Here is a 54,465-nt window from a genome sequence, read left to right as displayed (position 1 = left end):
CGCCTGGGCCCGCGACAACGCCGCCGAGCTGCGGGTCCTCGCCGCCCAGATCACCACGGCCGCACTCGCCCCCGACGCCCGCCCCGCCCAGGCCGCCCTGACCGCAGCCCTCGGCGCCACCGACCCCGCCGACCTCATAGAGCACCTCGCCGCCATCCGCCCCCATCTCGGCACCGGCCAGAGCGACCTCGCCACCCGCCTCGACGCCCTCACCCACCGCACCACCCAGCTCCGCGATGACAGCGACCGACGCCGCGCCTGACCCTGTCGCCGTCGCCGAAAGGCGTAGGCAGGACCTCCTGGACGGGATCGACGACCTCGAAGCACGAGTAGCCGCCACCACGAGCACCGTCAACGCCGCCCGCGACCACCACCTCGCCCGGCTCGACGCCCTGCGCCACCATCGCGGACAGCCCCTGCTGGCCGCAGTGCGCATCGCTCGCCCCTCCCCAGGCCGCTGCACGTGCCGGGACAACCGTACGCGCCCGCTCCGGCACCGGCCCATGGTGATTCGGTGGAAGTCGCAGACGGGCGGTGTGGGCCCCGAAGGCCCGGAAGGCGAGCGAAGGGTGCTGGTCGGAGCGGAAGCGAGCTTCAACGCGGGTCGGCGCGAGGGCAGTTGGTGGTGCGTGGAGTCTGCCTTCGGGGCCCGCCCGGTGGGGCGGGATTCCCGTGTTCAGGGCCGCAGTTGGACGGCCGTCACCATCACATAGCCGACCAGCAGGCCGAACAGGCAGACCGCCGTCACGTACCGGGGCGTGAACGGCAGGCCCGCCAGCGACGGGTACAGCAGCACCGCGCCGCCCGCCGCCAGGTCCGCCAGGTACAGGCCGTCCGGCGGGACGATGCCGGTGCTGTGCGCGGCCCAGCCGGTGGCGATCAGGAACCCCGTCAGCAGGGTGAACCCGGACAGCAGTCCGGAGCCGATCGCGCCCAGCGCGGGGTGCGGGTCCGGTGGTGGCTCGCCCTCCGGCGTCCTCGGGCGGAGCCGGTGGGCCATCGCGAGCGCGCCGACGGCGAGCGTCATCGCGGCCAGCGCACCGAGCAGCGGAGAGGGATTCATCGGTTCCTCCTGGAGAACGCGAGAGCCTGCCCGGCCAGCGCGGCGAGCGCCGCCGGCAGCAGGACGGTGAGCATCAGCACGGTCGCCCACACCGACGGCTCGATCGCCGCCGGGGCGGCCGGCGCGGCCACCGGCGGTGGCGCGGCGACCGTCGTCGAGGGGGTGAGGGTGGGACGCGCCTGGACGGCCGACGGGGACGGCGCGACGGCGACCGGGGCCGGTGCGTGGTGTGCGGGCACCTTCGGCTTGGCAGGCGGGGACTGACGGGGCGTCGGCGTGTGCGGCGCCGGGGCGGCCGCTGTCGGAGTCGGGGCGGGTGTCGGGGTCGGCGTCGGGCTCGGCGTCGGGGCGGGGTGCGACGGGGGAGCGGGGGTCGGAGTGGGCGTGGGAGGGGGCGTGGGGCTGGGGGACGGGCAGTGCCAGGGTGGCGGGTGCGGATGTGGGTGCGGTGATGGCCACGGCAGATGCGGGAAAGGGGGGACGGGCGGTGGGAACGCGCCCGGGGCGGGGTCCATGGCAAGATCCTCCGGCCGCCGCCACCCTGTCCGACACCCGTCACCGCCCAAACCCCACGGGGCGGTGAAACACCCACCGCCCCGGGCGGAATGTCCGAGCGATGACGGACCGTCAGTTCGACGCGAAGTTCACCGAGTTGAGTTGTGAGAGTTCGTCGGACGAGAGCCGCAGCGCGCCGGAGGCCATGTTCTCGGTGAGGTGATCCGGATCGCCCGTGCCCGGGATGGCCAGCACGTGCGGCCCCTGCTGCAAGGTCCAGGCCAGCCGTACCTGGGCGACGGACGCACCGCGCGCACGGGCGACCTCGCGCACGGCCCCGTGCTCCTCGGCATCCGGACCCGACTCGCGCCTGGCGCCGGCGATCGTGAAGAACGGCACGAAGGCGATGCCGAGTTGACCGCAGAGCCGCACCATCGTCCGGTCCTCGTCGGACGCGCCGATCCCGAAGGGGTTCTGCACGCAGACGACCGGCGCGATGGCGCGGGCCTCGGCGAGCTGCTCGGCGGTGACGTGGGAGACGCCGAGGTGCCGGACGAGGCCGGCCTCGTGCAGCTCGGCCAGGGCGCCGAAGTGCTCGCCGATCGAGCCGGTGCGACGGCTCGGCGGCACCCGCAGGTTCACCACATCCAGGTGCTCGCGCCCGAGTTGACGCAGGTTCTCCTCGACCTGACCGCGCAGCTGCGCCGGGTCGGCCCACCACCAGGCGCCCGAGGGGTCGCGGCCCGGCCAGACCTTGGTGCTGATGACCAGCTCCTCCGGGTAGGGCGCCAGCGCCCGGTTGATCAACTCGTTGGCGGAGCGCGTCGCCGAGAAGTAGAACGCGGCGGTGTCGATGTGGTTCACGCCGAGCTCGACCGCCCGCCGGAGCACGCCGATCGACCGTTCCCGATCGCGCGGCACACCGCCGTGGAACGGCGCGGTGCCGGTCAGCCGCATCGTGCCGAAGCCGAGGCGGTTGACGGTCCGGTCGCCGAGCCGCCAGGTACCGGCGGGTGCGGGTGCGGGTGCGGGTGCGGGTGCGGGTGCGGGTGCGGTGGTGTGTGGGCTCATGGCAGGGGTCTCCCTGGGCAGTGGGGAAGCGGTGGTCGGGCGCGCGGGCCCGGATCCGGGCATGAAAAAAGCCTCCCCGGCGGATCGGAATCCGCGCCGAGAAGGCTCAGTTGACGGTCGGGATTCTAGCAGCCGGCCGGCCCAGCCGTCAGCTCAACGACCCTCGTGGGAAGCCAAAGTCACTGTTCCTTCCGCGAGTTCGGGGCGGTCCGGGGCCGGGGCAGCCGTTGCCGGGCGCCGCCCGGGGAGGAACGCCGCCGCCAGGGCGACCGCGACGACCGCGAGGACGGGCCAACCGGTGCCCAGGACCAGGGCGAGGACGGCCGGGCAGCACACCATCGCCGCCAGCCGGGGCAGTCCGTCCAGAACCCGGATCGCGGCGGCCGTGCAGGCCAGGTAGACGGAGAGGAAGAGCGCCGTCGGCACGGCCACCAACTGGTCCGTCGTCAGGACGCCCGAGCCGACCAGGGCGATCAGCGGGCCGCCGGTCAGTGCGGTGACCGCCAGTACCGCGTACGAGCCGCGCCGGCCGGGGCTGGGGGTGGGCGGCAGCAGGGCCTCGGTGAGTTCGGCGGCGCCCGTCAGGTAGGTGTTGGTGGCGGCGAGGGTGAGGACGAGAGCCGCTCCGACGGCGAGGATCCGGCCGCCGTCGCCGATCGCGGCACGCATCAGGTCCGCCAGCGGGACGGCGCCGCCCGCGCCGGGGCCGAGCACCGCAACGGTGGCCGCGCCCAGGCCGAGGCAGAGCAGCGACGTCACCACGAAGGCGATCAGCACCACCAGGCGCAGCTGCCGGCGCGGGTCGCGCAGCCGGGTGGTCAGCGAGGCCGCGGCCTCCCAGCCGACGAAGGCGAACATCAGCGGCGGTGCGGCGCGCGCCACGCCCGCCCAACCGTACGGCAGGAACGGCGTCCAGTTGGCGGCCCTGGCGGACGGCGCGGAGCCGAGCATCGCGAACAGCACCAGGGCCACCAGCACGGACACCAGCACCAGTTGGAGCTTCGCGCCGGTGCGCACCCCCACCAGCCGGACCGTCAGCACCAGGCCGAGCAGCACCAGCCCGGCCGGTACCGCCGCCGACTCGCCCGCGCCGATCGCCGCCGCCGCGTAACTGCCGCCGATCAGGCAGACCACCGGCGCGCCCGCCACCACGCCCGCCAGGAAGCACCAGGCGGCCGCCCGCCCCGCGCGCTCGCCGAGGCCCGCGGCGGTGTACCCGGCGACACCGCCGGTCGAGCCGATGCGGGTGCCCAGCGCGCAGAACACCACGGCTATCAGCCCCGACAGCACCAGCAGGGCCAGCCACACCAGCAGCGAGGCGGGACCGGCCGCGCGGGCGGCCAGCGCGGGGAGCAGCAACAGGCTCGGGCCCAGCAGGGCCCCGATGTACAGCGCGGACGCGCCGGCCGTGGACAGGTAGGAGCGGGCTTCGGTGCTCTTCTCGGACATGCGGCGATTGTGGCCCCGATCGCGCGGCACGCGCTGGCGAATTTCGCCGTGCGGGATGCCCGGAACGGCAGAATCCACCGCGAGGCGGCCACTAGGGTGCACATCATGCCGAGCCAGCAGTACGACCGCATCGACCGTGCCATCCTGGAGCACCTCCAGCGCCACGGCCGCACCGCCAACGTCGATCTCGCCGAGGCCGTCCGGCTCTCCCCGTCCTCCGCGCTGCGCCGCACCAAGGCGCTGGAGGCGGACGGGGTGATCGCCGGGTACCGGGCCGAACTCGACCGGGAGCGCGTCGGGTTGGGCCTGACGGTGTTCGTCTCACTGCGGGTGGAGCAGCACTCGCGGGAGACCTCGCGGCAGATCGAGCAGCGGCTGACCGAGATCCCCTCCGTGGTCGCCTGCCACGTGGTCTCCGGCGAGGCCGACTTCCTGGTCGAGATCGCCGTGCCGGACCTGGCCACCTACGAACTGGTGCTGCTGGACGAGATCCTGGCGATCGGACCGGTCCGCGACGCCCGCTCCACCTTCGCGATCCGCACCATCCGCTCCCGGGGCCCGCTCCCGCTCGACCGCTGGCCGGCCACCCGAGGGCGGTGAACGGCGGCCCGAGGGCGGTGAACGGCGGCCCGAGGGCGGTGAACGGCGGCCCGAGGGCGGTGAACGGCGGCCCGGTCGCCAGGGGCCGCCCGCACGGCCGTTGATGATGAACCTTCACATTGGCGGCCGGTATGGCCATCAGACGGTAATGCAATCTTCACGACGGAGGATCTACCCGCATAGACCGCGGGCTGGCACGCTGGCTCGGCACTGCACCCCTGCCCCGCCGCCGAGTTCAGGAGTTCTCCGCCGTGACGAATCGTTTCCTCAGCCGCTTCGCCACCCTCGCCGCCACCGCGGCCCTCGCCGCCGGTGTTCTCACGGTCAACGCCGGCACCGCCGAAGCCGCGCTGCCCACCCCGGTCTCCGCCGCCACCGCACGCGGCTACCTGGCCCAACTCACCGTCCAGGCAGAGGACCGCACCGGGTACAGCCGCGACCTCTTCCCCACCTGGATCACCATCTCCGGCACCTGCAACACCCGCGAGACCGTCCTCAAGCGCGACGGCTCCAACGTGGTCACCGACGCCAGCTGCGCCGCCACCTCCGGCACCTGGGTGTCTCCCTATGACGGCGTCACCATAACCTCGGCCTCCGGCCTGGACATCGACCACATCGTCCCGCTCGCCGAGGCCTGGGACTCCGGGGCCTCCGCCTGGACCACCGCCCAGCGCCAGGCCTTCGCCAACGACGTCACCCGCCCCCAGCTGCTCGCCGTCAGCGCCAGCACCAACCGCTCCAAGGGCGACAAGGACCCGGCCGAGTGGCTGCCGCCCGTCACCGGCTACCGCTGCACCTACGTCCGCGCCTGGGTGCAGGTGAAGTACTCCTACAACCTGTCTGTCGATGCCGCCGAGAAGACGGCCCTGACCAACGTCCTGGCCGGCTGCTGACCGTCCGACGGCTGTTGCTCGTAGGGTTCTCGCTGTGACAGCCCACCGCATGCCCGCTGCCGAGGTCTCCGTCTCCGTCGAGCTGGTGCGCCGTCTGCTCGACGGGCAGCACCCCGACCTGGCGGGCCTGCCCATCGAGGTGCTGGCCAACGGCTGGGACAATCTGGTGTGCCGGCTCGGCGAGGAGTTCCTGGTCCGGCTGCCGCGGCGCGCCGCCGCAGCCGGGCTGGTGGCCCACGAGCAGCGCTGGCTACCGGAGTTGGCCGGACGGCTGCCGCTGCCCGTGCCGGCGCCGGTGCGGGTCGGGCGGCCGACGGAGGAGTACCCGTGGGCGTGGAGCGTGGTGCCGTACTTCCCCGGCCGGATCGCGGCGCAGGCGGAGCCCGACGACCCCTGGTCGGCCGCGACGGCGCTCGGCGGCTTTCTCGCCGCGCTGCACACCCCGGCCCCGACGGAAGCACCCGTCAACGCGTTTCGCGGGATCGCACTGGCCGCGCGCGCCGAGGGCGTCCAGGCCGGGCTCGCACACCTCGGCCCGGCCGACCGCACCACCGCACGGCGGATCTGGGAAGCCGCCGCCGCCACGCCCGGGTGGGACGGGCCGCCGCTGTGGCTGCACGGGGACCTGCACCCGGCCAACATCCTGGTCCACCGCGGCCGGATCAGCGCCGTGATCGACTTCGGCGACCTCACCGGCGGCGACCCCGCGACCGACCTGTCCGTGGCCTGGATGCTGTTCACCCCGCAGCAGCGCGCCGCCCTCCGACAGGCCTACGGCCGGGCGGACGACGCGGCGTGGGAGCGGGCCCGCGGGTGGGCGCTCGCGCTGGCCCTGGTGTTCCTCTCCCACTCGGCGGACAACCCGCTGATGCGCGGCGTCGGCGCACGCACCCTCCGAGCGGTGCTGAAGTAGCGGACGGCGCCGGAGAGTTCAGCGTCCCCGCTGTCAGGAGGTGGCAACACCCCCGAGTCGGCGCCCGCTCCCCACCCGAGTTGACTCGCGCGGCTGGTCAGGGAGTTGGGCCGGTCTTCGGTCCCCGCAGTACCTGGAGGCCGCCCAGCTCGTGGACCTGCGGCGGAGGTGGCGGCGGCGGACGCAAGGGCAGTTCGAACAGGCTCCCGCTGCGGCTGCCGGCGACGGTGCGCACCGAGTGCCAGCCGTGGGCGCGGTAGTAGGCGTGCAGGGACGTGTTGTCGCTCCACACGTTCGCCCGCAGCACCAGGGCGCCCGCGCGGGCGGCCCGCCACCGCGCCCAGTCGAGCAGCCGCGTGCCGACGCTGCGCCCGGCGTACCGGCGGTCCACCACGAAGCCGCTCAAGTAGCCTGCCGGGCAGGACCGTTCCTCCGCGGTCCACAGCCCGGAGCCGGCCGCCGGCCGGAGGGTGAGCGTGGCGATCGCCTCGCCGTCGGGTTCCGGTATCGCCACCACCGTGGCGCCCCGGCCGATCCGGGCCAGACCGCGCCGGGCGTTGTACGGGTCCGACCACTGCGGCGAGCCGTGCACACGGGCGATCCAGTCGGCGGCGGCGCCACGCAGGTCGGCCAGTCGCTCCAGGTCGGCCGCGACCGCCGCGCGGAGGTACAGCGGGAAGGGCGCCGTCAGCACGGCGCACCGACCTGGGCCGGCTCCAGGACGAAGCCCGTGTACAGGGCCTCGACCAGTTGCCGCCCCTGCGGGGTGAGCCCGGACCCGTCCGGGCCGGTCAGCGAGTAGCGGGTGACGAGCCTGGCGATCGGTACGTCGGGCTGCAACACTGTACCGGTGGCCGGGAGTTGGAGCAGCACGCAGTCGTCGGGCCCGCACTCCAGCAGGCCGAATCCGTCGCCGCAGCGCTGGAGCCGCCCGTCCTTGAGCCGGTGCAGTCCGCCGGTCGGCGCGGCGGCCACCCGTACCGGGCCGCCGGTGTGCCGGACCACCAGCTGACAGCCGTCGGCGGCGTCCAGGACGGGCTCGCCGCCGGTGGGGTGGCCGTGGCGCTCCAGCGCGTGGCGCAGCGCGGCGGGCAGCGCGTGCTGGGCGAGTTCGATCTCACCCAGCAGCCAAGTGGAGCCCTGCATACGGGAGTTGACTTCGAGCAGCAGCGCATCGTCCGGCCCGTCGAGGACGAGATCGGCGCCGAACAGCCCCCGGTAGCCGAGACCCGCGAGCGCCGTGCCGACCCGCCGGGTCTGCTCGACGGCCCGGGCGAGGGCGCGTGGCGGGAGCAGGGCGGGTGCCGCGAAGTCGCAGCCGGAGTAGGCGCCGAAGGCCGCGCCGACGCCCTCGACCCGGGTCAGCTGGACGGACGGGCGCAGGATTCGCACCGTGCCGTCCACCGAGACCAGGCCGTGGACGTTGACCGGAGGGCCCTCGACGTACCCGCTCACCAGCCACGGCCCGGGCCCCGCGTGCAGGGGCAGCAGGTCCGCCTCGTCGGTGACCAGGTGTGTTCCCTTCCCGCCGGAGCCCCGGGGCGCCTGCACGACGTAGGTACGGCCGAAGCGGCGCCGCAGCTGCTGGTGGTCGAGGGTGCCGACCACCGCGTCGGGCGGCGTGTTCGCCCCCACCGACCGCAGCCATGTCCGCTGCGCGGTCTTGTCCTGCAGGCCCGCCAGCGAGACCGACTGCGTGGGCTCCACCAGCCGGGTGCCGAGCTCCGCAAGCGCGGTGCGCCAGTGCGGCTGGAACGCCTGATACGGCAGCAGCGCCAACTCCCGGCCCAGCCTCGGCCGTTCACCGCTTCGCGCGAGCGCACGGAGTAAGTCGTGGATCCCGGTGCCCATCGCGGTGTGGTCGCGCTGCCCGGTGGTCGCCTCCAGCGCGTGGAACTCGGCGCCGAACTCGCCCTCCCAGCCCGCATCCGGGGCCTCGACACTGAGCACGGCGGACAGGCACCCGGTGCGCAGCAGGGGCAGCGCGAGCAGGGGGCGGGGGCAGACCGAGAGCCCGGGGACTGCCCGCAGCCGGTCGATCGCTTCGTCACAGGATGTGATCACCAGGTGATTATGGGAGTCCCCGCGAGGCCCCGGCGCCGCCCCGTCACGAACCCACTGGTGCGGGGCGCGCGCCGCCCGCGACCTCACCCGTACGAGGGGGCGCGCTGCGTTGACGGGCCGTCGGCCGGTGGTCGTGGTGCCGGTGACGGGTGGGTCCGCAGGCCCGGGCCGGGCCTGCAGCCAGCGGGCGAACCAGGCGCGGATGCGGCGCAGGGCGTCGAGTTGGTGGGCGCGCTCGTCGAGGCCGTGGCCCTCGCGGGGGTAGACGACGAACTCGTGCTCCACTCCGGCGTGGCGCAGGGCGCGGTGGAAGTGGATCGCCTGGCTCAGCGGGACGTTGGTGTCCTCCTCGCCGTGCAGGATCAGGATCGGGGTGCGGATCCGGGAGGCGTAGGAGATGGGGCTGTTGCGGTCGTGGACGTGCGGTCCCGGGCCCTCCCAGCCGGTGCTGCCGCCGAGTGCCGCGTCGAGGATTCCCCAGTCGCCCGTCCCGGCCTGCATGCCCCAGTCGCTGATGCCCGCACCCATGACGGCGGCCTTGAACCGGTCCGAACGGCCTGCCGCCCAGGCCGCGAGGAAGCCCCCCGTGGCTCCAGCCGGAGATTCCCAGACGTTCGGGGTCGGCGACGCCCCGGGCCACCACCAGTTCGGCGGTGAGCGGCTCGGTCGGTGCGGGCGGCTCGGGCGGTGCGGGGAGCGGCATGCGGACCGCCCTTCGCTCGTCAGGACGGCAGGCGGACATACTGTCGCACCAACGGGTCAGCGGCGCCCGGAACTTGGCGGATCCGCGGGCGGTGGTCGGCGCCGAGCACCGCCCGTGGGCCGCAGGGTGGTGGGCAGCGATGTTATGGCCAGTCAACGTCAGATGACATGTCACATGCTATTGAATGACGGTCAGATGACGTGGAAGCATGCGTGCGCGCGCCCGCTTTGCGGCCCCTCACCGCCTGGCCAAGGCGCGCCCCCCTGTCACCTCCCCCCACAAAGGACGACCGACTGTGCGCCTGCATACCCGCATGCCCAGGCTCCTGGCCGCGATAGCGGCCGGCACCACCCTCCTCGGGCTGGCGGCCGCCCCCGGCGCGGCCGCCGTCCCCGCCAAGCCGCCCGTCGCCCGCGCCGACCAGGACACCGTCGCCCCGGGGCAGGTGACCGGCAGCAGCATCGACCCCGGCAGCGAGAACGCCGCCCCGCAGGCCCGCCGGCTCGCCCCGACCCAGCTGCTGCCGCTGAGCCCGCCGAACCCGTCCGAGGCCACCGCCCCCGGCACGACGACCTCCGCCCCCGCCAAGGCCCCGAAGGCCCTGGCCGCGTCCGGCGGCGCGGACGCGACCGCGGCCCAGTCCTGCTCCCCGGCGGACTACAGCTCCCGCACCGGCACGGCCCTGGTGTCGTACATCAAGGCATCCACCCCGAAGTGCATCGGCAGCCTGTTCATGATGTCCGGAGCGGACGGGGCGGCGGTCTACCGTCAGAGCCAGATGGCCACCGTCGCCGACGCCTTCCAGAGCGCCTCCGCGACCTACTCGGGCGACAACTCCACCTCCCTGTGGCAGCTCGTCCTGTTCCTGCGCGCGGGCTACTACGTGCAGTCGAACTACCCGAAGAACATCCCGGCCTACGACAGTTCCCTCACCGCAGCGGTGACGCGCGGCATCGACAGCTTCGTCGCCAGTCCGCACCTGACCGACGCCGCCGAGGCCAACGGCCAGGTCGCCAACGACGTCGTCATCCTCACCGACAGCGCCGGCCTGCAGGCCCGCTACCTCAACACCTACAAGCAGATCCTCAACGGCTACAACGCCTCGTACAACAAGTCCCGGGACCTGCTGACCTTCGTCAACAGCGTCTTCACCTCACTGGACCGCGGCCACGACCACCCGGACTTCGTCGCCGCCGTCACCGCGGACCCCGGCATCATCGACACGCTCGACGCCTTCGCCCTCGCCCACCGCGACCTGCTCGGCACCGACAACGCCTTCCTCGACGCCAACGCGGGCTTCGAACTTGCCCGCTTCGTCAAGTACCCGGCCTTCCAGGCCAAGGTCCGCCCGATGGCCAAGGAACTTCTCGACGGCTCGGCGATGACCGGACCCACCGCCCCCCTCTGGGTGTCCACCGCCAACATGACCGACTTCCTCGACCACGACCAGTGCTCCTACTACGGCATCTGCGACCTGGCCAAGCGCCTCACCGCCGCCGTCCTGCCCACCACCTACAAGTGCGACGCCGCCCGCACCATCCTGGCCCAGGACCTCACCCCGGCCGAGCTCGCCGCCGTCTGCGCCGACCTGACCCGTGAGGACGCCTTCGTCCACAACCTGATCCGGGACAACGGCCCCGTCCCCGGCCAGTACGAGTCCACCGTCCAGATCGTGGTGTTCGCCAGCCAGGCCGACTACCGGACCTACGCCGGCGCGATCTACGGCGCCAACACCAACAACGGCGGCATCACCCTCACCGGCGACCCGACCGACCCGGCCAACCAGCCCGTCACGATCATGTACCGCCACCCCACCGACAACGGTTTCACCGCCCGGATCTGGAACCTCAACCACGAGTACGCGCACGTCCTGGACGCCCGCTACAACTTCAAGGGCGGCTTCAACCAGCAGACCAGCGTCCCCAACCTGTGGTGGCTCGAGGGCTTCGCCGAGTACGTCTCCTACACCTACCGCGGCCTCACCGACGCCTTCGCCGTCGGCGAGGCACCCAAGCACACCTACGCGCTGAGCACCCTGTTCCAGAGCACCTACCGCAACAGCGACACCACCCGCACCTACGCCTGGGGCTACCTGGCGACGCGCCACATGTTCGAGCGCTACCCGACCGTCATCCAGGGCATGCTCTACTACTTCCGCCTCGGCGACTACGCCCGCGGCTACGGCTACTACAACGCCCTCGGCACCTCCTACGACCCGGGCTTCGCCTCCTGGCTCGACACCTGCGCCACCGACACCTGCCTGACCGCAGGCACCCCGGTCGCCGCGTTCGACGCGACCACCACCGGCCTGACCGCGCAGCTCACCGACCGCTCCACCGTCACCGGCGGCAAGGGCACCATCAGCACCCGCTCCTGGAACTTCGGCGACGGCACCACCTCCACCAGCGCCTCCCCCTGGAAGGCCTACACCACCCCCGGCACCTACACCGTCACGCTGACCGTCACCGACAGCAACGGCAAGAGCGCCACCACCAGCAAGCCCGTCACCATCACCGCGCCCGCCGCGCCCACCGCCTGCACCGGCAGCGACACCCGCGCCCTGGACCGCAACTGCTTCCGCGCCGACCGGTCCGCCGACGCGGGCGGCCTCGACCGCATGTACATCTACATGCCGGCCGGCACCGTCACCCTCAACATCACCACCACCGGCGGCACCGGCACCGCCTACCTCTACTACAACGCCGACACCTGGGCCTCCGACACCGCCTGGACCGCCTCCTCCACGAAGACCACCGGCGGCCAGAGCATCACCGTCACCAACCCCACCGCCGGCTACCGCTACATCAGCCTCTACGGCAAGACCGCCTTCAGCGGAGTCACCGTCACCACCCAGTACTGACCCCGCCCGCACCACCACCGACACCCGACACGGCCACCGCGCCGTCCAAGGGGCGCCCCGCTCCGGCCACCCGGCCGGAGCGGGGCGCAGTGGCCGGTCGGGACGCACGGAGGCGGGGCCGGCGCCGGTCTGCCGTCGTTGCACCAGGCCACCGGCCCGGCCCCCAGGCGTACGGCCCCCGGACGAATCGCGGGCGACCCGAGCGCCTTGGCGATATCGCGGTGAAGGCTTGACGAATAGTCAACTCGGGCTCTGGACAAGCCATTACCCGTCGGTGAATCTCAGGTGGTGTGACCGAACCCACCGCCACCGCGCCCACCGCCCGCCCAGCGCGCCGCCAGGTCATCCAGGCGGCCGCCCTCACCGCCGGGGCCCTCGCCCTGCCGCTCACCGCCACCGCCGGCAGCGCAGCCGCCACCGACGGGGCCCAGTTCCTGCACGGCGTCGCCTCCGGTGACCCGCTGCCCGACGGCATCCTGCTGTGGACCCGGGTCACCCCCGCGGCCAACGCCGTGCCCGGCTCCGGACTCGGGCCCGACACCGCCGTCCAGTGGCAGCTCGCCACCGACCGCGCCTTCACCACCGTCGTCGCCCAAGGCACCGTCACCACCACCGCCGCCACCGACCACACCGTCAAGGCGGACGTCCGCGGCCTGCGCCCCGACACCGCCTACTGGTACCGCTTCCTGGCCGGCGACACCGTCTCGCCCCTCGGCCGCACCCGCACCGCCCCCGCCACCGACGCCGCCGTGGACCGGCTGCGCCTGGGCGTCGCGTCCTGCGCCAACTGGGAGGCCGGCTACTTCTCCGCCTACCGCCACCTGGCCGCCCGCGGCGACCTCGACGTCTTCCTGTTCCTCGGCGACTACATCTACGAGTACGCCTCCGGCGCCTACGGCACCCGCGGCACCGTGGTGCGCCCGCACGCCCCCGCGCACGAGATCCTCACACTCGCCGACTACCGCACCCGGCACGGCCGTTACAAGACCGACCCGGACCTCCAGGCGCTGCACGCCGCCGTCCCCACCATCGCGATCTGGGACGACCACGAGTTCGCCAACGACGCCTGGTCCGGCGGCGCCGAGAACCACACCCCCGGCGCCGAGGGCGACTGGAGCGCCCGGGTCGCCGGGGCGAAGCAGGCCTACTTCGAGTGGATGCCGGTCCGCCCGTCCATCGCCGGCACCACCTACCGGCGGCTGCGCTACGGCAAACTCGCCGACCTGCACCTGCTCGACCTGCGCTCGTTCCGCTCGCAGCAGGCCGCCATCGGCAACGGCGACATCGACTCCGCCGACCGCACCATCACCGGCCGGGCCCAACTCGACTGGCTGAAGGCCGGACTGGCCGCCTCCGACACCACGTGGCGGCTGGTCGGCAACGAGGTGATGATCTCGCCCGTCGCCTTCCTGGCGCTGCCGGACTACCTGCTGCGCCCGCTCGCCCAGCTGCTCGGCCTGCCCGGCGAGGGACTGGCCGTCAACCCCGACCAGTGGGACGGCTACACCCACGACCGGCGCGAGCTGCTCGGCCACCTGAAGGACCACCACATCACCAACACGGTGTTCCTCACCGGCGACATCCACTCCGCCTGGGCCTGCGACGTGCCCTTCGAGGCTGCCACCTACCCGGCCTCCGGCAGCGCCGCCACCGAGTTCGTGGTCACCTCGGTCACCTCCGACAACATCGACGACATTCTCAAGGTCGCCCCGCAGACCCTGTCCCTGGTGGCCTCCGCCGCGATCCAGTCGTCCAACCGGCACGTCAAGTGGACCGACCTGGACTCGCACGGCTACGGCGTCCTCGACATCACCGCCGAGCGGGCGCAGATGGACTACTACGTCCTGTCCGACCGCACCAAGCCCGACGCCACCACCAAGTGGAGCCGCTCCTACCGCACGCGCTCCGGCACCCAGCAGATCGAGCGGGTCCACGCTCCGATCAACTGACGGACACCGCAGGCGGCCTGACGGTTCGTCAGGCCGCCGCCTCAGCGGGTGGTGCTGCGGTTGAACAGCGAGCGCGACCACAGGTGGCCGACCGCGCCGATGCCCGCGCACCAGGCCAGCGCCAGCCAGCCGCTGGAGCCGATCGCCGTCCCGGACAGCAGGCCGCGCAGGGTCTCCGTCATCGGGGTGAACGGCTGGTACTCGGCGAACAGGCGCAGCCCCGGCGCCATCGAGTCGGCCGGTACGAACGCCGAGCCCAGGAACGGCAGGAACTGGATCAGCAGCGGCTTGTTGCTGGCCGACTCCACGGTCTTCGAGATCAGCCCGAGCGCCACCGACAGCCAGGTCACGGCGACCGCGATCGCGAGGATCAGCCCGAGCGCCGCCAGCCACGCCAGCACGCCCGCGTGCGACCGGTAGCCGACCGCCAGTGCCACCGCGACCACCAGCACCACACTGAGCACGGTCTGGAGCACGCTGCCGATCACATGGCCGGTCATGAACGAGGACCGGGTGATGTTCATGGTGCGGAAGCGGTTGATGATGCCGCCCGTCATGTCGGAGCAGATCGCGACCGAGGTGGTCATCGAGCCCGCCGCCACGCCCATCACCACGATGCCGGGCGTCAGGTAGGCGAGGTACGCGTCGCGCCCGCCGCCGGGGCCGGAGCCCAGCCCGGCGCCGATCGAGTCGCCGAAGGCGTAGACGAACAGCAGCAGCATCAGGATCGGCGTCATCGCCGAGCTGAACGAGAGTGCCGGGTAGCGGGCCGCGTGCTTGAGGTTGCGGCGCAGCATGGTCATCGAGTCGCGCGCGGCGAGGGCGAGGGTGCTGCTCATCGTGGGGTCTCCTCGGTGGCGAGACGGGATGTGGTGGCGGTGCCGGTCAGGGCGAGGAAGACGTCGTCCAGGTCCGGGGTGTGCACGGAGAAGTCGGCGGCGGGGACCCCGGCCGCGTCCAGCCGGTCGATCACGGCGCGCAGGGCGTCCAGCCCGGCGTCGCCGGCGATGCGCAGGGCGAGGTTCTCCTCGTCGCGGCCCGCGCGCGGGAACGCGGCGCAGGCGCGGGCGTATCCGGCCGGGTCGGCGAAGCGCAGGCGGACGTGGCTGCCGGGGATGCGGGACTTCAGTTCGTCGGGGCTGCCCTCGGCGACGATCCGGCCGCCGTCCAGGACGGCGATCCGGTCCGCCAGTTGGTCGGCCTCCTCCAGGTATTGGGTGGTCAGGAAGACGGTGGTGCCGCGGGCGACCAGGCCGCGCACGGTGTCCCACATGGTGCGGCGGCTGCGCGGGTCGAGGCCGGTGGTGGGCTCGTCCAGGAAGATCACCTGCGGGTCGCCGACCAGCGTCATGGCCAGGTCGAGCCGGCGGCGCATCCCGCCGGAGAAGGCCGCGGCGCGTTTGCCGGCCGCCTCCGCGATGTCGAAGAGCTGGAGCAACTCCCTTGCCCGGGCGCGTCCTTGAGCCCGGGGCAGGCGCAGCAGGTCGGCCATCAGGAGGAGGTTCTCCTCGGCGGTGAGCAGGTCGTCCAGGGCGGCGAACTGCCCCGTGACCCCGATCGCCGAGCGCACCCCGTCCGGGTCGGTGGCCAGGTCGTGGCCGGCGATCTGCGCCTGGCCGCCGTCGGCGCCGACCAGCGTGGAGAGGATCTCCACCGTGGTGGTCTTGCCCGCGCCGTTCGGTCCGAGCAGGGCGAACACCGTGCCGGTGGGGATGGTGAGGTCGATGCCGTCGAGGACGGTCTTCTTCCCGTACGACTTGCGCAGGCCGATCACGGTGATGGCGGGGCCGCTCGGCGCCTTCCTGGGCGCGGGCATGACAAACGTGGGCATGTGCCCTCCCGGTGGGTGAGTTGAGATTGACGGGGCGTCAGGCGCGGGCGCGACGGATGTCGATGTTGCCGTAGCGGGTGCGGGCGCGGACCTCGACGGTCTCCTCGCCGCGCTCCGGGGCGTCCGTGCCGGTGAGCGAGTTGCGGACCTGCCCGCGCTGTGCGCTGACGTCCAACCAGGCGGCCGTGCCCGCCCGGACGCCGAGCTCGATGGTGCCGAAGCCGGTCTCCAACTGCACGCTGCCGCGCGCGACTTCGCCCACCAGCAGGGTGCCCCGGGCGGTGCTGGCGCGCAGCGAGGCCTCGGCCCGCTCGACGGTGATGTCGCCGTGGGCGCCGCTCACCCGAAGGTCGGCGGCGGCGAGCGCGACCGTGGTGCTGCCGTAGGAGTTCTTCACCACCGCCGGGCCGTCCAGCAGCCCCACCCGGACGCTGCCCGAGCTGGTGCTGATCTCGGCCCGGCCCCGCACCTGCTCGACGGTCACCGACCCGTGCGCGGCCGTCAGGTGGAGCGGTCCGGTGCTGTCCAGCCGGACGTCGCCGGAGGCGGTCTTCACCCGCACTTCGCCGAGCCGGCCCTCGCCGATCACCTGCGTCCACGCGCCGCCCGCCTCCAGGTGCGAGCCGGCCGGCAGTTCGACGCACACGTCCACCGTGCCGGTCCGGCCCAGCGGGTGGCGCTGCTTGGGGGTGCGGACGGTCAGCACGCCGCCCGCGAAGTCGATCCCGGTCTGCTCGGCGGCGCGCACGTCCACCTCCCGGTCCGGGTCGCGCGGACGGGCCTCGACCACGGTGTCGGTGCGGTCGGTCGCGATGACGTGCAACGAGCCCGCCTGCACCTGGACGTTCAGCGAGATGGGCTCGGGAGTGTCGAAAGAAGGCATGGCGGTACCGTCCTCAGGGGTCGTCGGAGGCGTCGGGGCGCGGTCGTCGGGTGTCGGGGTGATGGCGCTTGCCAGGTCAGCGGACCCAGCCGGTGAAGCTCTGGCCGAACGTCTGCGAACGCTCCGCCTGCGGGCGCGGACGGGCCCCGCCCTCGACGGCGGAGGCCACCGCCCGCACCAGCCAGGCGTTGACCGACAGCCCCTCGCGGGCGGCGGCCTCCTCGGCGCGCGCCTTCAGCTGGGCGGGCAGGCGCAGGTTGATCCGGGCGGTGCCGCCGTCGTCCTCGGCGGCGGGCAGGTCGCCGATGGGTGCGGGTGCGGCGGGTGCGGGCGCGGCGGGTGCGGGTTCGGGGGGCGGGGCGGTGACCACGAAGTCCGGGTCCAGGCCGCGCAGTCGTACGTCGACCGAGCCCGGGGCGAGCTCGCGGGTGACCTCGGCCATTGCGGCGGAGAGCACGTTGAGCATGGTCAGCCGGGTCGCCGACTCCAGTGGGGCCGTCAGCCGGTCGGCCAGCTCGCGGGCCTCCGGCCCACCGGCCTCGGCGGCCACTGCCAACTCGCGCCGGAGGTTGTCGACATACGGGGTGAGGTCCATGGCTCCATGGTGGCACCATAGTGATGCCACGACAAGTCCCTTGTGGCGAGCGGCTGTTGCTCTCCGGCTTTGGATTGCGCTGACCAGCGGGGACAGCTGGTGGATCGGGGAAACCTGTGGTGGCGCCATATGGTGCCAAGTGGTGCCACTGATGGTGCGTCATGGTGGCGATCGGCCCGGCGGGTAGCATCCCCGGGAGGAACCGCCGACAGGGGAGGACCGCCACCATGACCGAGGAGCACCGCACCCGCTGGTGGCAGCGCCGAACCGCCCCCGCCGAGGCCGCAGTTGACGGCCCGGCCGCCCCGTTCGACCTGGTGCGGCGCGGCTACGACCGGCAGCAGGTGGACGCCCACCTCGCACTGCCGCCCGAACAGCGGCCGCGTCCCGCCGCGTTCGACATCGTCCGGATCGGCTACGAGCGCGGCCAGGTCGACCGGGCGCTGCGCGAGCAGGGCTGAACGATGCCGCCGCCCTGATGTGTGGTCGAAAACCCTTTGCATCCGATCCGGTTGGTGTGCGATCTTGCGCCGGTCGTCGAAGGAGGGTGCCCATTGGAGCACTTCGCGTGCGCGCACTGCGCGAGCACACTCACCCGGCCGGTCAGCAGGGTCCGGTTCCCGCCCTACGCCCATCACCCAGTGGGCAACGGCCTGCGGATGCCCGCCCTGATGGAAGCCGGGGGCTACGCCGTCGACCCGGAGCCGTCAGGCCCGCCCTGGCGGCGTTGGGAGGAGCTCGCCGACGGCGAGGCGGAGGCCCGCGGCTACTACGACCGCGTGTACAGCCTGTCGGATGGCGCTCCCGGACGGATCCTGCTGGCACCCGGCGACGACATCGGCACCACACTGATCGTCGACGGCGCCGACGGCTACTGCTGCGGCGTCACCGGCCAGTACGGCCCCAACCTGGCCTGCGCGCACTGCGAGCAGCCCGTCGGCGTGCGCGAGGACGACTGCTCGGTGTGGCAGACCGTCTGGCTGGAGCCCGACGCGGTCCGCGCGGTCCCTGCCGGCCTCGATCCACCCGTCGCCGACTGGGACGAGCTGATCCACGAGCCCTGCGCCGTCCCCCCGATCGAGCCGCGCGGCCGCTGGAGCCACCGCTGCGAGCAGGAGATGAGCGTGACCCTCGTCGACCTGGCCCTCGCCGCCGATGGCGCGCCCGTCGTGTTCGACGACGACGGGGCCGCCGCCGTCTTCGACCGTGCCATGCGCCACTTCCCGGCCGGCGCCGGCCGGCCCGCGAAACGCTGCGCCCTGCACGGCCCCGGCCGCCCCCTGGCGGACCGTCACCCCGAGCTGGCGCTCGTCCCGCGCCACCCGCAGACCGGCCGCCCCTGGCCCACCCCGCCCGGCGTCACCGGCGTCCCGCTCGACCACGAGGTCTGGCGATACCTCGCCTTCCCGCGCACGCGGTCCGCCGTCCGCGTCCACGGCCGACTGCGTGCCGAACTCGACCGCGACGACCCGCCGTTGCCGACCTGGCGCACCGGCACCTACTTCGACGACCGGCTGATCCACGACCTGCTGGCCCGCCGCCCCGCAGGCCGGCGCCCGGTCGTGCGCTCCATCCACCCGGGCTGGAAGCCGTTCGGGTGGTGCTGACGGGGCGTCGGAGCGTCACCGACCACTTGTCTCGGCCTGCGGCGGGCGGTGGCTCAGCAGGCGTGCGGCAGCCTTCGGTTGACCGAACCGGGCGGCGAGGGACGCGAGCTCGTCGATGAGATGCGCGATTGTGTCGGGCTTCATGTCGTGGACGAGTTCGTGGAGGAATTTGGCCGTTGCGACCCACGAGGTACCGGGGTCGCAGGAGACGATTCGGACGATGAGTTGGTCGATCACCTCGATGGTGTCCGCCGACAGGCCCTGCGGGTGACGAAGGGCAAGATGGGCGAGCGCCAGGCTGGGATCCACGCGAAGTGCGTTCCGGAAGGCCTCGCTGAGCTCCATCTCCCGCCTGTGCAGCTCCTCCTTCAGGTGGTGCTCGTGGATGCGCTGCATGGCTCGGTCGGCGCGGGTGACGTCCTCTGCTGTCGCCCACAGACGGACGGATGCCCAGCGGACGGAGACCGGCCTGCCAGGCACCGAAGTCGGCATGCCGAGACGGGAGTTGACGCGCTTCTCCGCCGTGAGTGCGTCCGGTGTCGAGTGAGCGCCGGCGATCTCGCGGATGACCGTGAGCACGTGGTCGGTCGCAGCAGCCTCGGGGTCGTGATGGCGATCCGGTCCTGGGGAGTCGCACCAATGGCCCGTGGTTTCGAAGTGGAACCGGTAGCACTCGACGGAGCTCGGCACGGTGCCGGCGGCCTGGAGGGGCCCGTCGCGAAGCCTACGGCTACGGCTGCGAAACACCGGAGTCCGTTCGTGAGGTGCTGGGGTCCGCGGCCCTGACCCAGTCGATCAGCGAGTCACGGAAGCGGGCACGTTCGGTCAGTGGCTTCCTCGGCTCGGACGGTTCCCAGTGGCTCGCCAGCCGGTTCAGACTCAGGAAGCGGACAGCACTGTTTGCCTCGGGCGCGTCGTGGACAGCTCGGGCGAGAATGTCGAACACGGCATCGCGGGTCTTCGGTTCAGCGGCCGAGTGGTCCATCCAGACCTTGAAGGCGTCGATCGCGTTGTCGGGAGCAGTGTCGTTCTCCAGGGCGGTGCGCCAACTTTGGACGATCCAGGGGAGATTGCCCTCGTACTCGGCACCTGCGACGAGCAGGGACGGCGTGCCGCATGCCTCCGTGCGGATGGCGAGGTACAGGAACGCCTGACTGCTGGAGCGGCGGAGCGACTCGGTGGAGCTACGGGCCCATTGACGCAGTACCTTCCGAGTCTGCTGGCGTTCGTCGGGGCGCTCCCACATGGTGTTGATCGCTTCACCCACCGCGGCGGTGACGGCGGTATTGCCACGAGCGGCCAGTTCACCCAGCCGAAGCAGTGCCTCCTTCGGATAGACCTGGCTCACCTGCTGGCACACACCGGCCAGGGTGGCCCGAAGGCTGTCCGGCTCCTTGTCGTCGCGTGTCCAGACGAGACTCTGCTCGCGCACCAGACGACCGACCCCGCTGTCCACCGCCGCGATCGACAGGAGGTCGCGGGCGTGCCCGCGGAGGAGGGGCCTGGCGGACCACACCGTGGCCACCGCCTTGAGCACTTTCACCGAACGGCTCTTCTGGGTGTGGCGGATCACCCACACCGCCACGCGATCGGCGAGTTGTGTGCCGAGACCGCCAGGCAGGCAGGCGGCCTGGTGCGCCGTCCACTCGGTGAAGCGGTCCACGAGATGGGCCCGGTCCAGCAGGAAGTACTCGACGACCGCCTCCGCGTAGTCCTTGCTGGGCAGCGTGACCGTGGCTTCGGCGGAGAGCTCCGCGCCGATCATGTGGGTGAGTTCGATGATGCCCGGCCCCTGCTGGCCCGGCCTCGGCGTGGGTTCCTCTCCGAGATCTTTGGCGAGGCTCTCCGAGGCGTGATAAATCAGCTCGACCGGACTGCCGTCCATGGCGGCTGCCGCAAGAAGGTAGTTGCGGTGATCACTGTTGGGGTGGGCCATGTGCCAGGAGAGCAACTGGTTTCGCCAGTCGGCCATGGCCTCGACGACACGTTCAACCCGAGCCCTGAACTCTTCGACGCCCTGTTCACCGCCTGCCGCGGCAACCAGCGTGGGGGCCGGCCGAGCCTCCTCGGTCACGATGGCCTCGGCCCAGCGCTTCACCTCGCCCGGAAGCTTACGGGCGATCGCATGCTCGATCCGCGAATTCCCGATCCACCGCTCGGGCTCCTGACACCCGGCCAAGGCCAGATGGGCCCGGAGGACCTCCGGAGCGTCGGCCGGCTCGATCAGCACATGGGACTTGTCGCTGCCGTCGCTGATGGTTGACCACACCTGTGGGCTGGTCAGTACGACGAGGTACGACGTCGCGGCCTTGAGTGTGCCGGTGTCCTGAAGCGAGTAGCCCAAGCCGCCCGCCACCGTGTCGCCCTCGGCCCTGAGATCAAGAATCCAGCCGATGTTCTGTTGGCCTGTCAGGTCGGCGAGCGAGAACGGGTCCCGTGGCTCTCGGTGGAAGCGCTTGAACGTGAGGTCCTTGCCGAGTTCCCGCAGGAGACAGAGGCCGGCGGCCTCGCGTCCTGCACCGTTCTCACCGATGAGTACGACGACGTGCTCGTCGCGCAGCTTGATTCTCGCCTCGTCGAGGTTCTTCGGCGGGACGTGGACCGCGAGCTGCTGGTCGACCCAGCCCGGGCGCAGCTCGACGGTGCGCATGCCATTGATGATGTTCTGGAACTGTGCGCCGATGGTGACACCGTAGTTCGTGCCGACGTTCTGTTGGACCGACGGCCCGGCGGCGGTGGGCTGTTCGGGCAGCAGGACACCCGGGTCTTCCTGGTGCGTGCCGCCGGGTGCAGCGTGCTCGGCCGGATCCGTCGCTGCGGAGGCCGAGTGCCGGTCAGGGGATCCGGTCTCCTCCGGCACCTCGTTGTCGGAATCCTGTTCCGGCGTGCCGGGTGGCACCGGCCGGTGGTGGCCGTGCTGAGCGGTAATGCGGCCCGCCGGTTCGTCTTCGGCGCCGTCGTCGAACTCCGCAACTGCTGTCGCTGGTGGCAGGTGTTGACCGGGGGCCAGGAGGTGGGCGGTCCCGAGATCGACCGCCTCCGCGGGCCCGTCCGTCGAAGCCGCATCTGCGGGAAGAGGCGCGGGCGTGGGCGGCTGATCGTCGGCGGGGCCCTGGCCACGGAATCGGAAGGGGGAGTTCATGCCGCATCTCCTGGTGCTGGACGAGTGTGGTGCCGGGGACGCTCGCGGGTGGCGGGGATCAGTTCCTCATGCCCCGCCGCCGATCACGGGGGCGGACATCCCGATCACCGTCGAGCCGCGTCCGACGGTCTTGACGTCCTGCTCGACCGCTCCGGCAACGATCGCCCGGGACGCGTGCATGCCCGTCAAGTCGCCTGCCAGGTCGTCGATTCGCTGCATGACCACGGGGGCGGAGTGCGGACGCTGCTCGCCGGTGAAGGTGAAGCGGTGCGAGTAGATCTCCTCCAGTGCCGCGCGGAGTTGACCGAGGACCTCGGTCAACACTTCGTCGTCCGGTACGACCAGGGCCGGATTCTGCTGGTAGCGGGCAAGTACCGTCCTGGCCATCCGCAGCTGCCCGGCGCGCTCATGCAGGCACTGGTCGTTGACCGTCAGCGGCAGAGCGACGGTTCCCACGAGTGTGAGCGGCAGGTCGGACGCGGTGAGTTCGACGGCGGCTCCGCGCCCCCCATGACGGTCGAGGAGTGCCTCAACGCGCCCGTAGAGGAAGGTGAAAGTCGGCTGGAGTGCCGTGGCGGCCACTGCGGCGAGGCTGAGAACGTCGGACATCGGATCCCCCGGAATTTCGACAGCTGGTCAGTGGAGAAACATTCATACAGCCGGGGCAGGTGGTGGCGTGTGGAAAATCGAGACAATGGCTGAATCCGAGCCGGCCGACATGGAGAACGTCTTTTCGATCTGTCGATCAATCGGTCAGAGTTTCGATCCGGCGGCAGCCTTCGGGTGTGCCAATTTGCGCATGCCGAACTGTCGGAAATGGTTCGTGTATTGATAGGAGGAATGGTAGCTCGTCAGAGTTGAGACACATGCGGGCCGTTCCCCACGCGGTGTCCGTGTCGAGCATGCCGGCGCTGGCGCGAACCAGTCGAAGCGCGCACCAGCTCGTCAGTGGAGCCAGGATCCATCGACGCATCGTCATTGCTGGAGTGTGGCACGGCGAAGAGGGTGGGGCGGCAGATGTGGAGAGCTGGTCGACCAGCCTCATGTTCGAATTATTGGAATCTCTCGGGCCGGAGTGTGGGAACCGGTTGAACAAGGAATTGGCTCGTGTGAGTTCAGTGGACGCCGCCGCCTGACCAAATCCGGTGCAACGGGGGTGGGGTGCGGTGTCGACCATGTGTGTGGGCAGCGGCTCCCCGCTTCCGGGGGGCTGATGCTGTGCAGGCGGACGGCGGTGACGGGTCCGCGGCGGAGACCTTGAGCGGGCGGTCGCCTGCGGGCGCAGGTGGGGAGGGGAGCGCCGGCGGTGGAGAAACCGACTCTCCGCCCGCCGGGCATCGACCGTTCGAGCGCCGACGGCGCGGGTTGGTCAGTTGCTGGTCCAGCCGGTGAGGTCGGCGGGGCCGCGGCCGAGCAGGTGGGCGGCGGCGGAGCGGTACTCGCTGCCGGGGATTCGGACCGGACGGGGGGAGCTGGCATCGAAGTCCTGCGAGATGCGCAGCTGGGCCTGCTCGCAGGAGTCGGCCGCGTGGGCCGGGGAGGCGCCGGTGAAGGTGCCGACGGCGAGGACGACCGCGGCGGCGATCGAGTGGGCCCGGCGGGCGAGGTGGTGGAACTTCATCGTGCGCATTCCCTTTCGAATGGCCGTGCGGGAGGAGTGGCACCGCGCAAGCACGCACTGCGGGCGGCTGGAAGCCGGTCGCAGTCACGGTGGTTCGGGTACCGGCACGATGATGGCGGGCGGATGGGACCGCGATCGATGCGAGAGTGGTCCCACTCGGCCGATCGGGTGGTACGTAGTACCGCGTCCCGGCGTGCGCCGGCCCGAAGTGCGCCCCATGCGCGCTGTGGGAACGTGAACTGTCTTGAGAGCAAGGGGGATGGCGAGTGAACCGATGGCCGGACGAGGTGACCAGGGTGCTGATGGCCTTCGGGTGGACACCGGGAAGGGCCGTGGAGATCGGGCAGTGGCGGGAGCTGTTCGAGCCCAGGGGTGTGGAGCTGCACGCGGCGGCGGAAGCGTTCCTGCGAGAGTTCGGCGGGCTGGCCGTCGAGATCGACGGGCCCGGAATCACCTGCGCGCACACCGTTCGAGCTGGATCCCGAGCTGGCCGTGGGGGAGGAGGACAAGTACCTGGAGCTGTGGAAGACCGTCGGGCGGTGGATCGTCCCGCTCGGCGGACGCGGACTCGACCGCGGCCGGTTCTTCCTGGGCATCGACGAGACCGGCGAGGTCTACCTGGTCGAGTGCGGGCCGGCGAGTTTCGGGCCGATGCCGCAGGCGATGGAGCACCTGATCCTCGGCGGCCCCGCCCGCTGGATCCGTGACGGACCGTCAACCAGCGCTCAGGAAACGAGCTGACCGCCGTGCCGGGTTCGGCGTAGGTTCGACCGTGGTGATCCACAACTGACGGGTGGTAGAAGGATGATCGAGTCGCATCCCTTGCTGGAGTACTTCCTGAACGCCGCCAAAGGCGTGTTCCCGCCGGCGGACGGCGAGGTGACGGTGCACGGGCCGCTGGGCGGCGGGCTGGAGTGCTCGGTCGCGTTCACCGGGCACGCGGTGGTCGCCACCGCGCGGCCCGCCGAAGAAGTACGGGCACTGGGCGCGGACGGGTTCGGCGAGTCGATGGCGCCCGACTTCCTGCGCCACCTGGCCGGCCCGGGCGGATGGATCGGCTGCCTCGACGCGACGCTGGTGGCCCCCGGCAGCGGCGGCCCCGCACAACTCGGGGCGCTGGACGGGGCGGACGAGCACCCCCGGGTACGGCACGCCCGCGAGCTGCGCAGCGGCGTCGAGGTGTACGGGGACGGGCGCGGACTGGTCACCCTCGCCCAAGGCCTGGCCGGGCGCCGGGAGTTGAGCATCGAACTGAACGATCCGGACGAGCCCGTCCCGGGCCGCGGGCGCTCGCTGATCACCGACGCGCTCACCCTCGTCCCGGAAGGCGAGCCGGTCTTCGCCGCTGTCTCGCCCGGCAACGCGCGCTCGCTGCGCGCCTTCCTCGCGTGCGGGTTCACCCCCATCGGCAGTGAGGTGCTGCTGCGCCCCCGGCGGCCCGCGCCCGTTCACCCGGCGTAGCGGCCCGCGCCCGTTCACCCGGCGTAGCGGCCCGGCCGCACCGGGGCGCGGAGATCCGGGGCGCGGGCTAGCGTGGGACCGGGCCGGTAAGCGGCGAGCGCCGCCGGCCCGATCCCGGTCGGCAAACGTGGCCGACCGGCCGTCCCCGGGAGCCGCCGTGAGCAACGAACCCCAGGGCCCGGACGAACTGGGCCCGATCGACTACCTGGTGATCTCGTTTCCGGGAAGCCGACTGACCGGTGAGGGAATGCCGCTGCTGCTCGACCTGGTCGAGCGCGGCATCATCCGGATCCTCGACCTGACGTTCCTGCGCAAGGGCGCCGACGGCACGGTCGTGGGCGTCGAAGTGGCCGACCTCGACGGGGACGGAAAGCTGGACCTCGCCGTGTTCGAGGGCGCCTCCTCCGGTCTGCTCGGCGACGCCGACCTCGCCGAGGCCGGCGCCCTGCTCGACCCCGGCGACTCCGCCGTCGTCCTGCTCTACGAGAACCGGTGGGCCGCCCCCCTGGCCGCCGCGCTGCGCCGGGCCGACGCCCGGATGCTCGCGGGCGGCCGCGTCCCGCTGCAGGACCTGGTCGACGTCCTCGACGCGATCGAGGAGACCGGGACCGGGACCGGGCGCACGGCCTGAACCGCGTCCGTGGAGAAGCTTGCGGGGAAGTCCGTGGAGAAGCCTGCGGAGAAGTCCCCGGAGAAGCCTCAAGAGAAAAGAGAACACCATGCCAGGACTGCTCCGCGGCGTCGCCCGCACGGCGGTCATCTCCGGTACCGCCACCGCCGTTTCCAACCGGGTCTCCCGTCGGCAGGCCGGTCGGTGGGCGCAGCAGGAGTCCCAGCAGGTCGGCTACGCCGAGCCCGCCGCCCCGCCCCCGCCGCCGCAGGCACAGGCGCAGGCGGGCGCCCCGAGCATGGAGCAGAAGCTCGACCAGCTCCAGCAGCTCGCCACCCTCAAGGAGCAGGGCGTGCTCACCGAGCAGGAGTTCGCCGCGCAGAAGGCGCGGATCCTCGGCGGCTGAACCGGGGACCGGCACGCCCGGCAGGCTGGGAGGCGCAGTGAACAGGTGGAAGCCGCTGATCGTCCTCGGGACGGCCCAGTTCCTGATGGTGCTGGACGCCTCGGTGATGAACGTGTCGATCAGCCAGCTGGTTGCCGACTTCCACACCGAGGTGACCACCATCCAGGCCGTCATCACCCTCTACACCCTGGTGATGGCGGCCTTCATGCTGACCGGCGGCAAGATCGGCGACATGGTCGGCCGGCGGCAGGTCTTCGTGATCGGGCTGGTCGTGTACGGCATCGGCTCCGGGCTGACCGCGCTGGCCCCGACCGTCGCGGTGCTCGCGCTCGGCTGGTCGGTGATCGAGGGTCTGGGCGCGGCGCTGGTGCTGCCCGCGCTGGCGGCCCTGGTGGCCGGGTCCTACCAGGGGCGGGAGCGGGCGATCGCGTACGGCGTGGTCGGCGGTCTGGCGGGCGCGGGCATCGCCGTCGGGCCGCTGCTCGGCGGCTGGGTCACCACCTACCTGACCTGGCGGCTGGTGTTCGCGGGCGAGGTGGTGCTGGTCGTCGCGATCCTGGCGGTGATGCGCTGGGTGCCGGCGCAGCCCCCGCCGAAGGTGCGACCCGCGCTGGACGTGCTCGGCGCCGCACTGTCCGCCGCCGGTCTCGCCCTGATGGTCCTGGCCGTCCTGCAGAGCGGCACCTGGGGCTGGGTGCAGCCCCGCAACCCGCCGTTCACCGTGCTCGGCTTCGCGCCGACGCTGTTCGCCATCGGGCTGGGCGTCGTACTGCTGTACCTCTTCTCCGTCCACGAGCGGCACCGCGAACGGCGGGGCGGGACGCCGCTGGTCTCGCTGGACCTGTTCGGCAACCAGCCGCTGCGCGCCGGGCTGGTGACGCTGTTCAACCAGAACACCGTGCTGCTGGGCCTGTTCTTCGTCATCCCGCTCTACCTCCAGGTCGTGCAGGGCCTGGACGCCTTCCAGACCGGCCTGCGGCTGCTGCCGGTGTCCGTGGCGATGCTCGCCACCTCGATGTGCGGCTCGCTGCTGCTGCGGTTCGCCTCCTCCCGGACGATCGTCCGGACCGGCCTGCTGGTGCTGCTCGCCGCCACGCTGTGGCTGATCGCGGCGATCGGGCCGCAGCTGAAGGGCGCCTCGTTCGCGGGCGCGATGGCGCTGCTCGGCGTCGGCATGGGCATGCTCGCCTCGCAGCTGGGCAACACCGTGCAGTCCAGCGTGCGGACGGAGGAACGCAGCGAGGCCGGCGGCCTGCAGTACACCGCGCAGAACCTCGGCTCCTCGCTGGGTACGGCGCTGATCGGCGCACTCCTGATCGGCGCCCTCGCCGCCTCCGTCACCACCCGGATCGAGAGCGACCCACGGGTGAGCGAGGCCGTCGCCCAGGAGACCGGGACGCACGTGGAGGCGGGGGTGTCCTTCGTTCCCGCCGACCAGGTCGCGGCCGACCTGGCCGCCCGGACCGACATCCCGCCGCAGGAGGCCGAGGCGATCGTCGGCCACTACCAGGACGCGCAGATCCAGGGCCTCAAGTCCGCCGTCCTCGCCTGCGCGATCATCACCGGCGGCGCGCTGCTGTTCACCCGCCACCTCCCCACCACCCGCCACCTCCCCACCACCCGCACGGCACCCCGGCCGTCGGGCTGACGCCGTTCGCGGCGCTCAGCGCCTTTCGCGGCGCCCAGAGCCTTCGCGGCGTTCGGTGCCGCCCGCAGCGGTCAGCGCCGTCCGCAGCGTTCAGCGCCGCCTGCGGCGGGCGAAGCGCCAGGCGCCCTGCTGGGCGAGCAGGGTGAGCACCCCGGCGAGGACGATCCCCGACAGGTTGAGGGCGAGCTGTACCGCGGAGCCCCAGCCCTGCGCGTACTCGCCGTACGCCACGGCCACCGCGGCGTTGGCCGCGGCCGGCACGGTGGTGACCGAGATCGCCACCCCGACCAGCGCGGACGCCTTGGCCGAGGTCAGCGACAGCAGGCCCGCGACACCGGCCAGGAAAGCGACCACGAAGGACATCGCGTCCGGCTGCCAGATGAACGAGGTGTTGGGGCGGGCCGCCGCGAACTTGGCGTCACTGAACAGGCCGAGCGCGTCCATCGCCAGCGCGAACCCCACCGTGAGGACCATCGCCACGGTGAACCCGACCAGCAGAGCCAGCAGCGAGCGGGCCGCCGGGCGGGCCCGGCGCTGCACCATCGCGACGCACAGCCCGGCGAGCGGGCCGAACTCCGGGCCCACGGCCATCGCGCCGACCACCAGGATCGCGCTGTCCAGGACGGCGCCGCAGGCGGCCAGCATGGTGGCGACGGTCAGCAGGGCGAGGAAGACCCAGCTGAGAGTGGACTCCTCGTGGACGATCCCGGACACCTCCTCCCACACCAGCGCGTCCACGCCCTCGCCCGGGGCCCGCTCCTCCGCCTCCTCGGCGGCCCGCGAGATGGTCAGCCCCGACTCGTCCGCGGTGATGGCCCCGTGCTCGGCCAGGCCCAACGCGCGCAGCTCGCCGAGCAGTTCGGAAGCCGCCTCGCGGGCCACGTCGCACAGCACCAGGTCGCCGGCCGGGCGGACCGCCCCGCCGGGCAGCACCGCGACATGGGCGACGCCGACGCAGGCGTCGAGCCGGTCGAGCACCTGCCCGCGCAGGTCGGTGGGAACGATGAGTCGCAGCTGAAGCAAGGAGTCCTCCGGACGGTCGCCTGTCCGCCAAACCCTAGGCCCTGCCCCCGGGCCCGCTTCACCCGGCGTAGCGGGCCGCCAGGGTGCGTGCCGTGGCGGCGAGGCGGGCGCGGAGTTCGGGCGGTTCCAGGACCTCGATCCCGGTGCCCAGACGGAGGAACTCGCCGTGTGCGTGGTCGACCGACTCGATCGGCACCCGGGCGTGCGTCCACGCGCCCTCCGGGGGCACGCCGAGGCGGCGGGCGCCCTCCGGAGTGAGGCGGACCAGGGCGTGGCCGGTGTGCAGGCGGGCGCGGAAATCGGCCAGGTGGGAGGCCCAGTACGCGGGCAGGGAGAAGTCCGGCGGGAGGGTGAACTCCTCGTCGAGGCAGGTGAGTTCGAGGATCTGGTCGACCCGGTAGGTGCGGATCCCGGACGGCCCGCCCGCCACCAGGTACCAGCGGCCGGCCTTCAGTACCAGGCCGTACGGTTCGACTCGCCGCGAGATCTCCTCGGGGGCGCGCCAGCGGCGGTAGCGCAGCAGTACCGCCTGCCGTGCCCACACCGCGCCGGCCACCGCCGCCAGGTGCGGGGTGCGGTCCGCGTCGCCGTACCAGCCGGGGGCGTCGAGCAGGAAACGCTCCTGGATCCGGTCCGCGTGCGCGCGCAGCTCCGCCGGGAGCGCGGCCCGCAGCTTCAGCCGGGCGGTGGTGAGCGCCTCGCCCAGGCCGAGTTCGGCGGCGGTGCCCGGCAGCGCGGCGAGGAACGCGGCCTGCGCCTCGTCGGCCGTCAGCCCGGTCAGCCTGGTCCGGTAGCCGTCCACCAGGCGGTAGCCGCCCGCGTGCCCGGCCTCGCCGTACAGCGGGACGCCCGCCGCGGCCAGCGCCTCGACGTCCCGGTAGACCGTCCGGACGGAGACCTCGAGTTCGTCGGCCAGCTGACGGGCCGTCAACCGACCCCGGTTCTGGAGCAGCAGCAGGAGGGTGACCAGTCGGCTCGCACGCATGATCGCCAGTGTCCCGGACTTCACTGACAGTGGATGTCAGGGGAGCGGCCGTAGCGTGCGCCGCATGAACGACTTCGACTTCCTGCACGGCACCTGGCAGGTCGCCAACCGCCGTCTCACCACCCCGCTGGCCGAGCCGCCCGGCGGCACCTGGGCGGAGTTCCCCGGCCACGCGGTGGTCCGGCCACTGTTCGGCGGCGCCGGGAACATCGACGAGATCGACTTTCCCACCCTCGGACGGCAGGGCGTGACGCTGCGCCTGTACGACCACCGGGCGCGGCAGTGGACGATCCACTGGTCCGACAGCCGCACCGGCCGGCTCGACCCGCCGGTGGTCGGCGGGTTCACCGGCGACCGCGGCGACTTCTACGGCGACGACCAGTACGAGGGCCGCCCGATCCGCGTGCACTTCACCTGGCACCGCCTCGGACCCGACACCGCCCGCTGGGAACAGGCCTTCTCCACCGACGGCGGCCGCAGCTGGGAACTCAACTGGACCATGGACCTCACCCGCACCGGGGCAGCCGCCGCATGAACATCGTCGAACTTCGCCAGTACACCCTGCACCCCGGCGCCCGGGACACCCTGATCGACCTGTTCGAGCGCGAGTTCGTCGCCGGCCAGCAGGACGCGGGCATCACGCTCGGCGGCCGCTTCCGTGACCTGGACGACCCCGACCGCTTCGTCTGGATCCGCGCCTTCCCCGACATGGCACACCGCCGGCGCGCCCTGGAGGCGTTCTACGGCGGCCAGGTGTGGCGGGCGCACCGCGAGGAGGCCAACGCCACGATGGCCGACAGCGACGACGTCCTGCTGCTGCGCGGCCCCGGCTTCCGCCCCGACCCGGGCACGAAGGAGGTGGAGGTGACGATCTGCCGGCCGCCGTCCGCCACCGCGTTCGACACGTACGCCGACCGGCACCTGCACCCGTGCCACGCCCTGCACCGCACCGAACACGCCGTCAACGACTACCCGCAACTCCCCGTCCGCACCGGCCTCGACGTCCGCGTCTGGTTCGGCCCGGCCGCCCCGCCGCCGTGGCCGCCGCTCCAGCGCCTGCGGCTGGCGCCCGTGACGGCCTGACGGTTCACCGGCGCTGCACCGTGCACCCCAGCAGCGTGGCGTTCTCGCACACCACCGCCGCCTCCCCGACCTCGACGCACGAGCCCTCGGCGTCGAGCCCGGCGCCGTACCTGCGCCCCGAACTGGCCCTGCTGTTCAAGGCGTTGTGTGACTCCGGGGCGATCCGCGTGACCCGGAGGAGCACGGGGAACCGGGGAGTCGCGGCGGCCCGGCCGGGCCCCGGGCCGTCAGCCGAGGCGGTGGAAGGTCGCCGGGACGGGCAGTGAGGCCCAGCGGGGGAGGGGCCACAGGAGGACGCGGGCGCGGCCGACGACGTGGTCGGTGGGGACGAAGCCGCCGCCGGGGTTGTGGAGCTGCTGGTAGCGGGAGTCGGCGGAGTCGTTGCGGTGGTCGCCCATCACCCACAGGTGGCCCGCCGGGACGGTGACGGTGCCCACCGGGTAGTCGTCGCAGGGCGTCGCGCCGGGGTAGAGGTACGGCTCGTCGAGCGCGGTGCCGTTCACCGTCAGGGGCCGGCCGGCGCGGCAGTCCACGGTGTCGCCGCCGACCGCGACGACCCGCTTGATCAGGTCCTTCTCGTCGGCGGAGGGCGCCAGCCCGACCCAGCTCAGCGCGGAGCGGACGCCACCGAGGACACCCCCCGTGTCGGTGGCGCCGGTGAGCCAGCCGCCCGGGTCGCGGAACACCACGACCTCCCCGCGCCGCGGGGTGTCCCCGAGCCAGGGGCTGAACTTGTCGACCGCGACCCGGTCGCCCTTCTGCAGGGTGCCCATCATCGAGCCGGACGGGATGACGAAGACCTGGAACACGAAGGTCTTCAGCACGAACGCCAGCACCAGCGCCACCGCCGCGGGCACCACCAGCCCGCGCAGCACCGAACGCCGGCCGGTGGGCCGCTTCCGCTTCGACGAGGCGATCGCCCGCAGGCGGGCGGAGGTGCTGGCGAGCAGCGCGGCACGGTACGACAACGGACGACCCTTCCCCCGGAGGCCGGACCGCCCTTGCGGCTCCGCCCGGGCGCCATCGTAGGGACACGGCCCGTCGGGGGAACGTAAAACGCCTGTCACCGCAAGCCGATACCGTGCCCCAACTCCCGTGACACGAAAGGCAGGAGAGCATCGCCCGTGACGACCGAAACGGACCTCGGCGGATGGGACGCCACGCTGGCCGAGGCCTTCGCGACACTCCTCGGCGAAGGAGCGGCGGCAGGCCCCGCCGCCCGGTACGGGGCGTACTACGCCTCGGAGACCCTCGACGAGTTCCTGTTCCCCAACTCCTGGGCCACCCCCGACGCCCTGTCGGCGGCGCGGCCGAGCCACCTGCCGGACCCGGACGGCCCGCATCCCTTCTCCCCGTGGAACTGGCAGTTCGACCTCGGCGCGTCGCTGTTCCGCTTCGACCCCGACCTGCTGGCCGCGGCGGGAGCGTGGGGCGAGGACGGACACAAGGGCCCCCGGCCGTTCGACGAGGACTTCGTCGCCGACCTGCGCGCCGTCGCCGCCGTGGACGAGACGGACGGAGCGGTGCTGCGCGGCGCCGAACTGGCACCGCTGCTGCGCCGCCACGGGATCGACCTGACCGGCGAGGCGTCCGGAAAGCTGAACCACTGGCTGACCGTCGTGCTGCGCGTCGCCACCGGCGGCACCCTGCACGAGGCGATGCGGGCCGCGACCTTCACCGAGCGCGGCCCCGCGCACCTGATGACCAGGCGCGAGGCACGCACCGACCGCCCCGCCGCCGAGCCCTGGGAAACGCGACTGGGCGCGGTCGCGCACCCCGGGCTCCGCGACCATCTGCGCCTGCTCTGCCGCTCCGAGGCCGACGCGCGCAGCGAGGGCGGCTTCTGCAGCGGCTCCGGGCACTGGCCGTGGAGCGAGGTGCTGGACGCGGCCGGCTGCTCGCTCGTCATGGGCTGGGGGTTCGGCGAGTCCCAGGCGGGAGTCGCCGTGGTCCGCCTGCCCGGCTGACGACACCCCGAAGCGCGGGTGGTGCCGAGGCCGGTCCCCCAACCGGCCGCAGTACCACCCGCGTTCCGCGCCCCCGGGCTAGACGCGCTGCCAGAGGGCCGGGACCACGTCCGGCGTCCAGGTGCTCTGCGAGGTGTGGGCCTGCAGGCAGCGGTAGCCGACGCCGTTGTAGGTGACCACATCACCCACGTTGTAGTTGACGCCCGCGGCCCAGCTGGTGCCATCGCCACCGCCGCCGTTCACCACCAGGGTGAAGGTGGTGGCGTGGGTGGCCGAGGCGCCCGAGCCGGTCACGGTGACCGTGTAGGTGCCGGCCGGCGTCGAGGCGGAGGTGGCGAGAGTCATCGTCGAGCTGCCGCCGCTGGAGACGGTGGCGGGGCTGAACGAGACGGCGGTGCCGGACGGCGCGCCGCTCGCGGTGAGCGACAGGCTCTGCGCCGAGCCGGAGGTGGTCGCGGTGGAGACCGTCGCGGTGGCCGAGCCACCCGCCTGGACGGTGCCGGTGGCCGGGTTCACCGAGACGCTGAAGTCGTTGTCCGGCGTGGTGGTGCCGCCCACCGAGGTCTTCCAGATCGCGTACGCCACACCGTCGGCGTTGCGGTTCAGCACCGTCGCGTCGATGTTCGAGGTGGTGTCGCAGGACTGGTGGTAGCAGGAGTCGTACGAACGGCCCGCCGTACCACCCCACTTGGCGGCCTGCGCCGAGGTCTTGGTGGCGTCCGCGCCCGCCGCGTAGCCCGAGGTCGGGATGCCGCCCTGCTGGAACGAGTAGTCGTCGGAACGGCCCTGGCCCTCGACGTTCTCCTCCGGCTGGAGGTTGAGGGAGTCCCAGTACGCCTTCAGCGGGGCCGCGGTGGCCGAGTTGACGTTGTTGATGAAGTAGCCCGCGTTCGGGGAGCCGACCATGTCGAAGTTGTAGTACCCCTTGATCGCCGAGCGCTGGGCCGAGGACAGCTGCCCCACGTACGACGCCGAACCCTGCATGCCCTGCTCCTCACCGGCCCACCAGGCGAACCGGACGTGCCGGCTCATGGTCGGGTTCTGCTGCGCCAGCACGAGCGCGTTCTCCAGCAGCACCGCCGAACCGGAACCGTTGTCGTTGATGCCCGGGCCGGCCGCGACCGAGTCCAGGTGCGCGCCGAACATGGTGACCTGGTCGGACGGGCCGCCCGGCCAGTCCGCGATCAGGTTGTTGGAGGGGTAGCTGCACGAGGTGCAGGTCTGCTCGGTGACGGTGTAGCCCGCCGCCTGCAGCTTGCCCTTCAGGTACGCCAGCGACTGCGTGTAACCCGCGCTGCCCGCCCGGCGGTTGCCGCCGTTCTGCTGCGCCACGGTGTACAGCTGGCTCAGGTGCGCCTGCACCTTGGCCACGTCGATGTCCGGGGCCGGGCCGCCGGGGTTGCCGCCACCGCCGGTCACGGTCAACTGGTACTGCGCGGTGTGGCTGGCCGGGCCGGAGCCGGTGACGGTCAGCGGGTAGGTGCCCGCCGGGGTGTTCGCGCCCACCGCGATGTTCAGCGTCGCCGAACCGCCGGACTGCACGCTCGACGGGGAGACCGTCGCGGTGGTGCCGGACGGCGCGCCGCTGACGGACAGCGAGACGTTCGCCGCCGGGGCGGTGACCACGGCCGTGGAGACCGTCGCGGTGGTCGAGCCGCCCTGCTGCACGGTGCCCGAGGACGGGCTCAGCGCCAGCGAGTAGTCACTGGTCGGGGTGCCCACGCAGGTCGGGTCGCCGGCCTGGGCCGGCACGCTGACGGCGTCCCAGGCGGCCTTGGTGCGGTTGAACAGGTTGCAGGAGGCGTCCAGGTTCTTGGCGGCCGTCAGGGTCGCGGTGCGGTACTTCCTGTACGTCATGCCGCTGGTCTTCAGCAGCATGCCGCCGTAGAAGACCCGGCCCGCGTCCCGGACGCCGACGCCCGTCACGGACGAGGAGTTGCAGGTCGGGCTGGACGGCTTGCCGCCGCCCGGGTTCGAGCCCTCCGCCAGCAGGTAGAACCAGTGGTTCAGCGGGCCCGCCGCCGCGTGCTCCTCGGTGTTCGGGATGGACGCCGAGTAGCAGTTCGGGTTGCCGGATATCTGCGAGGGGTTGTACATCACCCGGATCGGACCCTGCCCGACCAGGTTGATCATCTCGCCGACCGTGTAGTCCGGGGAGTCGTACGGCGCCGGCTCGTTGGCGTACGCCTCGGTCAGCGCACCCATGATGTCGCCGGTGCCCTCGCCGAGACCGGCCTCGTTGTTCGCGCCGCCCGGCGTGTACTGGTCGAGGCCGTGGCCGAACTCGTGGCCCACCACGTCGATCGCGGCGATCCACTCGTTGGCCTGGCTGTGGCCGATCGAAATGGTCGAGCCGTCCCAGTACGCGTTGACGTCGTTCAGACCGACCTTCACCGGCCAGCTGCCGCCGTTGCCGTTGTGGCCGTTGCGGCCCAGCCAGTCGCGGAGCATGTCCCACTCCTTCTGCGCCGCGAACATCGCGTCGGCGCAGCCGGTCTCCTTCGAGGCGGGATTGCCCGTGCCCCAGGAGTCGGAGGACTTGCTGAACACCGAACCGGTCGAGTAGTCCGAACACTGCAGGCCCGGACGGCTCGGGTCGCGCAGCGAGTACGAACTGCCGGAGCCGGTGGTGGAGATGGTCAGCGGCGACGGGCCGTTCCACTTGCTGCTGACGGTGCCGGCCCGCACGTCGTCGTAGCTGTCGGCGACCTCGCCGGTGACCGCGTCGACGAACACGTGCAGGTGGCTCGGCCGGTTCCCGTCCGAACCCGACAGCACCGACTCCCAGGCCAGGCGCGAGGTACCGTCCTTGACCCGGACCACCAGGCGGGGAGCCTCGGCGGAGTCGACCTTCGCCAGCTTCGCCCGCGCCGCCCGTTCTGCCGCCGCGGCGTCGATCTTCGCCTTCGTCGGCACCCCGACCGGCCCGGACGCCGCGTTCTGCACCGCCCGGACCCGGCCCTGGCCGTCGGCGAGCACCACCGCGTCGCCGCCGACCACCGGCAGACCCTGGTAGGTGCGCTCGTAGGACACCGAGTACAGGCCGCCCAGGAACGGGGTGACGGACCGCCGCTCGTACGACTCGTCAGGACCCTTGGCCAACGCGTCCAACCCGGCCGACGCGGCCAGATCCGCCGCCGAGACCGCCGCGGCCAGTGGCGTCGGCGCGAGCGGAACGGGCGCGGGGGCGGCGGACGCCTGGCCGGCGAAACCGCCCAGCATGCCGCCCAGCACGGCCAGGGTGGTGCCGGCGGTCAGCAATCTGCGTTTCATTCAGAGCTCCTATGGTGTGGGGGGTGCCACAGGTGTGGGGGCGCCACAGGTGTGGGGTGCCCGGAACCCTCACACCCTCGCCATGCCACGGTCAACGGAGCTGACAGGGCGTGCCAAAGGCTGGCAAGTTCCGTCAAATGCCCGGATCTTCAGCGGAGTTGGCAGACAACAGGTACAGACCACGCCATGTACGCGGCCGGGCCGGTTCGGTACCGTCTCGAATACCGCCCCCGCACGGGCGGGCGCAGCGGAACCCTCGGGGAGGTGGCGGCGAATGCTGGGCGCACCCGACCCGGCCGCGACGCCGGACAGCGGCAGTGGCACCGGCGGCGGCATCGGTAGTGGCGGCGGTATCGGAAGTGGCAGTGGCAGTGGCGCCGGCGGCGGAAGTGGCAGTGGGATCGGCGCCGGCGGCGGTACTGGCAGCTGGCAGGAATTCGGCGCACTCCTGCGCCACTGGCGCCGCCAGGCCGGCTGGACCCAGGCCCAACTCGGCGCCGCCGTCGGCTACGACCACACCGCCGTCAGTCGCCTCGAACACGGTGCCCGCCGCGCCACCCCCCGACTCGTCCGCCGCCTCGACGAACTCCTGTCCGCCGGCGGCGAACTGACCCGCTGCTACGGACGCGCCGAAACCGCCGAGGCCGACCGGCCCGTCCTGCCGGCCCACCTGCTGCGGCCGCCGCTGCCGCCCGGCGAGAGCCTTGCCGTGCCCCCCGCCTCTCCGGACCACGTCCCCGCCCGGCTGCCGCACCAGGACCTGCAGTGCCCGCTGCACGGCGCCGCCGGATGTCAACTCCCGTCCCACGCAGAGGTGTTGGCGCTGCACGCGGCGTTCTGCGACAACCCCGCCGCGCCCATCGACACCGACACCGTGCACGCCCTCGCCGCCGTCCTCGGCGCCCAACTCCACAGCGCCGAGCGGGCCGTGGGCGAACGCGGACCCGGCGCCGTGATCGAGACCACGCTGCGCGCCGTGGTCGCCCGGCTCGCGGACGCACCCGCCCGGCACCGCCGCGTCCTCGCCCGCCTCGCCGCCGAACACGCCCACGCCGCAGGCAGCCTGCGCCTGCACGGCGGACGCCCCGCCACCGCGATGGCCTGCTTCGACCGCGCCGTCGGCTGGGCCCAACTCGCCGGCGACCCCGCCACCCAGGTCGCCGCCCTCAGCGACATGGCCGTGCTCGGCCTGCTCGATGACGACCCGTTCTCCTCCCGCGACTACGCCCGCGAGATCCGCCGCGCAGCGCCCGGCCACCACTGGTCCGGCGCGCTCTCCCAGATCGGCGAGGCCCGCGCCACCGCCCTGGCCGGCGACGCCCCCGCCACCGTCCACCACCTCGGCCGGGCCCGCCTCCACCTCGACCAGCCCGAGGACACCTCCTTCCTGGTCCCCTGGCTCACCCCGGCCGCCCTGCGGATGCGGATCGAAGCCGGGTCCGCCGCCGCCCTGCGCGACCTCGCCGCCGCGAACGGCGACCCCCGCCTCGCCCGCCGCGCCCTCGCCGCCGCCCACACCGCACTCGACCTGCTCGGCACCGGCGAACTCCCCGCCGCCCGCGCCATGCTGACCGCCCGCCTCGCCGACTGCCACCTCTGCCAGGACGACCCCCACGCCGCCGTCGCCACCCTCACCCCCCTCCTCGACACCCCGCCCGCCGCCCTCCCCGCCCTGGTCCGCCACGAACTGCGCGGCCTGCGCACCCGCCTCACCGCCGGAGCCCCCCGCTGGGGCCGCACCGCCACCGAGACCGCGGCCCGGCTGGCCGCCGCGATCTGACAACTCGGTCCGTGCCGGCTGGTACGGCGCGGCGAGGCGGGCTCCTGCAGGGCAGTTGGGCCGGTGGGAGGCCGGTGTAGTAGCCGCGTCCGGTCGCCCGGTCGGGGTCGTCGATGATGTCGATGCCCGGTGTTCCGGCCAGCTCGGTACGTGTGCGGGCCAGGACCGGAGCGGCGGACTCGTCGAGGCAGGTGAGGCGGATCTCCGTCCGGCGCGCTCCCGCACGTGTCATCGCCCGGACGGCGAAACGCAGGTGCTCGACCAGGTGCTGCTGCTCGAAGGCCCGGCCGCCGGTGTCCCGGCCGGCGGTCACCAGGGCGAACAGCTGGAAGTGGGCGAGCATGCCGGGCGCGTCGAAGTGCTGGGCACGCACGACTCGTTGGCCGGCGGCCAGCCGGACCGGCACGGCCGAGCGGGGATCGGCGGCCAGGGCCTGGGACCTCCGCCGGGCCGCCTCCAGGGCCAGGGCATTGGTCGGGTCGGCTGCGACCTCGCTGCCTCGAACGGTGGCGACGACCTTGCGCGGGTCCACGGTCGCGACCGCCGTATGCGTTGCCAGCGGGACGAGCGGAGCCAAGGTGACCAACTGGAAGTCGTCCGGCAGCGCCGAGAGCAGGAGGTCTTCGGCCCGCCGCAGTTGCGTGAATCCGGTCGAGGCCGGGGTCACGAAACGGTCGGTGCGACAACGCCGCATCACCTCGGTCGGGGTGAGCCGCTCGGCCCGGCGCCGGAAGACTTCCAGAAGCAGCGTGGTCAGATCCGCACCGGTCAGCCCCTCGGTCAGCAGGTCCAGCAGTTCCGGTCCGCCCGCCTTGGCCAGAACTCGGCGCAACGCCGGATCGGGCGAGTCCTCATCGCTCGTCATGGCGGGCCAGTATCGTTCCACCGGTGGCGGAGAGGCCATTTTCCGCGCATCCCCGCAACGGCGCCGCCACTCGGCCGGGTGGAGATCGAGGCACATGACGCCCCCTCCGGGCGGGGATTATGATCGCCTGATCCACCGATCCCGAGGGGGCAGCCATGGGCGCAGCAGACGATCGCGAGCCGGAAATCTCGGACGCGGACCTGCTCGACGTCGCCGACAATCCGTCGCAGGCCGCGGAGTTGCACCGGGCGCTGCGGACGCTCGCCAAGACGGACGGCGTCGGGCCGGAGCTCCAGCAGATGGCCCGGGAAGTGCTGAGCGGGCGGATCGGGATGCGGGACGTGGTCGAGTCCGACCGGTACCTCTCGGCGATCGGGGCGCGGCTCGGTGAGATGCGCGCCGCGGCGGAGAACATGTCGCCCGAGGAACGCGCGGCGTCCGAGAAGCGGGCGCAGAAGCTGCGCGAGCAGTCCGAGGCCGAGTACGGGCCGGACGAGCCCGACGACGAGTGGGACCGCCCGCGCGACGAACGGCGCTGATGCCTCGTCAGCTGCCCCGCCGAGCTTCGTAGTAGGCGATCGTCCGGGCGATGCGCAGGGACTCGTCCGAGGGGGCGGTGGCCCGGGTCTTGCGGCGTGCCACGGCGGCCCCCTTCTCTGACTCGGTTGTCCCAGCGGGCGCCGACGGCGTCGCGGGCGTTGTGGCCGCGCTTCGGGCCGTCGCCCTCGCCGCGGAACTTGGCGAGGTGGCCGGCCGCGCGCTCGCCCGGTTCGTCTGGGCCTGCGCGAAGCCGGGGTGCAGGACCATCATCCCGGCGCGGTTGCCGCCGGGGATCATCTGGCCTTCGCGCTTGACCGCGGCGTCGAGCTGGGCGGCGCGGGCGAGCATGGCCGCGGCGATGTCGATCGCCACCATGTCGCCCGGTTCGAGGTCGAGTTCGGTCTCGTACAGCTCGATGAGCGCGGCGCGGACGGCTTGTGGTAGCTCCAACTCGGCCTGGAGGCCGAGTTGCGGCGCATGCGTATGGCCCTCGCCGCGCGACTCCGCACAGGGGCGGACCTCGCCGTTGTCTCGCGGACCTACGGCTGCGAGGTCAAGTGGCTGGGCGATCAGCTGGTCAAGTCGACACTGCCGCTCGACCCCGATGGTTCGCGCTCGCTCGACCCTCCTTCGTCGTGGGAAGGGATCTCGCTCCCGGCCCGCACCGCGAGGCCAGCATGAACTGGGCCAGGCAGAGCACCCCGAGCAGCAGCCGGCGGCGCGGGTGCGCGGGTGCGTGGTGGCCGGGGCGTGGGTGGACGGTGGGTGGTGCGCGGTGCCGTGTACGGAGGACCCCAGTAACTCGAACGTTGGTGTACGGGTTGATGGGTGCCGGCAAACCCCGAACTTGAACAGTGCTGTTCGAGTTCGAGGTTCGGGCGCAACAAGCGGGCGGGTCAGGCGAGTTGGGTCAGCGCCCGGGCGGCATCCGCGAAGTACTGCTCGTCAGCGGTCTCGTGAAGGCCCAGCAGTACGCCCTGGGTGAGCCCGACGAACAGCGCCCGCAGCGCGGTGACCAGGCATTGCGCCCGATCTGCCGTCACTGTGCCGCCGGCGGAGGCGCGTCCGGCGAACAGCTCCACCAGCTGCGCCTCCTGGGCCCGGACCGACTCGGCCAGCCGGGTGCGCAGGTCCGCGTCGTGCACCGCCATGTCCAGCAGCGTTATTTGGAGGGACAGCGCGGCCATCGCGTCCGGGCGGTCGCAGCTGCGGCGGTAGTGGCGGGCGAAGGCCTCGACCGCCGCCGACAGGTCGAGTTCGGGTGGCAGGGCCTGTTCGAGCTCGGCGTAGTGCGGGCCCAGATGGTCCGCGACCACGGCCACCACCAGGCCGTTCTTGCTGCCGAACAGCGAGTACACCGCCCCGGTGGTCACCCCGGCCAGCTCGGCGATCTCGTCCAGCTTCGCCCGGTAGCCGTCCCGGGAGACCAGCTGGAGGGCGGCGTCCAGCAGCGCCCGGCGGTTGCGTTCCTTGGCCTCGGCCCTCGTCATTCGCATAGGCTGATTATTGCCGTAATCCCGTTACGGGAAAACAGTCAGGGGAGGGGAACTCGCATGGCGAGGAACAGGACGGCGGGGTTCGTGGCCGACGGCGCCTTCAAGGTGCTGCTGGCGGCGGTGTTCGGACTCGGCGCGGTGCTGGTCGGCCGTCAACTCGGCGTCGCGTCATGGCTGATGATCGCCTGCGCGGTGGCCCTGCTGATCTGCGGCGAGGCCGAGATCAGGCTCGTGCGGCGGCGGCCGGCCCGCACGTACACCCGGCTGATGATCGGCTACGACGCCGGGTGGGTGCTGACCGCCGCCCTCGGGCTGCTGCTGGCGCACGGTGGCAGCAGCGCGGGCGGCGAGGTGTGGATCGGCTACCAGGCGCTCGCGCCGCTGGTGTTCGCGGCGGTGCTGAGCCGCGCCAAGGAGAGTTGAGGCATCGGCCACCGGCATGGCGCTCTCCCCGCGCCTGTCGCCCACCGCCACCCGGGGCGGCGTGCTCGCCGTTTCCTGCGCGGGCGCGCTCGCCCCGATCGGCACCGGGTTGTGACGTGACGGGCTCGTCAGCGCTGCGGCAGGTGCTCCGCCACCAGGGGCGGCGTGCTCGCCGTTTCCTGCGCGGGCGCGCTCGCCCCGATCGGCACCGGGCTGTGACGGGACGGGCTCGTCAGCCTTGTGGCAGGTGCTCCGCCACCAGGGGCGGCGTGCTCGCCGTTTCCTGCGCGGGCGTGCTCGCCCCGATCGGCACCGGTCTGTGACGTGACGGGCTCGTCAGCGCTGCGGCAGGTGCTCCGCCACCAGGACGGCGAACTCGTCGGGGGAGACGATCCGGATGCACAGCTCCTCCGCCTTCGCCCGCTTCGAGCCGGCCTTCTCGCCCGCCACCAGCAGCGTGGTGCGCTTGGAGACCGAGGAGGACGCCTTGCCGCCGGCCCGCTCGATCAGCTCGTTCATCTCGTTGCGCGACAGCTCCGCCAGCGGGCCCGTCATACTGCCGGTGACCACCACCGCCTGGCCCGCCAGCACCCCTGCCCCGGTGGGCTCGTCGGCGGCCGCCGGGGCCTGCGGCTCGGTGACGGCGGTGCCCACGCCCTCGGCGGCCAGCCGGTCCAACAGGCCGGACAGCTCGGCGAGTTCGGTCACCAGCAGGCGGGCCTTCTCCGGGCCGATGCCGTCCACCGCCGCCAGGGTGTCCGCGTCCGCCGCGCGGATCGCCGCCATCGAACCGAAATGCGCGGCGATCCGGCGCGACATGCTCCGGCCGGTGCCGCGGATGCCGAGCGCGCAGAACACCCGGTGCAGCGGCTGGCTGCGGGCCGTCCCGATCGCCGCCAGCAGATTGTCCGTGGACGTCTCGCCCATCCGCTCCAGCGCCAGCAACTGCTCCCGCGTCAGCGTGAACACGTCCGCCAGATCCGCCACCAGACCTGCCTCCACCAGCTGCACCGCGCGGGTCGAACCGAGACCCTCGATGTCCAATTGGTCCCGGCCCGCCGCATAGATGATCGACGCCACCGCCTGGCAGTTGCGGCCCCGGCTGCACCGCCAGCGCTGCTCACTCGCATCGATCGCCTCCCCGCAGCGCGGGCACGCCTCTGGAAAGACGATCGGCCGCTCCGCGCCGGTGCGCTGCTCCACCAGCGGCGCCTCCACCCGCGGAATGACATCCCCCGCGCGGTGCACGAACACCCGGTCGCCCAGCATCAGGCCGCGCCGCTCGATGTCGGCCGGGTTGTGCAGCGTCGCGTACGTCACCGTGACGCCGTCGATCACCACCGGCTCCAGCACGGCCCGCGGCGCGATGATGCCGGTACGGCCCACGTTCCACTCCACGCCCAGCAGCGTGGTCACCTTGTGCTCGGCGGCCAGTTTGCGGGCCACCGCCCAGCGCGGCGCACGCGAACCGTTGCCCGCCTCACGCTGGTCCGCCGCCTCGTCCGCCTTGATCACCACGCCGTCGATGCCGAACGGCAGCGCCGCCCGCAGCTCCGCGATCCGCGCCACCCGCTCCTGCACCTGATCGACCGTCACGCAGCGCACCGGCGCCGCGTCCGTGCTCGCCGCCGTGTTCGCCCCCAGCTCGGCCAGGCGGGTCAGCAGCGCGCTGTGCGCCCACTGCTCCTCGCCGAAACCGACGGCGCCGTACGCGAAGAACGTCAACTCCACCCGGTACGGGCGGTCCTTGGCACGCAGGGTGCCCGCCGCGCCGTTGCGCGGATTGGCGAACGGGGGCGCGCCGTGCGCGGTGCGGACTTCGTTGGCCCGGTCGAACTGCTCGCGGGTGAACAGCACTTCGCCGCGCAGCTCGACGTCCACCGGCTCGTTCAGCACGGCCGGCAGGCCCAACACATCGCCCGCCGCGTGGCTGATCTCCTCGCCCGCCAGACCGTCCCCGCGGGTGATCAGCCGGTGCAGCCGGCCCGCCCGGTAGCGGGCCGCGACGGCCAGCCCGTCCAGCTTCGGCTCCACGCACCAGGCTGCCACCGGCCGGCCCAGCCGGCGCTCCAAGGAGGCCGTCCAGTCGGCGAGTTCCTCCGCCGAGAAGACGTTGTCCAAGGACAGCATCGGCACGCTGTGCTGCACATCGCCCTGCACCGCGCCACCGGCCACCTTGCCGGTCGGCGACTGCGGCAGCACCTCCTCCGGGTGTGCCTGCTCGTACTCGGCGATCGCGCGCAGCAGGGCGTCGTACTCGTCGTCGCCCAGGGAAGTGGACCCGTCGCCGTAGTAGGCGGCCGCGGCCTCGACGGCGGTGGCGACGGCATCGGCGTATGCGCCGGCGGAGAGCGGAGCGGTGTCGTTCATGTGGCGATCCTCCCGGGTCGCACTGACATTCGGGCCGGGTGCGGTGCCCGGCCGACACGGCACCGGACTTCCGGAGATCACCCGGCATTCCCCTAAGGTGACGGCCATGACGAACACGGGGAACGACACCACCGACGTCCACATCAGCCTGATCGGCGGCACCCGCCTCGGAGGCGCCGAGATCCACACCCGCACCCTGACCGCCTCCCTGGTCGGCGGTGCCGACATCGACCTCACCGACGTCGACATCCCCGACGGTGCCGAACTCCGCATCACCAAGCTCAGCCTGGTCGGCGGCATCCGCCTCCGGGTCCGCCCCGACGTCCGGGTCAAGGTCACCGGCATCCGCCTCGGCGGCGTCAGCGACGACGGCCCGACCGTCGCGGGCGGCCCGACGGTCCACGTCGCGGCCTGGGGGCTGGTGGGCGGGGTACGGGTCAGCCGCGACTGAACGCCCAGCCGGCCCGGTGCCCGGACGGTCCAACGGGGCTGTCGGGGGCCGGAATTGGGCCGCCGGGAGGGCCGCCGCCCTCGCTCACACCGCGTGGCTCCGGGATCAAGCCGGTTAAGGCTGCTGGCCCAGCACCGCCGACCGCGAAAGCAGTTTGTGTGCGCATCATGGGCCTCGGCCGCCAGTTCGGCCGATCCCCCTTCCGTTCCCGAAAGGAACGCCCATGCTCCGCACCTCCCGCTCCCGGGCCCGTCAGGCCGTTCTCGCCGCCGCCTGCGCCGTGCTGCCCCTCGGCGCAGCCCTCGTCGCGCCGGCGGCGGCCACCGCCGCACCGGCGGCTGTGTCGGTCTCGTGCTCGGCCGCCGGCCAGGTCCACTTCAACCCGGGCGTGGAGCTGTTCCCGCGTCCGCAGCACGTCTCGTACCAGGGCCAGGACGGCACCTGCGACGACTTCAGCGACTTCGACATCCGCACCGCGAAGCTCACCATGAGCTTCGACGACGTCCCCCTCTCCTGTCTGGCCAGCGGCAGCTCGGGCAGCGGCAAGGGCAGCGGCAAGATCGAATGGACCAACGAGTACGGCGACACGGCGGAGAGCATCCTCGACGTGCAGATCGACGACTCCACCCTCAACGTCGGGCATGTGTCGGGCCACGTGCGCAGCGGCCAGTTCGAGGGCCACGGCTTCAGCGGCACGTTCAAGACCAGCCTGGTCGGCGGCGGGGTCAGTTGCACCATCGGCGCCCCGGCCGGTGGTGTGAAGGACGCCGACTTCACGGGCGACTTCAGCATCGACTGACCGCGACGAGGCGCGTGGTGGCGCTGCCGGTGAGGGCACCTCACCGGTGGCGTCACCACGCCTCTCGTGGTGCGGGTGCCCGTCGAGGCGGGTGCGCACCCACATCGCCGTCGTGGCAACGGGGTTGCCGACCCGTGCCGTCCGCGCGGTCGATCCCCGGCAGCGTCGGGCTAGCGGCGCTCGGCCGGGCCGTGGGCGCGGAGTTGGGCCGGGCCGGCGGGCGGGCGGTGCCAGGTGAGGTGGAGGCCGGTGGCGCGCAGGGCGATGCCGAGGGCGTGGCACATGGCGTTTTGGACGGCGGTGGTCGGGTGCGGTGCGGCGAGGCGGGGCGAGGGGTTCCAGCCGAGGTCGGCGAGGCCGGTCGCGGAGCAGTCGCCCAGGGTGATTCCCGCGCCGCCCGGGCGGGTTGCCACCGGGAGGCCCGCCAGGGTCGCGCTGCGGCGGACCGCCGTGACGATCTCCGGCCGGACGCCCGGGTGAACGGGCGGGTGAACGGGCGGCGGTGCGGGTGGCGATGCGGGTGGCGATGCGGGCGGCGCGAGGTCCGTGCCGGGTTCGGGTCGGTCGGCGGAGCCGCGCACCGTGGTCCGCTCCGGGGTGGTGGTGGCGCGTTCCGCGTCGAGGCCGAAGACGGGGAGCAGTTCGGCGAGCGCGTTCTCGACGGCGTCGGCGACCAGTTGACGGGCCGCTGTCGCAGGATGCCGTCCGCCGCCCGCCGTGGCCGCTTCCTCCAGCCGGGGTGAGGCCAGCCAGCGCAGCACGAGTGCCTCGCCGTTCGGTACCAGATGGACGCCCGGCCCGTGGCCGCCGTGCGCGACCGGCAGGCCCGCCAGCAGCAGGGCCTCCGTCACCCGGTCCGCCAGTGCCGGATCGAGCCCCGCTGGAACCTGACGCACAATCAACTCCCGGCCCTGAGCGGCAAACGTGTCCACTTCGACCCTCCTCCGCGGTGCGGACAGCGCGTGCCGCCCGCGGCGAGGGTACCCATGGACATGTAAAGTCCGACAGCGGCCAGGACGGGTCAGCCTTGTGGCTGGGGGAGTGGCCCGCAGAGCAGGTTGCCCGGGTCGGCGGGGTTGTCGCTGATCCAGAACTGGGCCCAGAACAGGGCGAATTCGGAGCGGCCGAGCCGGCCGTCGCCGTCCCGGTCGAGCTGGTCGAAAACGTCGCCGGTGTCGATGGCCCGGCCGTGCCAGGTGTCCACCAGGCGGCGGTGCTCGGCGCGGGAGATCCGGCCGTCGCCATTCTCGTCGACGGCGTCGAAGACCGCGTCGGAGGTGGCGTTGACGTAGTCGAGCATCGCGGGCAGGCGGTCGACCATGGCGAGGATCTCGTCCAGGCCGACTCTGCCGTCGCCGTCGCGGTCGGCCACTGCGGACAGGTGGTCCCACCAGCCGAGCGTCACTTCCTTCACCCGCGCGGCGAGTTCGGGATCCGCGGCCACCCGGGGCAGGCGGTGCCAGCGGTCGGCGAGGTCCTGGAAGTCGTCCTGGTCGAGGTAGCCGTTCCGGTCGGTGTCGAACGCCTGGAACATGGTGGTGAGCTTGTTGCGCTGAAATTCGCTGGCCAAGGGAAACCGCCTCTCTCGGGGGTGCACTGTCGTGATCCTTTTCCCTTCGGCCGGATCCTGCACCGGCGCACCGCGGCGCGGCCCTCGGCCCGCCCCGCTCCGGGGGCGCGCGGACAACGCCGCACGCGGTCACCCGTTCGGGGCGGGCCCGGTACGGCGGGCAGGCCGATGAATGTGGCCGTTATGTGTCCGTTCATTGGAGGTTTATTCCCGTGCCGCACAGTAGGGACATGGCCGCCGGAGAGACCGGCGGACCGCTCCGGGGGGAGAACCCATGGGAACCTACGCCCGCATCGCCGGCGCCTTCGCCGCCGCTGCCGCGCTCACCGTCGCGCTGACCGGCACCGCGTCCGCCGCCACCACCACCGAGGCGACCACCGCCAAGTCGCCCACCGCCGCGCCGGCCCTCACAACTGCCGCCCGCAGCACGGCTGTCAAGCTGAACAACTGGACCGGCTGCACCCTCACCCGCGAGAACTGGTGGCTCTCGCACGGCATCTGGACCACCCAGCCGCCGATCCACATCTACAACCAGCAGCAGGGCAGCTGGGCGTCCGAGTCGAACGGCTTCGCCACCGGCACCGAGGGCTACGCCCGGTTCTACAGCGAGAACTGCGCCAACCCGGTGCTGAACGGCCGGATCATCCAGGTCCACTGGGACAACCCGTACGTGGGCTCCAACAGCTACGACTCGAACGGCACCGACCTGATGTTCTACGTCCCGCAGCCGGCCGGTGGCGGCGGCAACAACGCCGTCGTCGAGTTCTCCGCCTGGGGGCGCTGACCCTCCGCAAGGGAACGCCAGGGAAGCGGCAAGGGTGCGACCGTCGCGGTACGGGGTGTGGGTGGGACCTGAGTGGGCAGGTATGGCAGGTCCCTGATCAAGTCCCATGGACGATCACGTCAACTCCGTTGGGGGAACCGCAAGATGAAGCGCAAGTCCTGGGCGCTGCTCACCGCCCTGTCCCTGCCGCTCGCCCTGTCCACCACCGCGGTGGCCGCCGAACCGGTGGCCGCCGCGCCCACCGCCGGCACCGGGTGCGTGTACTCGCCCGCAGTGCCGGCGGACAACTTCAAGGGCATCCCGGTCTTCGACGCGAAGAAGGCGGCCAAGCCGTACAGCGCCACCCTGCGCACCACCCAGGGGGCGATCACCTTCAAGGCGCTGACCGACAAGGCCCCGTGCACCACCTACTCGTTCCGGTTCCTCGCCGAACGCGGCTACTACGACCGCACCCACTGCCACCGCCTCACCACCCAGCGCCTGTACGTGCTGCAGTGCGGCGACCCGACCGGCACCGGCAGCGGCGGCCCGGGCTACTCCTTCCCCGACGAGAACCTCGAAGGAGCGACCTACCCGGCCGGCACCGTCGCGATGGCCAACGCCGGCCCGGACACCAACGGCAGCCAGTTCTTCATCGTCTGGAAGGACACCAAGCTGCGGCCCAACTACACCCCGTTCGGCCGGATCACCGCCGGGCTCGACGTGCTGCAGAAGATCGCGGCCGGCGGCGAGGACGACCAGAATGCCCCGGGCGACGGCTTCCCGAACCTGCCGGTGGACTTCCGCAAGGTCACCATCTCCAGCCACTGAGCGGGCCGGGCGCGGCCCGTCACCAATGCGCGGCGGGCCGTTCCGCGACGGCATCAATTCCGTTTGTGCACAGGAGATTGACGGTACGTCAGTATGTCAGTCGATCTGTGGGCTCCCGACTGTTCCTGCGGCCGCCCGGCCGCGAGGGGTGCGGTACGCGATGCGGGAATCGCCTGGACCGGTTCCGGCTCCGAGTTGCCCTGCTCGACGCGGCCGGCCTTCCCGCTGCCCCGGTGCGCGGCCGGTCGGATCCGCGCCCTCACCGGCCATCTGCTTGGCCTGCGACGGGAGTTCGTCGCCACGGGCGAACGCTTGCCGACGCTGATCGACTCCGCCAACGGCATGCTGGACGGCGGCCTGATGAGCGCCGGCCTGACGCACTGCCGCGCCGACCCGTGGCTACTGCCACCGTGCCCCGCCTTGGGCTCCGTCCCGACCGAGGAACCGGCCGCCGTCGCGCTCCGCGGCCTTCTTCTGCGTCGGTCTGCACGCCCGCGCGCACCGCGCCGAACTCGAACGGATGGCCACCGCCAGTCACCAGCTCGCCAACCAGTCCTGGTCCCACCCCCTACCTGCCCGACCCGACCCGTGCTCGCCCAACCGGAGCGCACCGAGGAGACGATCGCCAACAGCGTCGGCGAGGCAGCGGTTCACCAAACCCTGAGGGCGGGTGCCGCCACGGGCGAAACAGCAGGCCCCCGCGTCGCAGTCAATGGCACTACCGCCCGGCCGGTTTCGCGGCCCCGGCCGCAGCGCTGCTGCTCGCCGTCCCGGGCCGCGGCCTCAGCAGTCGGCCGGGCGGCCCCACCGACGTCACTGAAGAACTTCCACTCGTATTTCGACCGTTGACGGCCCATCGGCGGCGCCGAGCGGGCCCTCGGCGCCTGCAGCTTGCTGTCGGCGCGGCCCGGCCGGGCCGTCCGCGCCGCTGTTCAGCTGGGGGAGCCTTCGAGGATCGCGGTCAGTTCGGCCACCTTCTCGGTCACCGCTGTCAACTTCTCGGCATCCTGTGAGGTGTTGAGGCGGCGAAGCGCCGTTTCGGCCTCCACGCTGTTGCCGTTGTGGTAGATCGCGTCGATGACGGTTGCGGCGGGGGTGCCGCGCCGGTAGACGGTGATGATGTCGTACTGGTCCGAGGGGAGCTCGGCCGGGAGATGGGCGAGTCCCAGGCCGTCGAGTCGTCGGCTGATGGCCGAGCGAACGTGGACGCCCAGACGTCCTTTTTCCTCAAGGTCGCGAAGCAGCCACATGGCGACGCGGGAGACGCCGCCGTTGGCAGTGACGACATGGCGAAGCGTGTCCCACTCCTGCACGATCTCGGCGGCGTTGGTGCCGGTGAGGTCGACGATTTGTCCGGACAAGTGGATTCCCCCCAGATAGCAGCAAGGAAAAATTCTTCCTTAAGATTATCCTTCTGTGTATCGCTCGTCCAGGCGTCGGACTCTCATCTTCCGGAAGCCGTAGGGCGATTGACGCACCACCGCCACCTGCCCGGACCGGCCCTCGCCCAACAGCCGCCCGCCACCCAGGAGTTCGACCCCCAGTGGATCGAGGACCGGTTCTGGGTCTGGGTGCACTATGGCGCGACGAAGCTCGGCCGCGGCGAACTGTTCGAGACCATCGGCGTCCTCGCCCAGCTGCGCGACATCGTGCTCGGCCCGCTGGCCGCCCGTCGGGCCGGCGCGGACCCGCGCGGCGTGCGCCGCCTGGAGACCGTCGCACCCGAAGAGGCCCGCGCCCTCCGGGCCACGCTGTGCGGCTACGATCGCCACGAAGCCGGGCAGGCGATGCTCGCCACCGTCCGCCTCTACCGCCGCTGGTCCGAGCAGGACGGCGAGGCGACCGTCGAACGGCGCCACCGGGCAGAGAAGCTCGCCGTGCAGTACCTCCAGGACGTCATCGACCAGGCCCGCTGACAGCGCGCACCGAACGACAGGAGTGACGATGACGGGCGCGCAACAGAACTGGGACCCGGACGAGCACGTGCGGTTCGCCCGCTACCGCCAGGCGCTCGTCGAGGTGGCCCCGCAGGACGCGGCCGGCCTGATTGCCCGGGTGCTCGCCGATCCCGACCCGGCGATGGCCAACAGCGCGGTCGGCGAGTACCTCGACGGGCGGGCCACCGAGCTGCTCACGGACCCCGGCCACCCGGCCTGGTGCGCCGTGATGACCGGCCCGTGGCAGTGGACGACTTCCCCGCCCGGCGCCTGCGCGAGTGGACGCTGCTGCGGGCGGTGACGCTGAACGAATCGTGGGACGCCGAGCAACTGCTCGCGGCGTCCACCTGGTGCCAGCTCCGCGCCGCCGAGACCGCGACGGCCGGCACGGCCCTTGCGGTACTGGCCGAGAGCGGGCGCACCCGGGCGCATCCGCGACCTCGCCAAGTCTCGTCTCCCGCACCGACCTTGAGGAACCGCCCCGGCGAGGTGGGCCCCGGCACCCGCCGGTTGTCCGTCGGGGAGGCGCGCAGGTCGAGCGTGGTGAACACCGAGGCGCGGTGCTTCTCCACCTCCCGCTCCGACACCGAGAGCCGCTGCCCGCCCGCCCAGTCGGAGCGGCCCCCGTTCAGCAGCGCCAGCACCTCGTGCTCGCCACCAGCTCCTCGCCGGCGCCGACGGCCGCCGCCACTCGTCCGTTGCTCGATCACTGTGACGCACTGCTTCCGGCCCCCGCCCGGAGGGACCAGTCGGCGTTGTCGAGGTGCAGGACGCGGTCGGCGCGGTCGGCCTGGGACGGGTGGTGGGTGATGGTGAGCAGGGCGCCCGGGCGAGCGCGGAATGCCTGGTCGATGCGGAGTTCGGTGGTGGCGTCGAGATGGCTGGTGGCCTCGTCGAGGATGGTGAGCGGCGCCGGGCTGAGGTAGGCGCGGACCAGCGCGAGGAGTTGACGTTCACCGGGGGAGAGGGTCGCGGCCGAGACCGGGCCGTCGAGCCCGCCGTAGCGGTCCGTCAGGGAGTCGGCGCCGAGCGCGCGCAGGGCATGGCGGAGCCGGGCGGCCGAAAGGGCCGGGCGCGGCCAGCGGAGGTTCTCGGCGAGGGTGCCGGTGAACAGGTACGGCTCCTGCGGCAGCAGCGTTCGCAGGGCGGCGAGCGCGGCGGGGGCCAACTCCTCGGCGGGCAGCCCGGACAGCAGCACGTGTCCGCGGTCGGGGCGGAGCAGCCCGGCGGCGAGCGCGGCCAGAGTGGACTTGCCGGTGCCGGACGGCCCCACGACGGCGAGGCTCTCGCCGTCCCGGAGCGTCAAGTCGAGCTCGCGCAGGACGGGTTGGGCGCCGCGCCCCCACGCGAAGTCGACGCCGCGCAGTTCGAGGGCCGGGCGCGAGCGCTGTCGATCCGGACGCCGATCCGGACGCCGATCCGGACGCCGATCCGGAAGCGGGGGCGGATCGGCGGCAGGCTCGTCGGCCGTGGCCTCGGCCTTGACGGTGGCCGTGGCGTCGGCCGTGGCGGCGAGGCGTTCGGCGGCGACGGTCATCCGCAGCCAGGACGGCCCGAGGCCCTGCACCAGCAGTCGCAGCGCGGGTTCGAGGGTGCCCAGCAGGTAGGCGATGGCACCCAGCAGCGCGCCCGGGCTCAGGCCGTGACGCAGCAGGGCCGGGGCCGTCAGGATCAGCACGGCGAGCGGGCCGTGCACGCCCAGCGCGACCAACAGGTGCCGGACGGCGGCCAACCGGGCCAGCGCACGGCCTGCGGCCTCGTTCGCCGCGACGTCCGCCAGCACCCGATCGACCGCGCGCTGCTCCGCCCCGCAGGCGGTCAGGTCGCGCAGCGCCGTCACGGTGTGCAGGGCGGACGCGGTGAACTCCTCCTCGGTGCGGAAGAGTTCGCGTTGGCGGCGGGCCATCCGGGGCGTGAGCGCGGCGAAGGCGGCGACCGAGAGCAGCAGGGGCGCGCAGACCGGGACGAGTGCGCCGGGCGCAAGGGCGGCGGTGCCGGCCACGACGGCGGCGAGGGTCAGGGCGAGGTGCGAGACCAGCAGGAGCTGCCCGGCGAGACTGTCGCGCACCGCCTCCACCTGGCGGGTGATCCGGGCGACCGCGACGGCCGCCGCGTCCGGATCGGGCCGGGTGGCGGCCGCCTGCCGGAGCGCGCCGTCGGCCGCCCCGCGCAACAGGCGGTCCCGGGCGGGCTCGACGATCCGGGCGAGCGGGCGGTACGCGTTGCGGGTACCCCAGGCGGAGACGGCCGCAGCGGCGGCGAACAGCGCCAACCAGGCCCAGCCGGTTGCGGGTTGGCGGGCGAGGAAGCCGCGATCTACGGCGAGGGCGAGGGCCTTGCCGGACAGCGCGGCGGGCGCGGCGGAGAGGACCGTCCAGGCGGCGAGCCTCCCGAGCTCCGGCAGGCTGCCGGCCAGCGCACCGCGCAGCAGCCCCAGCCCCGGCCCCAGCCGCAGCGCCAGTCTCGGCCCCAGCCCCAGCCCCAGCCTCGGCCCCAGCCCCGGCCCCAGCCCCGGCCGGTGTGGCGGCGTCATGCGGCGGCCCCGAACAGGGCGCGGTAGCCGGGGGAGGACCACAGCTCGCCGTGCGCGGCGAGCTTGCGAACCCGGCCCCGATCGAGCCAGGCGACCAGGTCGGCCTCGGCGGCGAGCGCGGCGCTGCGGGTCGCACACAAGCGCGTGCGGTCGGCGGCGTGGGTGCGGAGAGCGGCGAGAACGAGGGACTCGGCGGACGCGTCGAGACTGGCGGTGGCGTGGTCGAGGACGAGCAGGCGGGCGTCCCGGCACAGCGCCCGGGCCAGGCCGACCCGCTGGCGTTCACCGCCGGACAGCGGCGCCTGTGCCGGCGGTGTGCGGTAGCCGGAGGGCAGGCGGCGCAGGAACGCGTCCGCCCCGACGGTGCGCGCGGCGGCCACCAACTTCCCCTCGGACACGTCCTGTTGGCCAAGCGTCAGGGCGTCCGCGAGCGTCGCGCCGTACAGCACCGGATCGGCGAACGCGACGGCCACGGCCGCCCGCAGCTGCGGTGGGCGGACGGTGGCGAGGTCGGCGCCGTCGAGCCGCACCGTGCCCCGCTCGGGGCGGAGCAGGCCTGCGGCCAGAGCGGCGAGCGCGGAGGTCGCGGCGTCGTCCGCACCGACCACCGCGACCCAGGAACCGGCGGGGACGGTCAGGTCCAGGTGGTTCAGCAGCAGGCCGGAGCCGGACCGGATCGCCACCTGCTGGAACTCCAACTGGCCCTTTCCCCACGGTAGTTGTGAGTTTCCGGCGACCGGCGCCGGCACCCGGAGTTCGGCCAGGCGGACGGCTGCGGCCCGGGCCCGGGCCAGGTCCAGCAGGCTCTGGGCCGCGCCGAAACCGCCCAGCCCGACCGTGGTGTAGGCCATCGCGGCGGCCAGGCCCCCGGGGGTCAGCCGTCCGGCGGCGAGATCCGCGCCTGCGGCGGCCAGCACGGCGACCTGCGTCGCGGGTGCCAACAGGCCGACCTTCCAGGCGGTTTCGCGCTGACTGCGCCACAGCGCGTGGCCATGCCGCGACAGGTCGGGCAACGGAAGCAGCACCCGGGCGAGTTCGACGGAACGGGCGCCGGCGGCGGCGATCGAGGCACTGCCGCGCACCGCCTCCACCAGCCGGGAGGCGATTTCGGACTGCGCGGCCAGGTAGGCCTCGCCATGACCGGCGGTGCGCCGCACCTGGCGGCGAACCAGCAGCCAGCCGACCGGCGCGGCAAGCAGGAACGCCACGGCCGGACCCGGGGACAGCAGGAACAGGCAGGTCAACGCGCCTGCGGCGGTGAGCAGTTGGGCGACCGTGTGCACCACGGCCGCACCGGCCAGCGCGGCCTGCGGGGCACTGCCCGTCAGTCGAGCCGTCAGATCACCCGCCGTCGGACCGCCGACCGTACCGGTCCCGATCGCACCTGGCCCGACCGTACCGGCCCCGACCGTACCGGGCCCGACCGTACCGGCCCCGACCGTACCTGGCCCGGCCGCACCCACCCGCCGGATCGCTTCCGACCGCAGCGCGGCACCCGTCGCCGCCGCCCCACCGGGCGCGGTGCACTGAGCGGTCGCCTCGGCAGCCGCGGCCACAACGATCAAAACCAGCAGGGGAGTTGAGGCCTCCAAGCCCGCGCCCGCCAAGGTCCGGTCGATCGCCCGGGCGAGGGCCCGGGGCAACAGCAGGCTGCAAGCGGTGCCGGCGGCGACGGACAGGGCGAGCGCGACGGTCCACCACCGCTTCAGCGCCAGCACGGACCGCAACACGGGGACGGGGGCGGGCAGGTCGGCGGGCACAGGGCCTCCCGGAGTGCCGTTCGCGGAGTCGACAGGGCAATGCGGAGCCGGCCGGGGGGGGGGGGGGGGGCCCGCCCCCCCCGGGGGGGAGAGGGGGAGAAACCGCTGGGGGTGTTTAAAAAAAAAAAAAACCCCCAAACACACGCGAAAAA

Annotated in this window: 53 protein-coding genes and 1 pseudogene (1 of these 54 only partly in view); 26 read left to right on the top strand and 28 right to left on the bottom strand. The window is 72.8% G+C overall.

From position 1 onward, the window contains the following. Positions 1-262: the final stretch of a hypothetical protein gene (locus ACFV18_RS02555; RefSeq protein ID WP_380478423.1), read on the top strand. The gene continues 425 nt to the left of window position 1, outside the view; 262 of the gene's 687 nt are visible here — the last part of the coding sequence; the start codon falls outside the window, past its left edge; the stop codon is at positions 260-262. A 414-nt stretch (positions 263-676) separates the two neighbouring features. Here ACFV18_RS02555 and ACFV18_RS02550 read toward each other — a convergent pair whose 3' ends face one another. The 4 genes from ACFV18_RS02550 to ACFV18_RS02535 form a co-directional block, all read right to left on the bottom strand. Next, a complete protein-coding gene (locus ACFV18_RS02550; protein WP_380478421.1) occupies positions 677-1,063 on the bottom strand; it encodes a hypothetical protein in 387 nt (128 codons plus the stop codon). Beyond that, entirely contained in the window at positions 1,060-1,302 is a 243-nt protein-coding gene (locus tag ACFV18_RS02545) for a hypothetical protein (RefSeq protein WP_380478419.1), read from the bottom strand. The genes ACFV18_RS02550 and ACFV18_RS02545 overlap by 4 nt, the downstream gene beginning before the upstream one ends. Positions 1,303-1,690: 388 nt before the next feature. Next, on the bottom strand, positions 1,691-2,629 hold the full coding sequence (locus tag ACFV18_RS02540; protein WP_380478417.1) for an aldo/keto reductase: 939 nt from the start codon (positions 2,627-2,629) through the stop codon (positions 1,691-1,693). A 153-nt stretch (positions 2,630-2,782) separates the two neighbouring features. Next, positions 2,783-4,078, bottom strand: a complete 1,296-nt coding sequence (locus tag ACFV18_RS02535; protein WP_380478415.1) for an APC family permease — start codon at positions 4,076-4,078, stop codon at positions 2,783-2,785. Between the two features lie 105 nt (positions 4,079-4,183). Here ACFV18_RS02535 and ACFV18_RS02530 point away from each other — a divergent pair, with 105 nt between their 5' ends. The 3 genes from ACFV18_RS02530 (at position 4,184) to ACFV18_RS02520 (ending at position 6,484) form a co-directional block, all read left to right on the top strand. Then, complete coding sequence (locus ACFV18_RS02530) at positions 4,184-4,678, top strand: Lrp/AsnC family transcriptional regulator (protein ID WP_380478413.1); 495 nt, start codon at positions 4,184-4,186, stop codon at positions 4,676-4,678. Between the two features lie 251 nt (positions 4,679-4,929). Then, positions 4,930-5,571 carry an HNH endonuclease family protein gene (locus ACFV18_RS02525; protein ID WP_380478411.1) on the top strand — a complete coding sequence of 214 codons (642 nt, stop codon included), beginning with the start codon at positions 4,930-4,932 and terminating at the stop codon, positions 5,569-5,571. A 34-nt stretch (positions 5,572-5,605) separates the two neighbouring features. Continuing rightward, the gene (locus tag ACFV18_RS02520; protein ID WP_380478409.1) at positions 5,606-6,484 is read left to right on the top strand and encodes an aminoglycoside phosphotransferase family protein; all 879 of its coding nucleotides are present in this window, start codon (positions 5,606-5,608) and stop codon (positions 6,482-6,484) included. A 97-nt stretch (positions 6,485-6,581) separates the two neighbouring features. Here the strand turns inward: ACFV18_RS02520 and ACFV18_RS02515 are convergent, their stop codons facing one another. After that, positions 6,582-7,178: a GNAT family N-acetyltransferase gene (locus ACFV18_RS02515; RefSeq protein ID WP_380478407.1), complete on the bottom strand. Its 597-nt coding sequence runs from the start codon at positions 7,176-7,178 to the stop codon at positions 6,582-6,584. Beyond that, a complete protein-coding gene (locus ACFV18_RS02510) occupies positions 7,172-9,076 on the bottom strand; it encodes a prolyl oligopeptidase family serine peptidase (RefSeq protein WP_380478405.1) in 1,905 nt (634 codons plus the stop codon). Before ACFV18_RS02510 ends, ACFV18_RS02515 begins: the two co-directional genes overlap by 7 nt. Before the next feature lie 488 nt (positions 9,077-9,564). Here ACFV18_RS02510 and ACFV18_RS02505 point away from each other — a divergent pair, with 488 nt between their 5' ends. Next, on the top strand, positions 9,565-12,111 hold the full coding sequence (locus ACFV18_RS02505) for a collagenase (RefSeq protein WP_380478403.1): 2,547 nt from the start codon (positions 9,565-9,567) through the stop codon (positions 12,109-12,111). Between the two features lie 290 nt (positions 12,112-12,401). Further along, positions 12,402-14,060, top strand: coding sequence for an alkaline phosphatase D family protein (locus ACFV18_RS02500; RefSeq protein ID WP_380478401.1), 1,659 nt, complete (start codon positions 12,402-12,404; stop codon positions 14,058-14,060). 41 nt (positions 14,061-14,101) lie between these two features. On the opposite strand, the gene ACFV18_RS02495 is transcribed toward ACFV18_RS02500, so the two are convergent. The 4 genes from ACFV18_RS02495 to ACFV18_RS02480 all read right to left on the bottom strand — a co-directional run bounded on the left by ACFV18_RS02495 (position 14,102) and on the right by ACFV18_RS02480 (position 17,369). Beyond that, positions 14,102-14,899 (bottom strand): ABC transporter permease, encoded by a 798-nt coding sequence (locus tag ACFV18_RS02495; protein WP_380478399.1) that lies wholly within the window; start codon positions 14,897-14,899, stop codon positions 14,102-14,104. Beyond that, positions 14,896-15,891 (bottom strand): ATP-binding cassette domain-containing protein, encoded by a 996-nt coding sequence (locus ACFV18_RS02490; RefSeq protein WP_380478397.1) that lies wholly within the window; start codon positions 15,889-15,891, stop codon positions 14,896-14,898. The genes ACFV18_RS02495 and ACFV18_RS02490 overlap by 4 nt, the downstream gene beginning before the upstream one ends. Positions 15,892-15,928: 37 nt before the next feature. Beyond that, on the bottom strand, positions 15,929-16,774 hold the full coding sequence (locus tag ACFV18_RS02485; protein ID WP_380478395.1) for a DUF4097 domain-containing protein: 846 nt from the start codon (positions 16,772-16,774) through the stop codon (positions 15,929-15,931). A 76-nt stretch (positions 16,775-16,850) separates the two neighbouring features. Next, complete coding sequence (locus ACFV18_RS02480; RefSeq protein WP_380478393.1) at positions 16,851-17,369, bottom strand: toxin-antitoxin system HicB family antitoxin; 519 nt, start codon at positions 17,367-17,369, stop codon at positions 16,851-16,853. A gap of 227 nt (positions 17,370-17,596) precedes the next feature. On the opposite strand from ACFV18_RS02480, the gene ACFV18_RS02475 reads away from it, so the two are divergent. Together ACFV18_RS02475 and ACFV18_RS02470 are read left to right on the top strand one after the other, a co-directional pair. Next, positions 17,597-17,830 (top strand): hypothetical protein, encoded by a 234-nt coding sequence (locus ACFV18_RS02475; protein ID WP_380478391.1) that lies wholly within the window; start codon positions 17,597-17,599, stop codon positions 17,828-17,830. Between the two features lie 93 nt (positions 17,831-17,923). After that, on the top strand, positions 17,924-18,976 hold the full coding sequence (locus ACFV18_RS02470) for a hypothetical protein (protein WP_380478389.1): 1,053 nt from the start codon (positions 17,924-17,926) through the stop codon (positions 18,974-18,976). A 15-nt stretch (positions 18,977-18,991) separates the two neighbouring features. Here the strand turns inward: ACFV18_RS02470 and ACFV18_RS02465 are convergent, their stop codons facing one another. From ACFV18_RS02465 to ACFV18_RS02450, 4 genes are all read right to left on the bottom strand, one after another. Continuing rightward, positions 18,992-19,555: a hypothetical protein gene (locus tag ACFV18_RS02465; RefSeq protein WP_380478387.1), complete on the bottom strand. Its 564-nt coding sequence runs from the start codon at positions 19,553-19,555 to the stop codon at positions 18,992-18,994. Positions 19,556-19,706: 151 nt separating this feature from the next. Next, complete coding sequence (locus ACFV18_RS02460) at positions 19,707-22,118, bottom strand: hypothetical protein (protein ID WP_380478385.1); 2,412 nt, start codon at positions 22,116-22,118, stop codon at positions 19,707-19,709. Between the two features lie 66 nt (positions 22,119-22,184). Further along, positions 22,185-22,727, bottom strand: a complete 543-nt coding sequence (locus ACFV18_RS02455; protein ID WP_380478383.1) for a hypothetical protein — start codon at positions 22,725-22,727, stop codon at positions 22,185-22,187. A 760-nt stretch (positions 22,728-23,487) separates the two neighbouring features. Continuing rightward, on the bottom strand, positions 23,488-23,739 hold the full coding sequence (locus tag ACFV18_RS02450; protein ID WP_380478381.1) for a hypothetical protein: 252 nt from the start codon (positions 23,737-23,739) through the stop codon (positions 23,488-23,490). Positions 23,740-24,041: 302 nt separating this feature from the next. Here ACFV18_RS02450 and ACFV18_RS02445 point away from each other — a divergent pair. The 5 genes and pseudogenes from ACFV18_RS02445 to ACFV18_RS02425 all read left to right on the top strand — a co-directional run bounded on the left by ACFV18_RS02445 (position 24,042) and on the right by ACFV18_RS02425 (position 27,864). Further along, positions 24,042-24,480: pseudogene (locus ACFV18_RS02445) on the top strand (SUKH-3 domain-containing protein). A gap of 63 nt (positions 24,481-24,543) precedes the next feature. Next, positions 24,544-25,200, top strand: coding sequence for a hypothetical protein (locus ACFV18_RS02440; RefSeq protein WP_380478379.1), 657 nt, complete (start codon positions 24,544-24,546; stop codon positions 25,198-25,200). A 157-nt stretch (positions 25,201-25,357) separates the two neighbouring features. Then, entirely contained in the window at positions 25,358-25,831 is a 474-nt protein-coding gene (locus tag ACFV18_RS02435) for a DUF6325 family protein (RefSeq protein ID WP_380478378.1), read from the top strand. An 88-nt stretch (positions 25,832-25,919) separates the two neighbouring features. Next, a complete protein-coding gene (locus ACFV18_RS02430; protein ID WP_380478376.1) occupies positions 25,920-26,216 on the top strand; it encodes an SHOCT domain-containing protein in 297 nt (98 codons plus the stop codon). Positions 26,217-26,253: 37 nt separating this feature from the next. Continuing rightward, positions 26,254-27,864 (top strand): MFS transporter, encoded by a 1,611-nt coding sequence (locus ACFV18_RS02425; protein WP_380478374.1) that lies wholly within the window; start codon positions 26,254-26,256, stop codon positions 27,862-27,864. A gap of 90 nt (positions 27,865-27,954) precedes the next feature. Here the strand turns inward: ACFV18_RS02425 and ACFV18_RS02420 are convergent, their stop codons facing one another. Together ACFV18_RS02420 and ACFV18_RS02415 are read right to left on the bottom strand one after the other, a co-directional pair. After that, positions 27,955-28,887: a DUF389 domain-containing protein gene (locus ACFV18_RS02420; protein ID WP_380478372.1), complete on the bottom strand. Its 933-nt coding sequence runs from the start codon at positions 28,885-28,887 to the stop codon at positions 27,955-27,957. Between the two features lie 58 nt (positions 28,888-28,945). Then, a complete protein-coding gene (locus ACFV18_RS02415) occupies positions 28,946-29,872 on the bottom strand; it encodes a helix-turn-helix transcriptional regulator (protein ID WP_380478371.1) in 927 nt (308 codons plus the stop codon). A gap of 64 nt (positions 29,873-29,936) precedes the next feature. On the opposite strand from ACFV18_RS02415, the gene ACFV18_RS02410 reads away from it, so the two are divergent. Both ACFV18_RS02410 and ACFV18_RS02405 read left to right on the top strand, forming a co-directional pair. After that, the gene (locus tag ACFV18_RS02410) at positions 29,937-30,407 is read left to right on the top strand and encodes a hypothetical protein (protein ID WP_380478369.1); all 471 of its coding nucleotides are present in this window, start codon (positions 29,937-29,939) and stop codon (positions 30,405-30,407) included. After that, positions 30,404-30,955, top strand: a complete 552-nt coding sequence (locus ACFV18_RS02405) for an NIPSNAP family protein (RefSeq protein ID WP_380478367.1) — start codon at positions 30,404-30,406, stop codon at positions 30,953-30,955. The genes ACFV18_RS02410 and ACFV18_RS02405 overlap by 4 nt, the downstream gene beginning before the upstream one ends. 4 nt (positions 30,956-30,959) lie before the next feature. On the opposite strand, the gene ACFV18_RS02400 is transcribed toward ACFV18_RS02405, so the two are convergent. Then, the gene (locus ACFV18_RS02400) at positions 30,960-31,094 is read right to left on the bottom strand and encodes a hypothetical protein (protein WP_380478365.1); all 135 of its coding nucleotides are present in this window, start codon (positions 31,092-31,094) and stop codon (positions 30,960-30,962) included. 88 nt (positions 31,095-31,182) lie between these two features. Beyond that, positions 31,183-31,923: a signal peptidase I gene (lepB, locus tag ACFV18_RS02395; RefSeq protein WP_380478363.1), complete on the bottom strand. Its 741-nt coding sequence runs from the start codon at positions 31,921-31,923 to the stop codon at positions 31,183-31,185. A 156-nt stretch (positions 31,924-32,079) separates the two neighbouring features. On the opposite strand from lepB, the gene ACFV18_RS02390 reads away from it, so the two are divergent. Continuing rightward, a complete protein-coding gene (locus tag ACFV18_RS02390) occupies positions 32,080-32,922 on the top strand; it encodes a hypothetical protein (RefSeq protein WP_380478361.1) in 843 nt (280 codons plus the stop codon). Positions 32,923-33,000: 78 nt separating this feature from the next. On the opposite strand, the gene ACFV18_RS02385 is transcribed toward ACFV18_RS02390, so the two are convergent. Then, the gene (locus tag ACFV18_RS02385; RefSeq protein WP_380478359.1) at positions 33,001-36,195 is read right to left on the bottom strand and encodes a M28 family peptidase; all 3,195 of its coding nucleotides are present in this window, start codon (positions 36,193-36,195) and stop codon (positions 33,001-33,003) included. Between the two features lie 274 nt (positions 36,196-36,469). On the opposite strand from ACFV18_RS02385, the gene ACFV18_RS02380 reads away from it, so the two are divergent. Then, positions 36,470-37,975: a helix-turn-helix domain-containing protein gene (locus ACFV18_RS02380; protein WP_380478357.1), complete on the top strand. Its 1,506-nt coding sequence runs from the start codon at positions 36,470-36,472 to the stop codon at positions 37,973-37,975. Here the strand turns inward: ACFV18_RS02380 and ACFV18_RS02375 are convergent. Then, the gene (locus ACFV18_RS02375; RefSeq protein WP_380478355.1) at positions 37,905-38,936 is read right to left on the bottom strand and encodes a hypothetical protein; all 1,032 of its coding nucleotides are present in this window, start codon (positions 38,934-38,936) and stop codon (positions 37,905-37,907) included. The two genes, ACFV18_RS02380 and ACFV18_RS02375, sit on opposite strands and share 71 nt — an antisense overlap. 59 nt (positions 38,937-38,995) lie before the next feature. Here ACFV18_RS02375 and ACFV18_RS02370 point away from each other — a divergent pair, with 59 nt between their 5' ends. Continuing rightward, positions 38,996-39,379, top strand: coding sequence for a hypothetical protein (locus tag ACFV18_RS02370; protein ID WP_380478353.1), 384 nt, complete (start codon positions 38,996-38,998; stop codon positions 39,377-39,379). Between the two features lie 7 nt (positions 39,380-39,386). Here ACFV18_RS02370 and ACFV18_RS02365 read toward each other — a convergent pair whose 3' ends face one another. Together ACFV18_RS02365 and ACFV18_RS02360 are read right to left on the bottom strand one after the other, a co-directional pair. Then, a complete protein-coding gene (locus tag ACFV18_RS02365; protein ID WP_380478351.1) occupies positions 39,387-39,830 on the bottom strand; it encodes a hypothetical protein in 444 nt (147 codons plus the stop codon). Positions 39,831-40,276: 446 nt separating this feature from the next. Continuing rightward, a complete protein-coding gene (locus tag ACFV18_RS02360; RefSeq protein WP_380478349.1) occupies positions 40,277-40,870 on the bottom strand; it encodes a TetR/AcrR family transcriptional regulator in 594 nt (197 codons plus the stop codon). Positions 40,871-40,933: 63 nt separating this feature from the next. On the opposite strand from ACFV18_RS02360, the gene ACFV18_RS02355 reads away from it, so the two are divergent. Continuing rightward, entirely contained in the window at positions 40,934-41,299 is a 366-nt protein-coding gene (locus ACFV18_RS02355) for a hypothetical protein (RefSeq protein ID WP_380478347.1), read from the top strand. Positions 41,300-41,635: 336 nt separating this feature from the next. On the opposite strand, the gene ligA is transcribed toward ACFV18_RS02355, so the two are convergent. Then, the gene (gene ligA, locus ACFV18_RS02350; protein WP_380478345.1) at positions 41,636-43,669 is read right to left on the bottom strand and encodes an NAD-dependent DNA ligase LigA; all 2,034 of its coding nucleotides are present in this window, start codon (positions 43,667-43,669) and stop codon (positions 41,636-41,638) included. 106 nt (positions 43,670-43,775) lie between these two features. Between ligA and ACFV18_RS02345 the strand changes: the two genes are divergently transcribed. Together ACFV18_RS02345 and ACFV18_RS02340 are read left to right on the top strand one after the other, a co-directional pair. Continuing rightward, entirely contained in the window at positions 43,776-44,120 is a 345-nt protein-coding gene (locus ACFV18_RS02345; protein ID WP_380478343.1) for a hypothetical protein, read from the top strand. Between the two features lie 223 nt (positions 44,121-44,343). Next, on the top strand, positions 44,344-44,919 hold the full coding sequence (locus ACFV18_RS02340; protein WP_380478341.1) for a hypothetical protein: 576 nt from the start codon (positions 44,344-44,346) through the stop codon (positions 44,917-44,919). 170 nt (positions 44,920-45,089) lie between these two features. Here the strand turns inward: ACFV18_RS02340 and ACFV18_RS02335 are convergent, their stop codons facing one another. Next, positions 45,090-45,851 (bottom strand): hypothetical protein, encoded by a 762-nt coding sequence (locus ACFV18_RS02335; RefSeq protein WP_380478339.1) that lies wholly within the window; start codon positions 45,849-45,851, stop codon positions 45,090-45,092. Between the two features lie 89 nt (positions 45,852-45,940). Then, the gene (locus tag ACFV18_RS02330) at positions 45,941-46,489 is read right to left on the bottom strand and encodes an EF-hand domain-containing protein (protein ID WP_380478337.1); all 549 of its coding nucleotides are present in this window, start codon (positions 46,487-46,489) and stop codon (positions 45,941-45,943) included. Positions 46,490-46,763: 274 nt separating this feature from the next. On the opposite strand from ACFV18_RS02330, the gene ACFV18_RS02325 reads away from it, so the two are divergent. The 3 genes from ACFV18_RS02325 to ACFV18_RS02315 all read left to right on the top strand — a co-directional run bounded on the left by ACFV18_RS02325 (position 46,764) and on the right by ACFV18_RS02315 (position 48,747). Beyond that, entirely contained in the window at positions 46,764-47,273 is a 510-nt protein-coding gene (locus ACFV18_RS02325) for a hypothetical protein (RefSeq protein ID WP_380478335.1), read from the top strand. A 144-nt stretch (positions 47,274-47,417) separates the two neighbouring features. Further along, the gene (locus ACFV18_RS02320; RefSeq protein WP_380478333.1) at positions 47,418-48,083 is read left to right on the top strand and encodes a peptidylprolyl isomerase; all 666 of its coding nucleotides are present in this window, start codon (positions 47,418-47,420) and stop codon (positions 48,081-48,083) included. 484 nt (positions 48,084-48,567) lie between these two features. Next, positions 48,568-48,747 (top strand): hypothetical protein, encoded by a 180-nt coding sequence (locus tag ACFV18_RS02315; protein ID WP_380479225.1) that lies wholly within the window; start codon positions 48,568-48,570, stop codon positions 48,745-48,747. Positions 48,748-49,015: 268 nt separating this feature from the next. Here the strand turns inward: ACFV18_RS02315 and ACFV18_RS02310 are convergent, their stop codons facing one another. Then, a complete protein-coding gene (locus tag ACFV18_RS02310) occupies positions 49,016-49,444 on the bottom strand; it encodes a hypothetical protein (protein ID WP_380478332.1) in 429 nt (142 codons plus the stop codon). 108 nt (positions 49,445-49,552) lie between these two features. On the opposite strand from ACFV18_RS02310, the gene ACFV18_RS02305 reads away from it, so the two are divergent. Both ACFV18_RS02305 and ACFV18_RS02300 read left to right on the top strand, forming a co-directional pair. Then, positions 49,553-49,999 (top strand): hypothetical protein, encoded by a 447-nt coding sequence (locus ACFV18_RS02305; protein WP_380478330.1) that lies wholly within the window; start codon positions 49,553-49,555, stop codon positions 49,997-49,999. Between the two features lie 28 nt (positions 50,000-50,027). After that, on the top strand, positions 50,028-50,321 hold the full coding sequence (locus ACFV18_RS02300; protein WP_380478328.1) for a hypothetical protein: 294 nt from the start codon (positions 50,028-50,030) through the stop codon (positions 50,319-50,321). A 405-nt stretch (positions 50,322-50,726) separates the two neighbouring features. Here ACFV18_RS02300 and ACFV18_RS02295 read toward each other — a convergent pair whose 3' ends face one another. Then, positions 50,727-52,553 carry an ATP-binding cassette domain-containing protein gene (locus ACFV18_RS02295; protein ID WP_380478326.1) on the bottom strand — a complete coding sequence of 609 codons (1,827 nt, stop codon included), beginning with the start codon at positions 52,551-52,553 and terminating at the stop codon, positions 50,727-50,729. Continuing rightward, the gene (locus tag ACFV18_RS02290) at positions 52,550-54,313 is read right to left on the bottom strand and encodes an ATP-binding cassette domain-containing protein (protein WP_380478324.1); all 1,764 of its coding nucleotides are present in this window, start codon (positions 54,311-54,313) and stop codon (positions 52,550-52,552) included. The genes ACFV18_RS02295 and ACFV18_RS02290 overlap by 4 nt, the downstream gene beginning before the upstream one ends. Between the last annotated feature and the right edge of the window lie 152 nt (positions 54,314-54,465).

The organism is Kitasatospora sp. NPDC059673 (genome assembly GCF_042734215.1).
Lineage (GTDB): Bacteria > Actinomycetota > Actinomycetes > Streptomycetales > Streptomycetaceae > Kitasatospora.
Note: the sequence above shows the minus strand (reverse complement) of the source record. Positions and strands in the feature narration are given on the sequence as shown.

What these genes read in the sequence shown, in the direction of transcription:
- ACFV18_RS02550 (WP_380478421.1), bottom strand. Translation starts at nt 1,063, where the DNA reads ATGAATCCCTCTCCGCTGCTCGGTGCGCTGGCCGCGATGACGCTCGCC.
- ACFV18_RS02540 (WP_380478417.1), bottom strand. Translation starts at nt 2,629, where the DNA reads ATGAGCCCACACACCACCGCACCCGCACCCGCACCCGCACCCGCACCC.
- ACFV18_RS02535 (WP_380478415.1), bottom strand. Translation starts at nt 4,078, where the DNA reads ATGTCCGAGAAGAGCACCGAAGCCCGCTCCTACCTGTCCACGGCCGGC.
- ACFV18_RS02530 (WP_380478413.1), top strand. Translation starts at nt 4,184, where the DNA reads ATGCCGAGCCAGCAGTACGACCGCATCGACCGTGCCATCCTGGAGCAC.
- ACFV18_RS02510 (WP_380478405.1), bottom strand. Translation starts at nt 9,076, where the DNA reads ATGGGTGCGGGCATCAGCGACTGGGGCATGCAGGCCGGGACGGGCGAC.
- ACFV18_RS02505 (WP_380478403.1), top strand. Translation starts at nt 9,565, where the DNA reads ATGCCCAGGCTCCTGGCCGCGATAGCGGCCGGCACCACCCTCCTCGGG.
- ACFV18_RS02495 (WP_380478399.1), bottom strand. Translation starts at nt 14,899, where the DNA reads ATGAGCAGCACCCTCGCCCTCGCCGCGCGCGACTCGATGACCATGCTG.
- ACFV18_RS02490 (WP_380478397.1), bottom strand. Translation starts at nt 15,891, where the DNA reads ATGCCCACGTTTGTCATGCCCGCGCCCAGGAAGGCGCCGAGCGGCCCC.
- ACFV18_RS02485 (WP_380478395.1), bottom strand. Translation starts at nt 16,774, where the DNA reads ATGCCTTCTTTCGACACTCCCGAGCCCATCTCGCTGAACGTCCAGGTG.
- ACFV18_RS02480 (WP_380478393.1), bottom strand. Translation starts at nt 17,369, where the DNA reads ATGGACCTCACCCCGTATGTCGACAACCTCCGGCGCGAGTTGGCAGTG.
- ACFV18_RS02475 (WP_380478391.1), top strand. Translation starts at nt 17,597, where the DNA reads ATGACCGAGGAGCACCGCACCCGCTGGTGGCAGCGCCGAACCGCCCCC.
- ACFV18_RS02460 (WP_380478385.1), bottom strand. Translation starts at nt 22,118, where the DNA reads ATGAACTCCCCCTTCCGATTCCGTGGCCAGGGCCCCGCCGACGATCAG.
- ACFV18_RS02455 (WP_380478383.1), bottom strand. Translation starts at nt 22,727, where the DNA reads ATGTCCGACGTTCTCAGCCTCGCCGCAGTGGCCGCCACGGCACTCCAG.
- ACFV18_RS02450 (WP_380478381.1), bottom strand. Translation starts at nt 23,739, where the DNA reads ATGAAGTTCCACCACCTCGCCCGCCGGGCCCACTCGATCGCCGCCGCG.
- ACFV18_RS02440 (WP_380478379.1), top strand. Translation starts at nt 24,544, where the DNA reads ATGATCGAGTCGCATCCCTTGCTGGAGTACTTCCTGAACGCCGCCAAA.
- ACFV18_RS02430 (WP_380478376.1), top strand. Translation starts at nt 25,920, where the DNA reads ATGCCAGGACTGCTCCGCGGCGTCGCCCGCACGGCGGTCATCTCCGGT.
- ACFV18_RS02415 (WP_380478371.1), bottom strand. Translation starts at nt 29,872, where the DNA reads ATGCGTGCGAGCCGACTGGTCACCCTCCTGCTGCTGCTCCAGAACCGG.
- ACFV18_RS02410 (WP_380478369.1), top strand. Translation starts at nt 29,937, where the DNA reads ATGAACGACTTCGACTTCCTGCACGGCACCTGGCAGGTCGCCAACCGC.
- ACFV18_RS02405 (WP_380478367.1), top strand. Translation starts at nt 30,404, where the DNA reads ATGAACATCGTCGAACTTCGCCAGTACACCCTGCACCCCGGCGCCCGG.
- ACFV18_RS02385 (WP_380478359.1), bottom strand. Translation starts at nt 36,195, where the DNA reads ATGAAACGCAGATTGCTGACCGCCGGCACCACCCTGGCCGTGCTGGGC.
- ACFV18_RS02380 (WP_380478357.1), top strand. Translation starts at nt 36,470, where the DNA reads ATGCTGGGCGCACCCGACCCGGCCGCGACGCCGGACAGCGGCAGTGGC.
- ACFV18_RS02375 (WP_380478355.1), bottom strand. Translation starts at nt 38,936, where the DNA reads ATGTGCCTCGATCTCCACCCGGCCGAGTGGCGGCGCCGTTGCGGGGAT.
- ACFV18_RS02370 (WP_380478353.1), top strand. Translation starts at nt 38,996, where the DNA reads ATGGGCGCAGCAGACGATCGCGAGCCGGAAATCTCGGACGCGGACCTG.
- ACFV18_RS02360 (WP_380478349.1), bottom strand. Translation starts at nt 40,870, where the DNA reads ATGACGAGGGCCGAGGCCAAGGAACGCAACCGCCGGGCGCTGCTGGAC.
- ACFV18_RS02355 (WP_380478347.1), top strand. Translation starts at nt 40,934, where the DNA reads ATGGCGAGGAACAGGACGGCGGGGTTCGTGGCCGACGGCGCCTTCAAG.
- ligA (WP_380478345.1), bottom strand. Translation starts at nt 43,669, where the DNA reads ATGAACGACACCGCTCCGCTCTCCGCCGGCGCATACGCCGATGCCGTC.
- ACFV18_RS02345 (WP_380478343.1), top strand. Translation starts at nt 43,776, where the DNA reads ATGACGAACACGGGGAACGACACCACCGACGTCCACATCAGCCTGATC.
- ACFV18_RS02340 (WP_380478341.1), top strand. Translation starts at nt 44,344, where the DNA reads ATGCTCCGCACCTCCCGCTCCCGGGCCCGTCAGGCCGTTCTCGCCGCC.
- ACFV18_RS02325 (WP_380478335.1), top strand. Translation starts at nt 46,764, where the DNA reads ATGGGAACCTACGCCCGCATCGCCGGCGCCTTCGCCGCCGCTGCCGCG.
- ACFV18_RS02320 (WP_380478333.1), top strand. Translation starts at nt 47,418, where the DNA reads ATGAAGCGCAAGTCCTGGGCGCTGCTCACCGCCCTGTCCCTGCCGCTC.
- ACFV18_RS02300 (WP_380478328.1), top strand. Translation starts at nt 50,028, where the DNA reads ATGACGGGCGCGCAACAGAACTGGGACCCGGACGAGCACGTGCGGTTC.
- ACFV18_RS02295 (WP_380478326.1), bottom strand. Translation starts at nt 52,553, where the DNA reads ATGACGCCGCCACACCGGCCGGGGCTGGGGCCGGGGCTGGGGCCGAGG.